Below are 57,671 nucleotides of genomic sequence, written 5' to 3'. Positions count from 1 at the left end.
CGCCACATGCCTCCGGCCAGCAGTGCGACGCACGCCCCGGCGACGAGCGACAGCGAAGTCGGCTCCGGCACCGCCGAGACGATTTCGACGTTCCAGTTGTCGATCGCCAGGTTCATCAAGCCATTAAAGGTGCCGGTGTCCCAAAGGTAACCGAACTGCATTGGCGCGCCGCTCGCCGAGAAATCGGCGCCGGGAAAATCGGTCGCCGCAAGCACGAAGTTCTCCGAGACCCACGTGAAATAGATGGCTTGGAGCGTGCTGCCGGCGGAATAGACATTACCGTTTTGCCACACGGCCGGGGCCAAGAGCGAGGTAACTTCTTGTTGACCGCGGCGCCAGTCGTAGGACCAGTTGATATGGTCGATGGCGCCCAGCAGGCTGGGGTCGTAAGCCGTCGCGTGAAACGTCGCCATCGTGTACGCGGGTTCGGTGCGTCCGTCTGCCACGCCGATGGTATGCAATCGCGACGGTGTGGGGTTGCCAGACACTCCATCCTGGCCATTGCTGCTACCGAAGTTGTCGCCTCCTTCGATCGTCAGCGTCCAATCGGAGTCGTTGAAGACCGAGTCGGCAATGATCAAATCGGCCCGGGCGCATCGGTGCAGGACGGCTGCTGCGATCAGTATCAGACAGACGAGCGATATGCCTCGGGCGATACTCCCGGGCAGGCGGATCGATTCGCAGTTCATTGGCGTACTCCTCTGGAGGAAGACGTAGGGTGAAGTCAGACATCGAAACAAGACTGTGCAAGCGACGAGCGCAGATCGCTGGTGGACTAAGGCGCAAGGCCTGGGTCGCGCAGCTCACGCGCCTCGGGCAGCTCGATCCGTACCGTTTCCAGTTCACTAACAACCGGTAGCCGTTGCCGGTTGCGATTGTGAAACACCACATGGTTCTCACCCGGCGACGAAATCGCCACCGCAGTGAGCACCGCTTCGGCACGGCCGTCGGTGGTGCGCACGCGGAACATCTGGCCTGCGTGCGAATCGACGATCTCGAAGTCGATCTCGTCGCCGACACGCAATTCAAAGGGCGCCGACTGGTAATTGGCCTGGCAATCGCCATGGCCCAGGATGGCAATGAAGTTCTTCCCCGGCCCGGACACGATGCCAAACTCCAAACCGCGGTGACAGTGTCCGTATTCTCCGGTGGGAACCGCATCGCTGCGCGTGACGACCGAGAGCACGTCCTTGGCGGTGCCCAACCGCCAGCGGCCGCTTATCCGTACGCCCCCGGCGTAGGGATCGAACTCTTCGCGCGTCACGAGGTAGCCGCGATCGCAAAGCATCGCACGCCCCTTCTCGACCGTGATGCGCGGCGCACCGGGAAGTCCGGCGGTGACGACCGACCAGCGATCGACGTCCAACGCATCATCCAGAAAATCGTCCTGAAAAACGGTCTTCCAATGGGGTATGGCGGCAGCGACGCCCGCGAGAAGTTCAGCCTGTCGCGGCTGAGGCACGAAGCGGAGCACTTCCCATTCCGCGTTCCTGCCCGCGCCGAGCCGCACCGCGCGGCTGGCTTTGACGCGTTGCTTCTGCGCAGCGCTGGATTGCAGCGGCGCCACTTCAACCTCGCCTTCGTAAACCTGGACGTCGGTCTGCCCTCCGTCGGCGACACGCACGCCAAATCGCGTACCGAGATCCACGGTCCGCGCCACGGCGCTGTCGATGGTAAAACCAATCGCCGCCCGAGGTACCGCCAGATTGACCTCACCCCGGTTGACGATCATTCGATCGGCGGCGGCGATTTCGACTTCCGCCGGCCCCTCGATGAGCGCCAGCGATCCGCCGCGAAACAACAAGATCAACCGTCCACCGGCAACCAACAGCCGACCCAAACCCAACTTTCGATAAGCCGCCACGGGCCCTGGCTCGGCGACGAGCTGCGCGGTGCTCGCCGGCATCACTGTCGCCAGGGGTTCCTCTTCGGGTCTTGCGACAGATCGCGGGGCGGGCCGAACCACGACCTGCGGTGCGGACGGCTTCAGATCGGCAGAGCGCACGGCCCAGGAAAGGACGGCCAGGGCCACGAGCAACAGCCCACAGCTCAACATTGCGCCCCACTGCCCCCTTGGCGGCCAAACCGCGTCGGGCAATTGCAAGGGGAGCGGCTCGCGACGGTGAGCCGGTGGAGGGTCCTGACCCGGAGCCACTGCCGCGTGGGCGTCGCCTGCCGGCGCAGCGGCCAGGTAATGGCGCAGGCCGGCGTTGAGCTGTACGAACCGCACGTAATAGGTGCAGCACGCCGGCGAGTTGCAAACCAATTCCTCAAGCCGAGCCAGTTCGGGACGCGACAATTCGCGATCCGCCAGGGCTCCGACCAGTTCGGCACATTCACGCACCAGCGCGTCATCGGCGTTCATGGTGCGGTCTCCACGGCAACCCGCCGTTCGATGCATGTCAACAGCGACTGACGAATGCGCGTCAAGGCCTTGTAGATGGCGAAGACCGTTCGCTGTCGCTGCGCAGCCAAAGTCTGCACATCGACGTTTGCTTCGTATCGCGCCTGCAGCAGCCGGCGATCGGCGTCGGGCAGTTGCTGCAGACATTGGGCGAGGGCCTGCCGGCGAAGATCCCAATGCGGTGCCTGGCGCTGAACCTCGGCCTCGACGACCGACAAGAAGGAGTCGCCCACGAGCAGGGCCTCCCGGCCGCGGCGCTGGCGATGCTTCAACACCTTGAACCGCGCGACGGTGCTGGCCCAGCGAAAGAAGTCGGTCCCCGGCTCGAACTGCGCGAATTTCTGCCACAGCACCGTACAGGTCTCTTGGTACACATCGTCGGCCGCGGCAAAATCGGGCAACAGCGCCAGGATGTACCCGTAGATTCGGTGCTGGTTCTGCACGAGCAACCGCACGAAGTCGGTGCGTTCGTCCATCACGGTCACCGATTCCATGGCCAATCTCCGCTCAACCCCGGCGGCGGTTGACGATGCGGGAGAACTTCCGCGGCGCCGCTGCAGGTTAATCCCCGCGGCCGGGGAAAATTGGAACACGATTCTCGCGGAAAGGCATTGCTCGCTTACCCCCCCTCGTGGTTAAACTGTCGCACGACCTGTCTTGCCTTCGTCCGCCGGTCCCGGTTCGTTCCGTAGAAGTCCGCGCATGGCCACCGACCCAACTCCTGACGAGGCGCCACGGCTGGTTTCGCTCGATGCCTATCGCGGTTTCGTGATGCTGGCGATGGTTTCGGGCGGATTGGCGCTGACCGACGTCGCCGAGCAGTTTCCCGATAGCCCCGTCTGGAAAACCGTCGCCTATCAACTCGAGCACGTCGAGTGGACCGGCTGCGCGGCGTGGGACCTGATCCAGCCTTCGTTCATGTTCATCGTCGGCGTGGCCATGCCCTATTCGTTCGCGGCCCGCAAGGCGCGCGGCGACTCGACGAGCGCCATCGGCGGGCACGTCATCTGGCGGGCACTGCTGCTGACGTCGCTGGGCGTATTCCTCCGTTCGAACGGTCACGCGCAGACCAACTTCACCTACGAGGACGTCGCGTCGCAGATCGGCCTGGGATACGCGCTCGTCTATCTCACCCTGGGCCAGGGCTGGCGCGTGCAGTTGGCCGCCACGGCGGCAACGCTATTCGGCTATTGGGCGCTATTCGCGGCGTGGCCGGTGCCGCCGGCCGATTTCAACGCCGCGGCCGAGCACATCCCAGCCGATTGGCAACAACTGACCGGCTTTGCCGCGCATTGGAACAAGCACGTCAACCCGGCCGGCTATTTCGATCGCTGGTTTCTCAATCTATTTCCGCGACCCGAGAAGTTTTACGCCAACGGCGGCGGCTACCAGACGCTCAATTTCGTGCCCGCGATGGGCACGATGACGTTCGGCATCATGGCGGGCGAAATGCTCCGCGGACCGCGAACGCTGTTGAGCAAGGTGGGCATGTTGGTTGGCTGTGGGCTGCTGTGCCTGGCCGTGGGAATGGCGATCGACGGCTACATCTGGCCGCGCGTCGAATGGACCTGGTCCGTGGCACCGATCGTCAAACGGATCTGGACGCCGAGCTGGGCCGTATTCAGCACCGGCTGGACGCTGCTGACGTTGGCCGCGTTCGTGCTCGTGATCGATGTCTGGCGACTGCGGGCCTGGGCCTATCCGCTGATTGTCGTGGGCATGAACTCGCTCGCCATGTACGTGATGAGCTGGCTGTTCAAGCCCTGGGTCAAGAAGACCATGCACACGCACCTGGGCGATGAAATCTTCTCGGGCACTTATGGCCCGGTGGTCGAATCGGGCCTGGCACTGCTGGTGCTCTGGCTGGTGTGCTGGTGGATGTATCGCCGCAAGGTGTTTTTGCGGATCTGACGCCGCACCACGGCCATCGCTGCCCGGAATCAAGACGCTTCGTCGTCGTTGAGCGCTTCGCGGATGATCGAGTCGAGGTTGAAGCTGCCCTCGGCGATGGCGTCGAGCACCGAGTCGCGCACGATCCGGCGATCGTATTCGGCGACCTTCTCCATGATCTTGATGATCTGCGGTGCGGTGTATCCCTGCTCAGTCAGGTGGGCGACGATTTCGGCGTGATGCTTGGAGCTGGTCATGGTGCGGTAGATTCTCGCGGGGTGCGGGGAGCGCAAGGCGGCGCTTGGCTCTCCATTATCTCACCAATTCGAGCGTGCACCACAAGCTGGGGTCTTCCATGTAGGGCAGCGCGCCAGGGCAGCAAAACGTCTGCTCGCCCAGTTCGCTATCGCGCACGGCATAGGTGAACCCCAGCTTCGGATGCTCGGTCGCGTCGAATCCCGTCAACGCGGCGGCCGGCACGAACGCCTCGACGCTGTAGCCGTTCGCCTTGACCGACCCGCGCAGCTTCACCACGTCGTAGGCCAGCGGTTTGGGCAATTCGCGGGCTCGATTGATGGCCAGCAGCGCAGCCACCGGGTCCATCAACCGACCGCCGCCGCCTGCCGGCAACAGCGCCAGCCAATGGCAAAAACGCGTGGCGCGGTGGGTATTATGTGTATCGCGCGTGTCGATCCAGACATGCAGCCCGTCGCTGTCGGCCGGCTTCGATTCGCGGCACCAGGGTGTGCGCGTCTTGCCAGTGACGACGGCGCTGAACGCCAGGCCCGACTCGTTCCACGCCATGCGGACGTCAGCAAACTCGGAGCGCCCCTCGAGTTCGCCGAGATTCGGCAGCCGAAACTCGGGACCCAATTCGGCGCCCTTGGCCGACCAGAGCGTGGCTTTTCTCGAACACGGCAGCTCGAAGCGGAACAGGGCCCGCGCCGGAAGCAGCGCCTCACCTTCGCTCATCGCAACTTCTCCGTCTCGATTTCAGGTCGGCGGCCCTGCGCATCACGCGAGCGCCTTGCCGTTCTTCAAACTGGCCAGGTGTTCCTGGAGGAAGGCCCGCAGGTTTCCGCGCTGCAAGTCGTCCGGCTCGATCAGGCGCAGCTTGACCAGGTCCTTGCCGCTGCGGTCGGGCTGTACTTCGCGCTCGGCCCCGAGATCGGCGATCCGCCCCAAGGCCACGAGATTCCTCGGACCGCGGAGCTCGAGGTCGATGCCTGCCACGCGCTTGGTGTGGATCGTCGCCCAAGGGTCGGGCTGCTGCGGCACGAGCAAGTGCACGACCTGCTGCTGGTTCCAGAGGAATTGCCCCTGCGGCGCGACCTCGGCAAGCATTTCGCACAACTCTTCGAGCGTCTCGGTTTTCCAGCGCACCGTCTTGCCGGGCGGAAATCCGCGGCGGGCAAAGTGCCATTTTTGCCCCAGGACCTTCCAGGGCATGATGTCCTCGGGCCGTTGCGATTTGCGCTCGGTGAACTTCTCGAAGCCGGCGATCGCCGCCGCGAGAAATTCCCAGAAGGCCGGCTTGTCGATCTCTTCCCAGGAATGCACCTGGAGCTGGACTTCCTGCCAGGGGCCGCGCAACTGCTTGCACTTGACCCGCGGTTCGTTGCCGTAGATCGGCAGCTCGGGCAGTTCGTTGAGCGGCTTGAGATCGAGCGCCTCGACGAGCTTGTCGCGCTGAAACGTCCGCTTAGCGGTGCGGAACTTGAGCGTGAGCAGCCACTCGTGCCCCGTCGAGGCGTGGAAGAACCAGCCGTCGGCCTTGCGCTCGGCCGAGATCTCGACGATCGTCCGGTTGTCGTAGTTCGTCTCGCTGAAGGCGCCGGATTCTTGAATCTTGTCGATGATCGCGGCCAGGATCTTTCCGTCCCAACGGCAAGGCACGCCGTTGCGGCCCACGCGCTCTTGCGTGTGCCAGCGGCGGCCGTCGATCTGCCAGGGCATCTTCGCATCCTGGCCGACCTCGGCCAGCTCGAGGTCGTCGACGCGCGGCGATTGTTCCGCGTGCGGATCGTACTTGGGCCGCTCGGCGTGGGGCCCCGCCTCGAGCACCTCGGCGAGCATCTCGCCGGTATAGGAACGCTGCTGCGTCACCCCGGCCAACGACTTTTGCTTGGCACGCGACGGTTTGCCCGTCGCCCGGCCGGCGGCCGTCCCGGCGTGGTTGCGTGCCTGCGCGACGACGTCTTCGGGCGTCCCTTGGGCGACGATCCAGCCGCCTCCGTCGCCGGCCTCGGGCCCCAGGTCGATGAGCCAGTCGGCCGTCTTGATCACGTCGAGATTGTGCTCGATCACGACAACCGTGTTGCCCAGGTCGACCAGCCGGTTGAGCACGTCGAGCAGTTTGACCAGGTCGTCGAAGTGCAGGCCGGTCGTCGGCTCGTCGAGGACGTACAACGTCTGGCCCGTGTCGGGACGAGCCAATTCGGCGGCAAGCTTGACGCGCTGAGCCTCGCCGCCTGAAAGCGTGGGGGCCGGCTGACCGAGCGTCAGGTAATCGAGGCCCACGTCGCACAGCGTTTGCAGAATCCGGCGAATCGCCGGAATGTTGCCCAGCAAATCGAGCGCCTCGCGGCACGACATTTCCAAGACGTCGGCAATTGACTGGCCCTTGTAGCGCACGGCCAGCGTTTCGGGGTTGTACCGCTTGCCCCGGCAGGTGTCGCATTCGACCCACACGTCGGGCAGAAAGTGCATCTCGATGCGCTTCTGCCCGTTCCCCTCGCAGACCTCGCAGCGCCCGCCCGGCACGTTGAAACTGAACCGCCGCGGAGTGAAGCCGCGCAGCTTGGCCTCGGGCACCTGGGCAAACAACTGGCGAATCAAATCGAACGTGCCCGTGTAGGTGGCCGGGTTCGAGGTGGGCGTGTTACCCAGCGCCTGCTGATCGACGCGAATGACCTTGTTGATGCGCTCGACGCCGCGAATCGCGTCGTGCGCGCCCGGCGTGATACGGGCACGGTGCAGCACCTTGGCCAGGCTCGAATACATCACGTCGTCGACCAGCGAGCTCTTGCCCGAGCCGCTGACGCCGGTAATCGCCGTGAACGCGCCTAACGGGATGCGCAGGTCGGCGCCGCGCAGATTGTGATGCCGGGCACCAAGCACCTCGAGCCACCCGCTGCCGGGCGGCACGAACGGCGCTGGCCCGGCCGGCGATTTGCCCTTGGTCCTTTTCGCGGCCTGCTTGGCGCCGTTGGTTGGCGGCTCGGCCACGGTCTCGGCCAACGGCCGCATCCGACGATTGCTCGGCACGGCGATGGACTTCTTGCCCGAGAGATAGGGGCCCGTGACCGAGCTGCGGCTGCGCGAGACATCCTGCGGCGTGCCCGAGGCGACAATCTGGCCCCCCAGGCGGCCCGCTCCGGGGCCAAAATCGAGCAGACGGTCGGCCGTGGCGATCACCTCGCGGTCGTGCTCGACCAGGAGCAATGTATTTCCCAAATCGCGCAGCCGGGTGAGCGCGCGAATCAGGCGGCGGTTGTCGCGCGGGTGCAGGCCGATGGTCGGTTCGTCGAGCACGTAGAGCACGCCGGTCAGGCCGCTGCCCACCTGGCTGGCCAGTCGAATGCGCTGCGCCTCGCCACCGGAGAGCGTGGCCGCGGGGCGCGAGAGCGTCAGGTAATCGAGCCCCACGTCGACGAGGAATTCGAGGCGGCCGCGGATTTCGCGCAGCAACTCGCCGGCGACCTTTTGTTGGGAGCCGGACAGCCGCCAGGCCTCGATCTTCTTCGACAGCACATCGAGCGGCAGCCGGCACAAGCCGTCGAGCGTGTAATCCTGGAACCGCACCGCGGCGGCATCGTCGCGCAACCGGCTGCCCGCGCAGGTTGAGCACTCGACTTCGTCGACGAACTGATCGAGCCTACCGCGCAGCGAAGGCGACAACCGCGCGGCCTCGTCGAGCGCGGGATAGAGCCCCTTGTATTGAAAGCGAAACCAGGGGCGAGCCGCGTCGTCGGTCGCTTTGGTGCCTGGCCGGGTTATGGCAATCCAATCGTCTCCGCAGCCGTGCATCACGATCCGCCGTGAGCGGGCATCGAGCTGCTCGAACGGCACGTCGACCGGCAACCGCGCGTGGGTCGCCAAGGCATCGAGCATCGCGCGGAACATGGCGACTTCGACGTGCGGCCAAAGCGACACGGCACCCGCGGCCAGGGTCAGCTTCGGATCGCGCAGCAGCGCCGCGGGATTGGCCCCGGTCTGCGTGCCCAGGCCCTCGCAGGCCGGGCACCAGCCCAGCGCGCTATTGAACGAAAAATTGTGCGGGGCCAACGGCTCGAAGCTGCGTCCGCAGCGATCGCAGGCATAGTGCTGGCTGTGCACCTGCACGCGCCACCGCGGCTCGGGCACGCCCGTCTCGACGTGGGCCACGTGCAACACGCCTTGGCCCAACGACAGGGCCGACTCGATGCTGTCGGCCAGCCGCGAACGGGCCGAGCGGTTCAGCGCGATGCGATCAACCACCACGGCCACCTCGTGCTTGCGCCGACGATCGATCGTGGGCACCGCATCGAGTGAGTGCGTCTCGCCGTCGATGCGGACGCGCTGATAGCCGCGCTTGCGCAGATCGTCCCACAGCACCTCGTAACGCTCGCCAACCTCGATAAACAGCGGCGCCATGAGGTACAGCTTCGAGCCCTCAGGCTCGGCCAGCACTTTGTCGACGATCTCGTCGACGGTCTGGGTACCGATGGGGACATCGCAGGTGGGGCAATACAGCGTGCCCAACCGGGCGAACATGACCCGCAGGTAATCGTAGATTTCGGTCACGGTGCCGACGGTCGAGCGCGGCGTATGGCCCAGGTTCTTTTGCTCGATGGCAATCGCCGGCGAGAGCCCGCTGATGTGGTCCAACTGCGGCTTCTGCATCTGCCCCACGAACTGCCGGGCATAGGCGCTCAAGCTCTCGACGTAGCGCCGTTGCCCTTCGGCATAGATCGTGTCCATCGCCAGCGAGCTCTTGCCCGAACCCGACAAGCCGCAGCAGACGGTCATCGCGTCGCGCGGAATCTCGACGTCGACGCCCTTGAGATTGTGCTGCCGCGCACCTTGCACGACGATCGCCTTGGTCGGCTCGGGCGGGGGCGTCGCCTTCGCGCTCGCCTTGGGCGTGGCCGGCTTCGCCGCGCCGGCTGCCTTGCGCCCCAAGAGCGGCGCCAGGGCCCGGCCCGTGTGCGAGGCGGTGACTTCGCTGACCTGTTCGGGCGTGCCGGTGGCGATAATCTCGCCGCCGCCGGCGCCGCCCTCGGGCCCGAGGTCGATGACCCAGTCGGCCGTCTTGATCACGTCGAGGTTGTGCTCGACCACGAGCACGGTATTGCCCGCCTCGACGAAGTTGTGCAGCACCTTGAGCAGCAATTCGATGTCGGCAAAGTGCAGGCCCGTGGTCGGCTCGTCCAACAGGTACAACGTCTTGCCGGTACTCTTCTTCACCAGCTCGCGCGCGAGCTTGATGCGCTGCGCCTCGCCGCCGGAGAGCGTGGGCGAAGGCTGGCCGAGCTTGAGATAGTCGAGGCCCACGTCGTGCAGCGTCTGCAGCTTGTGCCGGACGGGGGTGATATTTTCGAAATGTGACAGCGCCTGCTGGATGTCCATTTCCAGCACGTCCGAGATCGACTTATCCTTGAAGCGAATCTGCAGCGTTTCGCGGTTGAAGCGATGGCCCTGGCACACGGGGCAGGTCACCCAGACGTCGGCCAGGAAGTCCATTTCCAGGCGATTCGAACCGTTGCCTTCGCAAGCCTCGCACCGCCCGCCTTCGACGTTGAAGCTGAACCGGCCGTCTTTGTAGCCCCGGGCCTTCGAGTCGGGCAGTTGCGTGTAGAGCTTGCGGATGTCGTCGAAGACCTTGATATACGTCGCCGGATTGCTGCGCGGCGTACGGCCGATCGGCGATTGGTCAATCGCGATCAGCTTGTCGAGATGCTCGAGGCCCAGCAGCTCGCGAAAGGCACCGGGCGTGCCCTCGCCACCGTTCAGGTCGCGCCGCAAGGCTTCGACCAGGATGTCGTTGACCAGCGAACTCTTGCCCGAGCCGCTCACGCCGGTCACACACACGAACGTGCCGAGCGGGATATCAGCGTCGACGTTCTTGAGGTTGTTGTGTTGTGCGCCGCGGATCACGAGCCGCTTGTCGCCTGCCGGGCGCCGCTTCCGCGGGACCTCGATCTTGCGCTGGCCCGAGAGGAACTGCCCGGTCAGGCTGCGCGGCTCGTGGGCTACGGCGGTCAACTTGCCCGTGGCGACGATTTCGCCGCCGCGCACGCCCGGGCCGGGGCCAAAGTCGACCAAGTGGTCGGCCGCGCGCATCGTGTCTTCGTCGTGCTCGACCACGATCACCGTGTTGCCCATGTCGCGCAGCCGCACCAGAGATGCCAGCAGCCGGTCGTTATCGCGCGGATGCAAACCGATCGACGGCTCGTCGAGGATGTACAACACCCCGACCAGTCCCGAGCCGATCTGCCCCGCCAGCCGAATCCGCTGCGATTCGCCACCCGACAGCGTCGGCGCCGTGCGGGCCAGGGTCAGGTATTCGAGCCCGACGTTGAGCAAAAACGTCAGCCGCGCGCGGATTTCCTTGAGCACTTCGGCGGCGATCTGGCCGCGGATGTCGTCCAGCTCCAGCGCGCTGAAGAACCGCACCGCGTCAGCCACGCTCAGCTCGCAAACCTCGGGCAGCGTGAGCGCCGGCTGCGCGGCGAAACCGGCCTCTCGGGTTGCGATGCGCACGCTCCGTGCCTGCGGATTGAGTCGCTGGCCGCGGCAACTGCTGCAACCCAGCACCTTCATGTACTTTTCGAGCTGGCGCCGCTGCATGGCGCTTTTGCTGTTGCGATATTTGCCCAGCAAATCGGGCAAGATGCCTTCCCAGCGGCCGCCGTACTTGTAGGCGCCGGAGCCGCCGCCCCAGGTATAGGTGATGTGCCGCTCGCCGGTGCCCCACAAGAGCTGCCGCTGGATCTCGGCCGGCACTTCTTCCCAGGCGGTTTCCAGCACCGTGCCGGGGTCGAGCTGATAGTCGCGTTCGAGCGCTTCGGCGATGCCGTTGTAGATGTGCTTGCGCCAGCGGCCCATTTCCTTCCACGGGCCGATCAGCTCGAAGCAGCCTTGCTTGAACGACCGGCCAGGATTGGGGACCAATAGTGCCGGGTCGAACGTGTACCGCTCGCCGAGACCGTCACAATCGGGGCACATGCCCTGCGGGCTGTTGAAGCTGAACAACTGCGGGCTGAGCGGCTCGAAACTCAGGCCACACGGCGTGCAGGCATAGTGAGCCGACAAGTGCACGTCGCCCGGGCGCTGACGCTGGCGTGCCCCGCGCCGCGGCGCGCTCGGCGACTCGTCGCCGCCGTCTTCGACCGGCGGCGCAGGCGCGCTGGCCTGCTCGGGCGCGACGATCAAGTTGCCCTCGCCCAGTCGCAGTGCCAGATCGACCGCTTCGGCCAACCGGGGGCGAATTTGCGGTCCCGTCACGAGCCGGTCGACGACGACCTCGATATCGTGACGCATCTGCCGGTCGAGCCGCTGTTCTTCGGACAGGCTGATCACCGTGCCATCGACGCGGGCCCGCACAAATCCTTGCTTGATCAGATCGTCGAACAAGTCGCGGAATTCGCCTTTTTGCTGGCGCACGATGGGCGCCAGGACGAGAAACCGCTGCTCGGACGGCCGGGCCAGGATTTGCTCGATGATCTGCTCGCGCGTCTGGGCGGTGATCGGCCGGGAGCAGCGCGGGCAATGCCCCTGGCCGCAACGCGCGTACAGCACGCGGAGAAAATCGTAGATCTCGGTGATCGTCCCGACGGTCGAGCGCGGATTCTGCCCGCTCGTCTTTTGCGAGATCGAGATCGAAGGGCTCAAGCCCTGGATCAGGTCGACGTCCGGCTTGGGCAACTGCCCCAGGAACTGCCGGGCAAAGGTCGACAGGCTCTCGACATAGCGGCGCTGCCCCTCGGCGTACAACGTGTCGAAGGCCAGCGAGCTCTTGCCCGAGCCGCTCACGCCGGTCAAGCAGATCAGCCGATTGCGCGGCAATGCCAGCGACACGTCGCGAAGATTATGTTCGCGCGCGCCCTTGATCACGATATCCGAAGCGGCCATGCGGCGGGTCCGTGGCGAGCGAGTGAACTCGAGATGTTCCGGTTGAGGCGAGCCCGGCATTTTATGGTTTTTCGCGACAAACCGACAACCCGCACCTGCGTCGGGACGTTCTGCAAGAAACGCCGCCGAGTGGGCGATATACTTCTAGCAGGCACCTTTCTTGCGCACCGCTTGCACCTGGCAACCGATGCAGAAATCCGGCAACGACGTTCGCGATTGGGCCGCGTGGCTCCGTCGCGCGCAGCAGGCGTTGACCGCGCTGGCCGAGCCGATCGGCGCCTTGGCCGTTCCCTCGCCAGCGGGGCACGAATGGCACGAGTTGCTCGTGCACAAGCTGCTGCCGCAGACGCGGGGCGAGCCGTGGCTGGTCGTGGCGGTGGTTGGCGGCACGAACATCGGCAAGTCGCTGTTGTTCAATCACCTGGCCGGCGAAACGGCCAGCGGCGTCAGCCCCCTGGCCGCAGGCACCAAACACCCGGTGTGCCTGGTGCCGCCTGACTTCCACTCCCGGGCCGAACTGGCCGAGTTGTTTCCCGGATTTGAACTGGCGCCGTGGCACTCGGCCGACGACGCCCTGGGAGCCGGCGAGACCGATCACCTGTTCTGGCGCGAAGGGGTGCGCGTACCGGCGCGGCTGCTGTTGCTCGATACGCCCGACATCGATTCCGATGCCCAGGTCAATTGGCGCCGGGCCGACTCCGTGCGGCAGGCGGCCGACGTCTTGATCGCCGTCTTGACCCAGCAGAAGTACAACGACGCCGCCGTCAAACAGTTCTTTCGCAAGGCGGCCGCCGCCGACAAGGCGGTGATCGTCGTTTTCAACCAGGTCGACGTGCAGGAAGACCGCGAGTACTGGCCGCTCTGGCTCGAGACGTTCACGGCCGAGACGGGCGTCGCGCCCGAATTGGTGTACGTCGTGCCGTACGATCGACGCGCGGCCAATTCGCTCGCGCTGTCGTTCTACGAAGTGGGTCCCACGGGCCGCAATGCGCCCGAGCAGAGTTCGTCGCTACGCGACGAACTGGCCGCGCTGAAATTCGACGCCATCAAGTTACGCACGTTGCGCGGCGCCCTGGCCACGGTCACTACTGGTCTACCGGCTTACCTGGCCCAGATCCGCGCGGCCGCGTCGGAATTCGGCGTGGCGCAGAACGTCCTGGCCTCGACCGACATGGCCCGCGTCGAATGGCCGACGTTGCCTTCCCGGCTGATGGTGGAGGAGATCCAAACCTGGTGGGACCAGCGTCGCGCCGCGTGGTCGCGCCGCGTGCATGGTGCCTATCGCCAGGCGTGGCAAGCGATCACCTGGCCGGTCACGGCCGGGTGGCGCGCACTCAACCCGGCGGGGCCCGATCCGCTCGCGCAATTTCATCAGGCCGAGCACGACGCCATCGTATGCGCGGTCGGAGATTTGCTGGGTCAACTCGAGCGGCTGGCCGAGGTAGGCAATGAGACGCTGCGGCCGCGGCTGCAGAAATTGCTGAGCGGAGACTCGCGCCGATCGCTGCTGGCCCGGATCGAGACGGCGCACGCGCAATTGCCGCCGGTGGCCGACGACTACCGTGCGCACCTGCACGAAGAGCTCGAACGCTGGGCGCTGGAGAACCCGCGACAAGTTGCCTGGCTGCGATCGTTCGATCACGCCGCCGCATTGGCCCGGCCGGCGATCACGGTGTCGCTGTTCTTTAGCGGCTTCTTCGTGCTCGACGGCATGGCCCATCAGGCCGCCGTACAAGCAGCGTCCCAGGCGGCCAGCCACTTGGCGACCGAGGCTGCTGTTGCCGGCGGCATGGCCGGCGGAGGGGATGCGGCCGTGCTGGCGGCAGGCCGTGGCCTGGCCCATACGGCGGCCCTCCTGTTTCGCCGGCTCCAGCAGCACTACGCCCAAAGCCGGGTCGAGTGGTTCTATGCGACGCTCGAACGCGAATTTCTCGGCGGACTGATCGGTGAGCTGGCTGTCGGCGCCGCCGTGCCCCAACGGCCCGAATTCCAGGAACTGCACGCGGCGGCCGACGCCTTGGCGGCCTTTGTCCGCTGACGGGCGCCTGGGCTTTGTCGCCCCGCGGGAAAGCGCGGCAAGCATTGCTAGGAATCGGCGAATAACCGGCATGCGCCGCCCCGGGACCGCCGGCCTGATCTTGCCTGCTACCGGCCCGCGCGGCTAGAGTCGCGACCGTACCCCCCCCGTCCGCCGCTCGCTCGATGCGAGGATCGACTCGCCATGCTGAAAACCTTGTCGGCGCTCAACAGCGCGCTGCGAACATTGCTCTCGCTGGTGATCGTGTTCCTGCTCTCGTTCGGCGGCTGGTACGGCTACAACCTGTTCCATGCCCGCGAACAGGCCGAACGCAAATTGTCGGAGCAGACTGCACGTGTCGCCGAGCTGACCGGCAAGCTCGAGGTATCGGAACAAAAGCGCGAACGAGCCGAGACAGCCCTGCGACTGTCCAAGGTCGATCATCGCGTGGCGCAGGTGGTCGTCATCGAGCAGCAGCAGCCCGAGGGAGACCAGCCGCTGAAGACGACGCTGCGCTTCGTCGAGGTCGACAACGAAGGCCGGCCCTTGGCCGAGCCCAAGCAAACCACGATCGACGGCGACGTGATCTACATCGACGCCTGGGTGATCAAGTTTCAGGACAACTTCGTCGAGACGGGCGATCCACTGCGCGCCACGAGCGTGTGTTTGTTCCGTCGCTTGTTCGGCGAACATCAAGAGCCCAACGAGGGGCTGCGGCTCGACCCGGTCGGATCGCGGCCCGCCGCTTACAGTCCCGGCACGCCGATCTCGGAATTCGAACAAGAGATTTGGGACAACTTCTGGGACTTTGCCAACGACCCGGCACGGGCCGCGGCGGCGGGGGTGCGCGTCGTGCAGGGCGAGGCGCCTTCGGTGCAACTGCGCAAAGGCAAGCTCTACAAGGTCCAGCTACGGGCCTCGGACGGCCTGTCGATCGTCACGGAAGATCTGCCCGCGGCGCTGGATCAGTTGCAATAGCGCCGGGGTCGTGGCCCGCGACGACGCCTTGGAGATAGACGTCGCCGTCGAGTGTGGCGATGCGGGCGTCGGCGAGCGAAAAGGCGTCGTTGATGGTCGCGCGTCCGGCACCAAGCACGGGAGACCGCGCCCCTTCACCACCGACGATGCGCGGCGCCGTGAAGACGTGGACCTCGTCGACCAGGTCGGCGTCGAACAGCGCGCCGAGCACTGTGCCGCCCCCCTCGACGAGGACGTTGGTCATCCGTCGCCGGCCCAGCTCGGCCAACAGCTCGCGCAACTGTTCGTGGTTCGTCGAGGCGGCCAGCGTCAGCACTTCACAACCCAGTTTACGCAGACGCTCGACATCCTTCGCAGCGGCCTCGGTGCCGGCGACGACGAGCACCGGCGCCGCCGTCCGGGTGCGCACCAACTGCGAATCGGATGCGAGCCGGGCACGGCGATCGAGCACGACCCGCGTGGCGGTGCGTGGCCCCGGCGGGCGGGCCGTCAGCAGCGGATCGTCGACGTCGGCGGTGCCTCGCCCGACGACGATCGCGTCGACCCGTCCGCGAATCTCGTGCACCACGGCCCGGCTGCGTTCGTTGCTGATCCAGCGGCTGTCGCCGCTCGCTGTCGCGATCCGCCCGTCGAGCGTCATGGCCCACTTGGCAATCACCCACGGACGGCCCTGGCCCAGCAGCGTGAGATAGGGCGCATTCAGCCGCCGCACCTCGGCCTCGCAAACGGGCACCACAACCTCGACGCCTGCCGCAGCGAGCTTCGCCAGGCCACCGCCATCGACCGCCGGGAACGGATCGCGATGACCGACGATCACGCGACGAATCCCGGCAGCCAGAATGGCGTCGGTGCAGGGCGGGGTCTTGCCGTGATGGCAACACGGCTCGAGCGTCACGTAGAGCGTGGCTCCGGCGGCCCTCGAACCGGCCACACGCAGCGCCTCGACTTCGGCATGCGGCCCGCCGAAACGCCGATGCCACCCTTCGCCAATCGTTTCGGCGCCGTGGACAATCAGGCAACCCACCAGCGGATTCGGCTCGACCGCGCCGCGCCCGCGCTCGGCCAAGGCCAGCGCTCGACGCATGTGCCAGGCATCGAGGTCGGCTTGTTGCATCGGTGTCTTCGCTGCGTCAGTCCGAATCGGGCGTCCAGAGGGCCGGTTTGCCGCTGGCCGCGCGCTCGCTGTCCGGAGTCCAGATCTCGCCGCTCGCGGCGGGCGACTCGGGCAGCACCAGCCCCGAGGCGGTCTCGGGCGATGGTGCGACTTGCGGACCGCGCACCCGGCCGTCGGGCGTCATCACGCCGATCTGCATCAGAAACGACATCACGGCTTCGCGCACGCCCGGCTCGCGGAAATGTTCGCGGGCCAGATGATCGAGCACGCGTTGGAACTCCTCGGGCTGGCCCATCACGATCCGCAGCCGCAGCTCGCGCAGATCCCAAGGTGCCGACGACTTGCCTCGCGCCTCGTCCAGCTCGCGGCCGCGATCGATCCACTGCAGCGCCTCTTGCGGCTGTCGGGCCAGGCCCGACAGCACCAGGCAAGCGCGGGGGCCGGCCTCGGCGGTGCGCAGCGACTCGCGGGCAAGAATCTCGTCGGCCGCCTTACGCAGCGCCCGGTCGGCGCGAAACCGGGCAGCGGTGGAGAACAGGTGCTCGAGCTGATGGTCGGTTAGCTGTTGCACGTCGACCCGATGCAGCCGCGCGAGCGGCAGTCGATCGACGTCGACGCTGGCCGCTTCGATCGATGGCGCGACGGGCAGCCCGAGCTGCGAACGCAGCCGATCAAAGTCGAACGGCTCGCCGTCGGCTTCGGTCATGAGATCGTGCAACAGGATCTGCGCCGCGACGGCCCGTTTCCAGCGCGGGTCGGACACCGCCTGGGCCGGCGTCTTGCCGCCGAGCACTTGGGCCGGCGTCTTCGGCCAGGTTTGCAGGTAGGCCTGTTCGCGATGGGCGGCCGACAATTGGGCGACTTTTTCCGGTGGTGTATCGTCGGGCAAACGCCACTGGACGGCCTGCGAACCCTTGTGCGTGTACGCGGGATTCAACACGCGCGGCTCGCTGGCCGGACCCAGCAGCCCAAAGCCGTGCTCGCCCAGGATGTCCCGGGCCTGGTCGAGACGTTCGTCCTGGGCAGCCAGCAGGATGATCCGGGCATCGCGGTCGGTTTCCTTACCGTACAGCTCCAACTGTCCGATGATCTGCGGGATATCGCCCAGTTCGAGCGTCGCGCCTTCGGCCGGCAGTGCGCGATCGAGAATCTGGAACGCGGCCTGCGGCGGGGGCTGGTCGCCGGCGCGCCGCTCGACGGTGATCGCGTTGAACCGTGCGTCGGCGGACAGGTTCTGCAACAACTGGTCGAGATCGTGGACCGTTTGTTCGATCGCCACGAGGGCAATCATGTCGCCCTCGGGTAGCCGGTCGAGCAGTTGCGCCAGGGCCTCGGCCTCGACGGCATCGTCGCCGGGCAGATCGAGCGCGGCGAGTTGACGCCAGGCCTCGGCCGCCGCGTCGTTGTCGCGCAGCCACGAACGCAACGTCGCCAGGTTGCGCCACAGGCCGGGATGCTCTTTGTGCTTCTTGGTCAGCGAGGCCAGCTTGTCCGCGGCCTGAGCCCAGGCCCCGCGATGCGCCAGCTCGAGCGCCTCGGCGGCCGCGGGACTCTTCAAATCGTCGAGCGGCTCGAGCGAGCGCTGTTCTTTGAGGAGCAATGGGGCCGGCGCCGCTTCGAGCCGCGCCAGGGCCATTTGCATCTCTTGCTCGTCCGGCAGCATTGCCAGGTACAGCTCGGTGTGCGCGATGGCCGCAATCAGGTCGCCCCGCTGCGCCAGAACCGTCGTGATGACTTCCAGCGCGTCGGGAACCGCGCGCGGAATCTGGTTCTCGCCGCGCACCAGCGCCTGTTGCACCAGCTCGATTGCTTCACGCAGCTCGCCTCGCGCGGCGAGCCCTTCCGCACGCTTGGCCAGCGCCACGGGGTTATCGGGCTGCGCGACTGCTAGCTCCTCGTAGGCGTGTTCGGACTCTTCGTGACGGCCGAGCACTTCGAGCAATTCGCCTTGCATGTTCAACAGGCAGGCGCGGCCCGGATGTTTCGCCAGCAGGCGTTCGACCTCGGAGAGACAGGCCTGGAATTGCTGAGCTTCGGTCAGGCGTTCGAGCTTTTGCAGCTCGTGCACCAGGTCGGGGCAGCAGAATTTGAGTTTTTTGCCGGTTCCGCCCGGACAAGCCGAGTAGGGATCCAAGGCCATGATTGTGCGTCCCTTGTTGGCGTCTGCGCGGCGCGCGGCCGCCAGCACTCTGCTCCGTGAGCCCCCGCCCGCCCCAGCGCGGGCAAGTCGAAACCAAAATGGTATCAGATCGAGCCGGGCGGAACGAGCACGCCACCCGATTCCCCGGGGCACGGCTCAGGCGTCTTCGTCCGGCTCATCGGGCAGATTTTCCCACGATGCCCGCCAGACCAAGCGCCCCAGCAGCCGCGCGACGATAAACCATGCGGCCGCAGCGACGGGCGCACCCAAGAGCCCGGCCAGTTGCAACCCAACCACCCCCATCAAGCCCCCATAGACCGCAACTGCAAGTGCGACTACGACACCGGACAATAGGTAGTAGAGCAACCAGGCCCACCATCGTCGTAGCAGGCTGGCCCACACCGGCAGCGAAACCGGGTTGAGCGGGCTGCCCGTCTCGAGTGTGCTCACCAAGACCAGCGGTCCCAACAACGCGATGCCGGCGGCGACGGCCACTTCGATGTAGCCGCCGATCAGCCGTCCGGCGCCGTAGCCCAACGCAGCGCCACACAGGCCTGCGAACGCTACATAAACGAGCGGCAAGACCCAGAGCCGCCAGTCGAGATCGGCCCAACTTTCGACGTCGTCCGCGCCGGCCGCCGTCTCTTGCACAATCGACAAGAAGCAACTGGCGCCGAAGGAGAACGTGAGCAGCGAAACCCACAACAGCGCAATCGCGGGAAAGGCCATCGCCACGCCGCCGATCGAGTTGCCCTCGGCGGCCTTGAGCCAGAGACCTGCAATCAGGCCAACAAGCTGGCCGACGACGAGTAATCCCGCGCTCAGGTAAAACCAGCGGAGCGCCGCCGCACCGCGGAAGGGAAACGTGAACACGCCGCTGAAGAATGTCCACCGCGGCTCCGACGCCTCGTCGACCGCAGCCGCCGGGCGGTGCTCGCGCAGAATCGGTTGAGTCGCAGGCGCGCGGCTGGGCGCCTCGCCCACGCCGTATTCGCCCGCCACTAGGTCGGGCTGTGCGCGACGCTGCAACACGCGCGGCTGGGGGACCGTAAAACTGCGCCCGCAGTCGGGACACGTCGCCGTGCTCCCCGCGGCCGACACGGGAAAGTGCAGGCGCGTGTGGCACAGCGGGCAAGGCATGGCCAGAAGCTGTTCGGGTGGCCGCGGTCCGTCTCCGGCCAACGTATAGGCATCGACCGGCGCGCGCTCGACGCGCCGCCGCTCCTTCGGGCGTTCGACCAGCGTCTCGGTGTAACAGTCGGGACAGCGCAACCGCTGGCCTACCTGCGCAGGCTGCGCGTACATGCGCGTCTTGCAGAGCCGGCAGACGACCGGGATCAGCTCGGACCGAGGCTCGGGCGCCGGTGCGGCCGTGGCCGGCGTGGCAGCCGCTTGCTGCGCGCGGGCTGCGGCCAAGGCGCCCAGCGACGGGATTTCGACGGCGCCTTTGCAACGCGGGCAGCCGACGTGCCTGGGCGTTGCCTCGGCAACACCGAACAGCTTGGACCCGCAGTGCGGGCAGGCCAGCCGCACCTGCACGGGAAGCATCGTCGAGTCGGCCGCAGGCGAAGCCCGGCCGGATGCCGCGGACGGTTTCTGCCCAGATGGTTCCGTCGGCATGAGCACCGCCTGTGCCGGCGATTGCCTTATTCGATGACCGGGCTCCGCAGTGCGCCGGCGAGTTCGCCGGGCGCACCCAGGGCCACGTGAGGCACGGCCAAGGGCTCGTAGTCTTCGGCCGCCGCGGGGCGCTCGGGTCCGATCCACCGTACTCTAAATTCGTAAGCCAGGCAAAACAGCACCGGCACGAGGAAGAAGGTGAACAGCGTCGAAACCGACAGTCCACCCAGCACGATGCAGCCCAGCCCGCGATACAACTCGCTGCCGGCGCCCGGCGAGACGACCAACGGTACCAGGCCCAAGACGGTCGTTCCCGCGGTCAGGAAGATCGGCCGGATGCGCGAGCGCACGCCCTCGAGGGCCGCTTCGCGATAGTCCCAATTCTCGTAACGAATCAATTGCAGCGCACGTTCGACGAGTAGGATCGCATTGTTGACCACGGTCCCGGTCAGGATCACGAAGCCGAGCATAGTAATCACGTCGAGTTTGACCACGACGAACTGGTTCAATAGCCACAGCGAGACCACGCCGCCGACGGCCGCCAGCGGCACGCTGACCATGATCACCCAGGGATACAGGAACGACTCGTACAGCGCCGCGATCAGCAAGAAGGTGATGAATACGGCCAGGCCGATGCGCCACCAAAGAATCCCGCGCACCTGGCGCAGATCGTCGGCCGTACCGGCCAGGCGGAAGCGGTACAAGCCACCCTGGGCCTCGGGCGAATCGACCAAGGGGTCGACCACCTCGGCTTGAATCCGTCGCATGGCGGTTTCGAGCGGAATGCTGCTGCCTGGCCGCACTTGAATCGTGATCGCCTTCTGGCGGTCAATCCGCAAGATCGACTCGGCGCCCGGCTGCAATCGGACGTCGGCCACGTCGCCGACACGAACCAACTGCCCGTTGGGTGCGGCCAACGGCAGCGCGGCGATGTCCTGCGTGCGGCGGCTGTACTCGGCATCGCCGTAGAGCACCAGGTCGATCTCCTTGCCGTTGTGCCAATAGGTGCCGGCAAATGCGCCGTCGTTCAGCGCGTCGATCGCGTAGCCCAACTCGGTCGTGCTGACGCCATACTGCGCGGCTTTTTCCGGGTGCCGGCGGATGTGCAACTCGCTCGTGCCCAGGTCAAGGCTAGGAATCGGCTGCACGCTCGTCTCGGTCGTCACCGGGTAGATCTCTTGCACGCCGAGCATCACCTTGCGTCCCAGGTCGACGAGCTGTTCGAGCTTCGGTCCGGTGATCTCGATGTCGATTGTGCGGCCCGTGGCCAGGTTGCGCTCGAACAAGCTGGCCTGGCTGACGAACGACATGACTCCCGGCAAGCCTTGCGTGGCGCGCTGCAGCAGCGGCACCAGGTCTTTGGCCTGCTCGGGAACCACGGCGCGGGCGCCCATGAAGATGCGTCCGCCGCGGGCCACGAGGAAGAAATTGTCAATCAACGGGCCATCGGTCAGCCGCGCGGCCTCGGGCGTGCCCGGCTTCGCTTCCCAGTAGGGCTCCAACCGCGACTCGACGGTCTGGCCCAAGGCCAAGAGCTGGTCGACGTTGTACCCCGGCGGCGGCGACAGGCTGGCAAACACGAGGTTCTTGTTCCCCTCGGGCAAGTACTCCGCGTCGGGCAAGAGCATCAGCGTGACACCGCCACACAACACGAACGTCGAGATCGCAATCGACAACCGCGGCCAGGCGCGCAGCATCGCCACAAAGATGCCCACGGCGACCACGGCCGCCGCGATCCAGGGCCAGGCCACGGGCGGAAACGGCGGCTCGGCCCCGGGCAGGGTTCGAGTCCGTGGCAAGCAGCCCCAGACACCGAGGCCGAACATGGCGGCGAACAACACCGAACCGAACCAGCCCAAGTGGCCGGTCGTCAATTGACTGGCGATCCGCAGAATGGCGGCATTGCCCGCACTGCCGCAGCGATCGATCAACCGGCCATACCAGGTGGCTTTCGACACTGCAGCAGGCCGCGCGGTAGGAACTCGCTTGTCCGCCAGCAACCAGCGCGTGGCGCTCGGCACGACGGTAAGCGACACGACCAGGCTCAGCGCGACGCCCGCGGCAATGGCGATCGAGATATCGCGGAACAACTGGCCGGCTTCCTCCTGGATGAAAATCACGGGCAGAAAGACGGCCACCGTCGTGGCGGTGCTGGCGAGCACGGCGCCCCAGACTTCGCTTGTTCCGCGGCTAGCGGCGACGCGCGGGCGTTCGCCGTTCTGGTAGCGCGAGAAAATGTTCTCGAGTACGACGATCGCGTTATCGACGACCATGCCGACGGCAAACGCCATCCCGGCCAGGCTGACGACGTTGATGGAGCGCCCCAGCATGCGGATCACCAGGAACGTCGCGATGGCGCAAATCGGAATCGCCAGCGAAATCACCAGCGTGGCCCGCCAATTGCGCAGCACCACGAGTAGGATCGAGACGGAAAGCAGCCCTCCCACCCAGAAATTGCCGGTCACCAGGCCGATGGCCGAGTTGATGTAGACCGTCTCGTCGTAGCTGAGCATCAGGTACAGCCCACGCGACGCGAGCAGCCCGGCGTTGAGCTCGTCGACCGCGGCGCGAACGCCTTCCATGACGCGAATCACGTTGGCGCCCTGCTGGCGCTTGACGGCCAGCGTGAGCATGTCGACGCCGCGTTGATGGCCCACGCCAAGCGTCTTCTTGGACGACAGCTCGACCCGGGCCAGGTCGCGCACATAGACCGGGGCGCCGTCGCGCTGCGCCACGATGACGCTGCCCACCTCGTCGCCCGAAGCGAATTGCCCCAGCGTGCGAATCACGTAACTGCGGCGCGATTCCCAGAGATCGCCCGCCGAGACATTGGTATTCTCCCTTGCCAGCGCCGCGCGCAGCTCGCCCAGCGTGATCCGATGGGCGGCCAGCTTCACGGGATTGAAAATCACGCGCAGCTCCTGCTCGCTGCCGCCGTACACTTCGCATTCGCCCACCCCTTCGACGCGCTCGACGCGCGCGGCCAGCTCATCCTCGGCAAACGTCCGTAGCGAGTTGACGCGGGGATCGTTCTTGAGCAACTCGCGCACGGCCGGGTAAGTGCGCGCCAGCCGGTAAACCGTCGGCACATCGACCACCTGTTGCGCCAGCAGCGGCGCGACGGGGTCGGCCAACTCGGGGTGTTCGCGCACCAGGGCCTGCAATTGAGCGTGCGAAGGCGGTGCCGGCACCAGATTGATGTAGGCAATCGAGCTGGAATTGGCGCTGACCGAACGAATGATCGGCTCGTCCGCATCCTCAGGCTTTTCACGCACCTGCGAGAGCTTGTTGTTCACCTTCAGCAGGGTCGCGTTCAAATCGGTGCCGACGGCGAATTCCATCTCGATTTCGCCGAAGCCGTAGCCCGACGTGCTGCGAAAATCGATCATCCCCTCGACGTCCTGCAGTTGCTCCTCCTGCTTGGCGATGATCTCGGTCTCGACTTCGCCGGGGCTCGAGCCGGGCCAGAACGTCATGACCGCCACGGTCGGTTTGACCACTTCGGGCGTGAGCTGCACGGGAATCTGCACGAACGCCAGCGCGCCGAACAAACCGACCAGCACCACGCCGACGGCGACCTTGACCGGATTATCGATCGAGTAGTCGGAAAGTAGCATTGGTGGTCGCCCGCGGTTGCAGGGCGGCGTGGTCTTCTCACGCGCGGCGCCGCACGCAGGTAGGTAGTAGCAGTGATGTGAACGACTAAACGACTAGCTGCCGGCCGCTTCTGGCGCGCGCGGCGCGTTGGCCGGCTCCTTGGCCACCCGCGGGCTGTCGGCCGCGGGCGCCTGTTGGACGACGACTTTTTCGAACGGCCGCACGCGTTCGGCCCCCTCGGTCACGACGACGTCGCCCTCGTGCACGTCGCCGGTGATTTCGATGAATTCGCCTTCACTCAATCCCTCGACCACCTCGACGCCGCGAACTTCTTCCCCTTTGACGACGAACACGATCGGCTTGCCGCTGGCGCGGACGATCGAGTCCTTGTGCGCCAGGATCGCGGCGTGCGACGGCCCCTGAAATTCGACCCGCGCGACCATGCCTTCCTTGAGCCGCGGCTGGCCGTCGGCCAGTTCGTTCTTGACCCGTACGATGACGGGGAAGCTGCGGCTGCCTTGTTCCCAGTTCGACCGCGGCACGATCGTGCGCACCTTGCCGGCGAACGTCGCTCCAGGCAGGGCATCGAGCAAGACGGCCACTTCGCCGCCAACTTGCACCAGGTTGATCCACCGCTCGTCGACGTTAATCTCGACCTCGACCTCGTCCAGATTCACGAGCGTCGCCACGGTGCCACCTTCGGTGACCCATTCGCCGACGTCGACGAGCTTCTCGACCAGGTAGCCCGACCACGGCGCGCGGATCGTCCGCTTGCGGATTTCTTCCTCGATTTCGAGCACCTTTTGCTGCTCGGCATCGCTCGCCGCGCGGGCCGCCTCGATCTCCTCGGGACGATAGCCGTTGCGTTTCATCTCGAAATCGGCACGCAGCTCGGCCAAGGTTTGCGCGGCGCGGCTTTCTTCGAACGTGGCGTCGTCGAGTTCTTGCTGCGAGATGGTGTGCTGGCCGAAGAGCTGCTTTTTCCGTTCCAGATCGCTCGTGCTACGCGACGCCACGGCTTGGGCCGCCTTCATGCGGGCCTCGGCCGCCGCGATCTCCTCGGGCCGGTAGCCTGCCTGGAGCCGCGTGTATTCCTGCTCGGCCTGCCGGGCCAGGGCCCGCGCGGCCCCCAATTGGATCTCCATGGTTTCGGTGCGCAGCTTGGCCAGCATGTCGCCGGCCTGGATCGCGGCTCCCTCGCGCAGCGGGTACTCTTCGACCTGGCCGCCGGCCCTCGATGCGACGCGACTGCGCTCGACGGCGACGATCGTGCCCACCGTCGATACCCGCGCTGCCACGGGGCCGCGATGGAGCGGTGCAACCTTGACGTGGGGTAGGGGCTTAGACGGCTTCTCCGCCTGTTGGCGCGCGCAACCCCCGGCGCAGGGCCCAACGGCCAACAGCAAGACCAACAGACGAGTGCGGAGCGCAGGCTGGACGATCATCGAACCTATTGTAGTCCAGGGCCGCAGCGACTGGACCCTTTCCCCCCGGGCAATTTGGCACCACGCCCGAACCTGCAGGTGCCAAAGGCGTCGTCCCAGCAACACGCCTTCACTGCGGAAAACCAGCGCTCACCGCAGGGTTATTGACCACCCGCCTCGGCAACGGGTTCAACCGGGCTGGATGTTTCGCGGTTCTTGGTCTTGCGCGAGATGGGCCCGATCGAGAGGTTGTCGCGAATCGTGTTGAGGATCTCGCGCAGTGAGTCGAGCTGTGACTCGCTGAGCCCGGCAGTCGCCTTGTTGCGCACTTCCAGGCCGCATTGAATCATCTGGGCCCAGGCCGGTTCAACCTTGTCGGTGGTGTGGATGATCTTCTTGCGGCGGTCGGTCTCGCTGGGCACGCGTTGAATCCAGCCGTCGCGTTCCATGCGATCGAGCACGCCGACGAGCGTCGGCGATTCGATGCCCATGCGCTCGGCCAGCTCGGTTTGCGACAAGCCCTGCTCGAACGACAACCAGGCCAGTACCTCCCATTGCCGGTAGGTAATGCCCATCGACTGGAGCTTTTCGTTCATGGCGCATGCCAGTTCATGCGCGGTGGCAAAAATCCAGTAACCTACACTGCGTTCAAAGTCGTATTGCAGCATTCGCGCTCCCGCTGGGCCGTAGGACCCGGTGCCTCTCATCGATCCAGTCCGCGCCGGGCGCCTCGCGCACCAGCCACGGCGAAGGTTGTCTGTTCCGCAGACCCCTAAGATTCTACTTGCCTGGCACAAAGCCAACAACTTTGCTGTCAAGCATTTGCGACGGGGATTGCCGGCCGCTAGATTGCGGCGGAGTGCCTTCCCCGCGGCACGTCCCAAGCGCTCCCCCCACGAGGGAATTCCACGCATGTCTCGCTTCGTTCGGAGAATCGCAACGCAGATCGGTTTGATCGCTGCGGTGCTTGTCCTTGTCGAAGGGTCCGCCAGCATGGCAGCCGAAAATCCGCCCACCTACCGCCAAGACATCGAGTTTCTCCGCCAGTTCACCACCGTCGAGGAACTGACCGAAGGCGAACAGGCACGCGTGGCCGTCTGCCCGGAATACCAGGGTCGCGTGATGACGAGCACTGTCGGGGGGCTCGATGGCCCAAGCCTGGGCTGGGTGAACCGCGAATTCATCCAGACGTACATCGCCGGCAGTAAGAAGAGCGACACGACGTTTAACAACTTCGGCGGCGAAGATCGCTTCTGGCTGTCGCCCGAGGCGGGGCCCTTTTCCCTGTACTTTCAGCCCGGCAAACCGCAGATCCTGTCCCAGTGGCAGACGCCGCCGGGCTTGAACGAAGGAGCGTTCGACCTGAGCCGTGAAAAGTCGGCGCCCTTTCTGCGGCTGACCCGCGCGCTGCAGTTGCGCAACTATTTCAACACGCCGCTGGCCTTCAAGGTGGTGCGCACCGTGCGCATGTTGTCGGTGCCACAATGCTCGGCCCTGTGCGGGCCGCAGCTCGGCGAGTTGCTCGTCCAGCCCGGCGTGCGTTACGTCGGCTTTGAAACCGACAACACCGTCACCAACGCTGGCAAGGATCTGCACGAGGCCACGGGGCTGGTATCGATCTGGTGCCTGGGGCAGTTCCGGCCGGGGCCCCATACTTGGGTCATCGTGCCCTATCGCGAGGCCCCGCTGCCGCACGAGCCGATCGTGACTTCGAGCTACTTCTTCAACCCGCCGGCCGATCGCCTGAAAATCCTCGACGGCGTGGTGCTGTTCAAGGCCGACGCCCAATTCCGTTCGAAGATCGGCATCAGCCAGGCCCGGGCGCTGCCGTGGATCGCGTCGCTCGATCTCGACGCTCAGGTGCTGACGCTGGTGATCTTTTCGGTGCCGGCCGACCCGACGAAGCACGCGTACATCAACAATCTCTGGAACCTGCCGCAAGTCAACCCGTACACCGGTGACGTCGTCAACAGCTACAACGACGGGCCCACCGAGCCGGGGGCCGAGTCGCTGGGCGGCTTCTACGAGTTGGAGACGTTGTCGCCGACCCGGGCCTTGAAGCAGGGCGAGTCGCTGGGGCACGTCCATCGCACGATCCACGTGCAAGCGGAGCCCGCCCTGCTCGATCGGATTCTCGCGGCGCTGCCCCATGGCCCGGACCCCGAGGCGGTGCATCGGGCCATCGGTAAGTAAGTGTGGCGTCCTAACTCCTGCGGAGACGGCGGCCGATGATCGAGCGGATCCTCGAACCCGAGGTCATGGACACCGAGGAGGATGCCCGCGAATACGCCGAAATGGACCACGACGAACCGAACCGGTGGTTCGTCGAGGGACTGCTCGCCTCCGGCCCGATCGAGAGTGACGTGCTCGATCTGGGCACGGGGCCTGCGCAACTGGCCGTCCTCGTGGCCCAAGCGCTGCCCGCCGTGCACCTCTGGGGCCTCGACATGTCGGCCGAGATGCTCGACTTGGGCCAGGCCAACGTGGTACTGGCCGATCTCGTCGATCGGGTGCATTTGTGGATCGCCGACGCCAAGGCATTGCCCTACGCCGACGGCCGGTTCCGCACGGTCATTTCCAACAGTCTGATCCACCATATTCCCGATCCGATCGCCGTGCTGCGCGAAGCGTGGCGCGTAACCGCGCCCGGCGGGCGCGTGTTCATTCGCGACCTGATGCGGCCCGGCGACGAAACGGCGCTGCGGCAGCTCGTGGTCGCGCATGCGGGCACGTGCACGCCGCGCCAGCAGCAGCTGTTCGAAGAATCGTTGCACGCCGCACTGACGCTCGACGAAATCCGCGCACTCGTCGCACAGGTTGGCGCCCGGCCCGAGACGGTGGCGGCGACGAGCGACCGCCACTGGACCTGGGTGGCCGTCAAGCCATGAGCGCACCGCAGGCGAGCGAGACGATCGAAACGGGCCAGACGCTCGAAGAACTGGCCGAGGCGCGGGAATACGGCCGCATCCAATTGGCCTGCGAGCTGGCCGACAAGGCGCTCGACGTCGGCTACCTGGCCGTGGCGGCCTTTGGCTTCGGTGCGCCGCTCGACGCCTGGCTGATTGCGCGGACCGACTCACTCGTACTGCGATTCATGGCGATGTTCGGCGCGATCGTGCTGGGCCATTTTGCCGTGTCGCTGCCGCTGTCGTTCTACAGCGGGCTGGTCGTCGAACGACGGTTCGGTCTCAGCCAGCAATCGACCCTGCGCTGGTGGCAGCAATATGCCAAGCGCGTGACGCTGACGCTGGTCTTCGGCCTGTTGATGTTCGCGGGGCTTTACGCGATCGTCTCGATCGCCGGCGCCATGTGGTGGCTCGTCGCGGCGGCGGTGTTCTTCGCCGTCAGCGTGCTTCTGGGACAGTTGGTGCCCGTGCTGATCCTGCCGCTGTTCTATACGATCGAACGCCTCGAAGGCGGCGAGCTGGTCGAACGTTTCGGTCGCCTGGCACAAGGGACAGGCTTGTCGATCGAAGGGGTCTATCGGATGGCGATGAGCAAAGACACCGTCAAGGCCAACGCCATGCTCGCCGGGCTGGGCCAGACGCGGCGCGTGATCCTGGGCGACACGCTGCTCGATGGTTTCGCGCCCGAGGAGATCGACGTCATCCTGGCGCACGAAATTGGCCACCATGTCCATCGCCACATCCCTAAGCTGATCGCTTTCGGCGCGGGAGCCAGTTGCCTGGGCTTGTGGCTTTGCGATCGGGGGCTCGCGGCGTGGCTGGGCGGCACCGAGTTTTATCGTACGGGCCTGCCGATCGCGGCTCTGCCCCTGGTGATGTTCTTGATGACGCTGTTCTCGCTGGTGCTCGAGCCGGTGCAGAACGTGCTCAGCCGCCGGTTCGAGCGGCAATGCGATACATATGCCCTGGTGCGCACGCGCGATCGCGCAGCCTACCGCGCGGCGTTTCACAAGTTGGCGCGGCTCAACAAGGACGATCCCGACCCGCACCCGGTCGAGGTGTTCCTGTTTCACAGCCACCCGCCGATCGGCGAACGAATTGCCCTGGCCGACCACGTGACGGTTTGAACCCACAGGCAGCGCGGCCTTGGCCGGCCACGGGCAGCTACGGCGCCGTCTTCTCGAGCCACCAGATGTTGCGGAATTGCACGGGGCACATGTGAAACTGCAATTGCAGCGGTCCCGGCTCGGGCGATTCCTTCTGACCTAACCCGCTTTCGTGCGGCAACTCGACGCCGTCCTGCACGACGACGCCGTTGTGGCGGACGGTGATCCGCGCGTTGGCCGTCTTTTGGCCGGCGACGTCGAACCGCGGTCCTGTGAAATCGATATCGAACGTCTGCCAGGTGAGCGGCGGCAAACACATGTTCACCTTCGGGGCGCTGAATCCGTAGAGGCCCCCGCATTCGTTGTCGAGGCCCAGCAGGCCAAAGCTGTCGAGTACCTGGACCTCGTACCGGGCCTGCAAATACACGCCGCTGTTGCCGCGGTCCTGACCGCGCGACTGGGGCATAAACGGCGTGCGAAATTCGATGTGCAGCGTACCGTCGCCCATCAACGGGCGCGTGACGCTACCGGCGGGCATCGTCTGATTGGGCAGCATGCGTCCCGACTTGAACTGGGCGGCGTCGGTACCGTTAAACAGGACGAGCGCCCCCGCCGGTGGCGCCTGGCCGAGCGTTGGGCTTTGGCGCTCGACGCGCGACAAGGTGCCCAGCGAATTCAGACCGCTCTCGAACCATTCCAGTCGGCCATCACAGATCTTGAACGTGGCCGCCTGGTTGACGAAGGTCGTGGTGCCGTCGACCGTCTCGCCGTGGGCACCGAAATACGCGGGCAATTCGGCGCCTGCGCCCGGCAGACCACCGTTGAACACCCGGGCATCGAATTTCGCACCGCCGAGTGCAACGACTTGCACGCCCAGCTTGCGGCCGTCGTCGAGCTGGCCGGCGTATTCGCCTTGCACGGCAAAGTCGGGCCCGGCCTGCGCCGGGTCGGTGATCGGCCGCACGCGCTCGGCCGCCACAGCGACAGGCGCGACGCTCAAGATGCAACAGATCGCAATGCCGCGCGTCATGACAGGCCCTGGCTCCGGTTCGAATGGCGACCAAAGAAAAGACCTGTTGCCGGCGCCGCCCGGCGCCGGCAACAGGTCACCGATGCATTCAGTCGCTCGAGCGACTACTTCTTTTCGACGATCCAGATGTTGCGGTACACGACCGGGTTGCCGTGGTCCTGCAACTGGATCTGCCCGGCCGCGGCGCTTTCGGGCTGGCCGCCGGGGGTTTCCTTCTGCAGCTCGTAGTTCTCGTAGATGATCACGCCGTTGTGGCGGCAGGTGATTGTCGCGTTGGCGGTCTTCTTGTCGCCGTCAAATTTGGCGGCGGTGAAGTCGATGTCGTACGTCTGCCAGGTGAGCGGCGGGTAGCACATGTTCTCGCGCGGATCTTTGAGCGAGTAGATGCCACCGCACTCGTTGTTCAACCCTTCCAGGCCGAACGAATCGAGGACTTGCACTTCGTAACGATCCTGCACGTAGACGCCGCTGTTGCCGCGGGCCTGGCCGCGGGCCGAGGGCATGTACGGCGTGCGGAATTCGACGTGCAGCGTGAAGTCCTGAAACTTCTGCTTGCTCTTGCAGCCGCCGCTGAGCAGGCCGTCCGCCACCTTGCCGCCTTCCCAGGCGTCGGCATTCTTGCCGTCGAACAACACGATCGCGCCTTCGGGCGGGGCCATGCCGAGCGTTTCGCTCTTGCGTTCGACCTTCTTCAGCTTGCCGATCTCGGCGCCGTCGGGACCGGCGACGATGACTTCGCCGTCCTTGAGCGTGGCGCTGCCTTCGTTGGCCATGAACTTGACCTCGCCGTCGGCCAGCTCGCCGTCGACCTCGATCCGCGTGAAGCCGTCCCAGCCCGCGCCGGGCAGGCCGCCCACGTAGCCCACGCCATGAAACTTGTTGTCGCCCAGGGAAATCACATGCATGCCGAAGCTCTGCGTGTTTCCGTCGCCGATGTCGAAGGCGCCTTCGTATTCGCCTTGCATCTGATAGTCGGGCCCGGCCTTCGAGACGTCGGTGATCGTTTCAGGCTTGTCGCCTTCTTCGGCGCCGGCCCAGTTGCCCACGCCCACGATCAGCACCAACGCCAGCGCCAACCCGGCGTTCGCTTGTCGCCACATACTCGTACTCTCCACTGAAACTTGGGGATCATGCGCAAAGTTGCGCGGGGAATTTACACGCTCCACAGCGGCGCACATTGTGGAACGCGGCGGGCGCCCGTGCAAGTTACCGCCCAGCGCAAAACGGCGCTTGAAGCTAGCAAAGCCCAAGGCCGAAGCCCCCGGCCGCCCGGGCGGTTTTCGGCCTTGTTTGAGCGGCGCGTTAGGCCAGAATGCCCGAGATCACGTTCCCCTTGACCAGCTCGCGGGGCTGGTTCAGGTGGTTGTAGACCACCGTGTCCGGCACGATGCCGACGCTGTGATAGATCGTGGCCAGCAGGTCGCAGGGGTGGACCGGCGATTCGACCGGGGCCGAGCCGGTCGCGTCCGACTTGCCATACACCAAACCCCGGCGCACGCCCGCCCCGGCCACCACGGCCGTGTAGCAATAGGGCCAGTGGTCGCGGCCGTCGTCGGTGTTGTTGTTGCCCGAGGTGCTGACGCCGCGCTTCGGGCTGCGACCGAATTCGCCCACCGCCACGACCAGCGTCTCGTCCAACAGGCCGCGCTGGTCGAGATCGGCGATCAGGCCGGCCAGGCCCGCGTCGAGCATCGGGGCGCACTGCGTTTTCATGCGTTGCGAGAGCCCGGTGTGGACGTCGAACGAGTGGTTGTCGCTGTTGGCGATCTTCGGCCAGTTGACTTCGACGAACCGCGTGCCGGCCTCGACCAGGCGCCGCGCCAGCAGCAAGCTCTGCCCGAACGTGTTGCGGCCATAGCTTTCGCGCGTTTCGTTCGATTCCTTGGTCAGATCGAAAGCCTCGCGGGCACGGCCCGAGATGATCAGCCCCAAGGCCTGATCGTAGTACGCGTCGACGTCGTATTTCTTCACGGCCTTTTCGACGGCCGGCATGCCGTCGTTGATCAGGTCGCGCAGCCGCGCACGGCGTTCGAGCCGGGCGGAGCTGACCTCGGGCCGCAACTGCAGGTCGTCGACCCGCACGCGGTCCATCTTGTTCATGTCCATGTCGTCGCCGGGCGGGTAGAGATAGTAAGGGTCGTACGCCCGACCCAGGAACCCGGCGGTGCCTGCCTTGCCGACGACGTTGCTCTCTTGCAACGGCCGCGGCAGCATGACAAACGGCAGCATCGGCTCCGCCGGCGGCTTGAGCCGGATGATGTTCGAGCCGACGTTCGGGAAATCCTTCGGGCTCGGCGGTTCCAACTGGCCCGACGGGCTGACCTTGTCGGCCGTGTAGCCGGTGAGCATCTGGTAGATGGCGGCCGTGTGGTTGAACAGACCGATGGGCGTATAGCTCATCGAACGGATCATCGTCGCGCGATCGACGACCTCGGCCAGCCGCGGCATCAGCTCGGTGACTTCCAGCCCCGGCACCTTCGTGGCGATCGGCGCGAACATGCTCTTGACGTTGTCGGGCACGTTCGGCTTCGGGTCCCACAGATCCAAATGGCTCGGTCCACCTTGCAGGTAGACGAGGATCACGCTCTTGGCCTTGTTCCAACCGGGACCGCCGGTCTGCTGACCGCCTTCGCTGGCGCGGGCCGTGGCCTGCAGGCGCAAGACATTGGCCAGGCTGATGCCCATCGTGCCCAGCCCGCCGATCCGCAGCAGTTCGCGCCGCGTGATGCCGTCGCAGGTGTCCTTCGTCGTGCGGCCGGGAATGACAAGCATGGTTGCGCTCCGCAACAGGTGGGCAGGGGGCCAGGCGAGGGCAGGGCGCCGCATAGCGCCAAACCTCGGCAGTATAAAGGGTTCTTTCTCGGCCCGTCAAATTTTGTCGGTCTTGTTTGGCACTTAACGCCAGGATGGGAAAGCCCGGCGGAATTTTCTTGATTCTCCCTCCCTTCATCGCTTAACTTTCGCGCCATGCGGGGTGGGTCCCGTCGTCTGGCTCGGGCAACCGGGCGCAACCGTGCGGACAGTTTGCTGTCGTCGTGTTGCGCTGATTTTTCGGTTGACCTGACCACGTGACTCACTTGAGGAGATCGGCCATGGCCCATCGCCTTGCGCCCCGCGTCCGAGCTATCGGGACCCACCACATCGATCGGCCCTCCGTCCGCAGCGGGCTTACTCACGCCTCCGGGGCAGGCAACCGGCGCGGCCGGGTGCGTCTGTCGACGCTGGCGCTGCTGATTTTCGCCGTCGCTGGGGCATTCCTGGGCGGCTATTGGCTGGCCGGCGGGGAGATGCCGCTGGACAAATCGCACGAGGCCGTGGCCTGGTTTCGGATCGAGCCGTCACCGCCCGGCGCGGCGACGGACCCGTCCATGGACCCGGCCGAGTTCCAGATCTACTGCCGTTCGCAGGCGAGCTTGATCCGCACGCCGCTGGTGCTGGCAGCAGCGCTGCGCAACGCCGAGGTGGCCAGGCTGCCAGCGATCGCGGCACAAAAGGACAAGGTTGCCTTTCTGCAAGAGCAGCTCTCGGTCACGTTTCCCGACGACGGGATGTTGATGCGCATCGCGATGCGCGGCGGCGACCCCCAGCAGCTCGAAGCGATCGTCGGTGCGGTCTGCGTGGCCTATCAAAAGGAAGTGATCAGCCAGGAACGGCTGGTCAAGGGCACGCTGCTGACCAAGTTGAACGACGTCCTGCGGAAGAACCTCGAAGAGATCACGGCGATGCGGGACAAGATCGAAAGGTTGGCCGCGGCGACCGGTTCCGGTTCGAGCGAGGCGGCGCGGCGCAAGCTCGCAGCCCTCGATCGCGACCTGTTGGCGGCCCACGAGGAGCTCATCGTCGCTCAACGGCACGTCAACGACCTGGAGCTGCAGATCGGGCGATCGCAATCAAAACTGGACACGGCGAATTCGAAAGAGCCTTCCATCGACGACCAGAAGATAACCGCGTGGTTACGCGACAATCCCGACTATGCGTTACTCGAAAAAGAGCTCACCGACCTGACCGTGCAGCTCGACGGTCGCGAATCGTCCAGCCGAGTCGACTCCATCGCAGCGAAGCGCGTCATCGAGACGCATCGGGCGCGGATCAAACAACTAAAAGACGAAAAGCAGCAATTGCGCGCTGTTGCACGAGCCGAGTTGGTCGCTCTGGAAAAGCAGGCGTTGGTTACCGAGGCGCAGAACGAGCTGGATAACTACAGCGTCGAGCTGCGACTGCGCCAAGACGCTCTCAGGCGCGGCCACGAGCGGCTGGCCGCGATGCAGGAGCAGGTCGCCCAGCTGACGAAGAATTCCGGAGCGTTGTTGGCAAAGCAAACCGAGCTGCACCAGCTTGAAGAAACATACGCCAGGCTTGCGGCGCAGGTGGGCTCGCTCCAGGTCGAACTCGATGCCCCCGATCGCGTGCGATTGCTCAGTCCGGCCCGGGCGCGCGACCGCGGGCTGTGGGAACGTCTGACTCGCCGCTAGGAAACGGGCAGGGGGCACGGCGAGCGCCCGACGCTGCGAGGCCCCCGGCGAGTCGTTTCCACCCCCCAACCGGCTCGCCGGGGGTCCAGACAGGCTTCAGACACACGGCACCTCGCAGTGCCATCCGGTCAACTCCTCGAGGGCGGCAAATCATGTCGACAACTCACACGGTGCTGCGCTGGTCGAGCTGGTTACTGTTGGCCGTAGCCATCTTCGTGAGCGGCATGGTCGCCGCCGGCGCGAAGTTTCACTATGGCCCTCCCTACAAGGCTGAAAGCTGGCTGCGTGCAGAGCTGACGCCGCCGGCTGTCCTGTTTCTCGAGCGCGTCCCCGTCGACGAATTCCAACGGTTCAAACATTCACAAACCGTGATGGTCACAAACCCCTTCGTGCTCAACGTTGCCCTGAGGGATCCGAGGCTGGGCCAGTTGCCGCTGCTGAAAGCGCAGAAAGACCAGGTCCAGTTTCTCCGTGCGCACATCAAGGCCGAGTTCCCCGGCGACGGTCAATTGATGCGTGTCACGATGGCCGGTGACGACCCGACGGCGATCCGGACGATCGTCGATGGTGTCGTCCGGGCGTATCTCAAAGAGGTTGTCGGCCAGGAACGGCTCGTCAAGGACATGAAGTACACGAAGCTCGAAGATGTCTTGCAGAAGAATCGCTCGGAAATCGCCTCGCTACGAAAAAAGCTGGACACGGTCGGTCCAGATACGACTCATGGCCAGCAACTAGAAGACGAATTGAGGACCTTGGAGGAGGTAACCGACAAGGTCGCCGCCGAAGTCGCACAATTGAAGATCGAACTCGCCGCGCCGGATCGCGTGCTCCTGCTCGACCCGGCAACGGTCATGCATGTACCTTTGCTGCGCCGCGCTGGCGAACTGATCGCAGGCGAATGGCAGGATTGACGTGCCTGCGGCCCCCGGTCGCGGAGCCGAGCCTGGCCGCCGCCTAAAATTCCGGCGGCAGGGCCGTGGCCTGGCTGAGGTTTTCGCCGAGCGTCAACAGCCAGCGCTCGTCGTCCGACTTGACGACGATATCCTGCGACAGCACCTCGGCGATGCGGCCGCGGAACTGGCCGACCTCGAACTCGTCGCCTTCGTGCAGCTTGAGCACTTCGCCCGTGGTGCGCAAGGTGAGCCAGGCCTCGGGCGCGCCATTGACGTCGAGAATGGCCGTCAAAAAGGCATAGTCGGCCGCGTCGAACGAGCTGGCGCCGCCCTCGCCGAACAGGTTGCGCCGCAGGATGGGCTCGTAGTCGTCCATCGTCGTACCGACCAGACGGTTCGACGGCTTGCGGTTGAGCTGCTCCTTGCGGCTGCCGCCCGGCAGCACCAGCGCCTCGATCGCCAGCGACAACTCCAGGTCGTTCGAATGCGAGATGGGCATGATGCCCAGCCGTTGGATCTGGTGCAAGTGATCGGCGCTGTAAAAGGCGTGCAAGAACCGCGTGAGCTGCTCGAGCGTGCCTTGCGCGCGAACGGTAAACGGAATCTTGGCATAGGTGCCCGGCTTGTTGACGATCTCGCCCGAGTCGACGTTGGGCCGTCCAAAGCCCGCGTTCTCGACCAGCTCCAAGAGCCAGTTCTGATACGCCGATCGGGCTCGGGCCGTATCGGTCGGCAGCGACTGTTCTTCCCAGGCCTGCAAGCGCCGGTTGGCCGCTTTGGCGCGATCGATCAACCGCGTTTTTTTGGCGATGTCGTTTTCGAGCTTGGCGATCTTGTCGCGGCGCTGGTCGAGCGGCTGCTGGAGCACGGTGTCGAAGACCGACGGGCCGACGGCCACCAGGAGCGTCACCCCGACGAGCCCCGCCAGGATTTTTTCGCGCTTTTGCATGGTTCAGGGCTCCTCGCGTCGGGCGGTGGTCACCTCGGCCGCCGGCGGCGCAGTGGCCGGGCGAGCGGCGGCGAGAAATTCGTCGCGATCGCGCCGCGCGACCGACAACGACGATTCGAACTGCCAGGTGTAGGCCTTGTCCTGCACGCTCTCTTGCACGCGCTTGCTGCGAACCTCGTGGAACTCGTCGCGGAGGCTGGTCTCCATCCGCTCGATGATCTGCGGATGCCGCACCAGGCCCTCGATGTCCATCGTGCCGCCGCCGGCCGGGGCCCGGCTCATCGTCAGCCGCAGCATGACCGCGTCGCGGGCCTTGGGAAAGCGGTTCGACAAATCGTTGAGTTCGTCGAGCCAGGTGACGTCGCCGGCGGTCCAGGCCTCGATCGCGGCGACGGTGGCCTCGACCTCGGCGGCCCGTTTGACGGCCTTATCGAGTTCTTTCGACTGCTTCGCTGCCATGGCGATCTGGTCGTTGAGTTCGTCGAACCGGCTCCAAATGTTCACGCCCACGAACAGCGCCGCAAAGCCGACCAAGGCGCCCACGAGCGCCACTCGGCGCCGGCGGCTGGGAGGCTTGGGGGCGCGGCGCGGGTGCAGGAAGTCGATGCCTGCGCTCGTGCGTTCGGCGGCGTCGAAGACCGTGCCGACCAATGCCGCGTAGGGGCCGCGCCGCTCGTCCCTATCAGCAAACGCATGCGACTCGAGCTCGCATTCGTCGAACGGATCGCAGCATTCGACCGGCTGTTCGAGATTGTCGCGGAGCCGGTCGATCAGGTCTTGTTGCTCGGCCGTATCGCCGAACACGTAGACCGCGTCGACGGTCTGCGCCGCGCCCTGATTGGCCACGGCCAGGATCGTGCGGCGAATCTCGGCCAAGAGCGGCACGGGGTCGTCGTCTTCGGCCGGCAACCGCAGGCACCGCGACACGACCACGCGGCCGTTCTGGATCACCGTCATGTCGGCTTCGTCGCACAACACGTCGACCAGCAGGCAAACCTTGTCGGTGCCCAGCCCGCGGCGCAGGAACAACGAGGCTGCCGCAAACGGACGCAGCAACAATCGATCGGGCACCAAACCCGCCGGGTTCCAGACGAGCTGCGCCGCTTGCTGGCTTTCGGCCGAAAAGGCCGTCGCCAGGACCGCGCGCGGTTCGCTCGGATCTGTGGACAGCGGATAGAAGTCGACCCGCGCCGAATCCGACGCCGCCGACAACTCGCGCACGGCCTGCAGCCGCACCAGATCGGGCAGTTCGGCATCGCTGGCCGGCGGCAGGGTCAGTTGCCGCAAGTCGACCTGCGCGCGGCTCACCGCCACCAGCGCCCTGCGGCGCAGGCTGCGCGGTACGCGCCGCTCGTCGAGCGCCTCGGCCAGGCGCTGGCCCAATTCAGGGTGCGGCCCGCGCACGCCCGCCTCGGGCGCGTCGGTCGTAACCGAGCCGCAGGCCTCGATCTGCACCCGCCCGCCGGATGCTTGAGCGACGAGAAACCGCGCTTGACGCGATTCCCATTCAACGGCCAGATAACGCGGCATGGCTCCGGTCCTCCTCGCCGCGAATCACCGCGGCTTCGTACGCCTGTCCGAGGCGTTGAAAATCTTGCCAGCTCACCACCCGGGCCGGCGTTTGCGTCGCGTCGAGCACGACCTCGGCCCGCAGGGTCAGCGGCACTTCATCAAAAAAGGCGATGAGCTGGGTGCGAAACACCGCCCCGGCCCCCGTTACATAGTCGTTCAACTTGCGGAACTTGTCGAATGGCACGATGCCTTCGGTGACCAGCCAGGCCGCCGTCTGCCGGGCCCGATCACCGCGTTGGCCCGAGGTTTGGCCTTCGCGCTTCGCGATCAGGGCGTCGGCCTCCGTGGCTTCCAGCCCCGGCACGCCGAGCAGCACTTCGCGCGAGGCGCGATTCACGTTTACGCGGCCCACGCGGGGCGCGGCCGCGAGCATGACAGCGTCGAGCCAATCCGGCAGCCAGCCTCGCAAGGCGTCGGTCGCCGTGCCCAGGGGGCTGTCGACGAGCACGCCGTTCGCTTCGCCAGGCTTCTGGACGACAACCTTGGCACCGGCCAGGTCGAAGATCGAACTGAAGTTGAACCGTGCCGGCTGCGACAGGTCGACCTGCGAGATCTGGCCCGGCTTCGGCGAACTCGTGGCGGGGCCGTACTGGCGATAGAGGACCGCGAAATCCGCGATCGCCTGGTTGAACCGCTTGGCGAGCGCCTCGTGCAACTGCTTGAGATCGCCGTTGAGCTGGATGCGGGGATTCCCCTGACCGTCTGTCATTGCCTCGGCGCTATGCAGCGTGATCCACGTAGACCAGCCGCGCGGAGCGGTGCCCGCTTCGCTTGTCGTCGCGCGATCGCCGGCTGTCGGCTCGGCAACGGTCAATTCCGCCTCGTCCAGGACGCCATTGCGATTGGCATCGCGGCCGAACAACGACTCGGGCGTCACGTCGCGCACCAACAACAACTCGGCGAGCGTGTCGAGGGGACCGTTGCGCGGGCCGTAGCCGGGCTCGAGCCCTGAGTAATAGTCGACCTCCGCGCCTTGTTCCCGTGGATTGCTGTCGGCGTCGCACCAGTCGAGCAGCGCGTCGGCGGCCGCGGTCGTCATGCCCGGCAGGTTCATGAGCGCCTTGCGTCCCGCGCCGGCTTGTGCGTGGTCCCATTCGACCAGCGCGGCGAGATTCAGCTTGGCCGACTCGTCCGCCATGCCATAGCGCGGCGCGGCGGTCGATTCGGTCGCGCTGGCGCTCGACGACGGATCGGGCGGCGCGAGCACGGTGAACCTCCCGGTGAGGCCCGTACGCTCGTCGCGGAAGACTTCGACCGCACGCAGCCGTGCGGGGTTGTCTTCGAGACCGCCGAATTGCTCCAGCTCTTCCGGGCGCAGCGCCACGAGCGATTGCAGGTAAGTCGCTCCCGAGGCCAGCAATTGCCGGGCCTGCAGCTCGTGCCCTACGCTGCGCGTGGCCTTGACTTCGGTAACCATCAGGTCGGTAAAAGAAAAGCCGGCCAGGCTCAACATCGCCACCACGACCAAGACCAGCACGAGCACCAGCCCGCGCGGGCCTGGTGGGCCCAATCGCATGCGGCGGGAGAGGTTCATGGCATGCCTCCCGCGTTCGTCGGCGCGGCCGCTGAGGGCGAGGACGTTGCCGTGCCCGATGCGGACGACGACTGCGCCGGCCGCGCCGCGGCGAGCGTCACATTCATGCGATACACGGCGAACTGCCGCGGCTGGAGCGATTCGGTAAACAAGGATTCGCGCCGCGAGTCGGGAAGGTCGTCGGTCGAATCCGGCGCGGCGCCGGCGGTCGCCGCAACGGACGACGCTTTTGCCGGGGGCGGTTCGAGCGCGATCGCCACCGCAACCAGGCTAGGCAATCCGCCCTCGGCGACGCTGTCCCATTGATCGTGCCAACTGGCGCCGTCGAAATAGCGGAATTCGAGCTGCCGCACTTCGGGTGCGAGCAAAACCTCGGGCGACGGCCCCTCGGTTTCCTCGGACTGCCGCACCGGCAGCGACGGCGGCAAATCGTTCGAGGCGGCCGCGGTCTGAGCGCCGCCACGGCGACCTTGGGCAGCCAGTTGATCGCGATAGGTCGCACTCAGTTCGCGGCGCACCAGGCCCAAGTCGTCCGCGCTCGGCTCGCCGCCGCTCGTCGCGCGGCCGGTGGCCATCTGTTCGTCGCGCACATAGTAAGTGACGATCTGCGGCGAGACGCGCGTGTCGGCCGATTCAACTTCGCACTGCAGCCACCGCGCAGTCCCGCGTAGCCGCGCGGGACCCGACGGCGCGGCTGAGGAAGACGACGACGCAGGACTCGCCGTCGCCAAGGGCGCGATCGTGCCGCGCAGATCGCTGGCGATCCGATGGAACAGGGCCCGAGCCAACTGCGCTTCTTCCACCTCGCGGTGCCCGCCTTGGAACATCCGCACATGGACGCGCATGGCGGTCCACAACCCGGCCAACACCACAGTCGACAAGACCATGGCCAGCAGCAACTCGATCAGTGTGAAGGCGCGCGGTCGGTTCATTGCGTGCCTCCAGCAGGCGCCACCGACGAACCACTGGACGAGCCGTTCGGCGTCGAACCCGATCGCGAAGCAGGCTCGGGTAGCCAGCGTACGAGTGCAAAGCGGACGGGCCGCCGTTCCTTGGGCAGGTCTTGCGCCACCGAGATGCGCACCGAGACAATGCCCGGCTGTTCGAGCGGTTCGCGGCGCACCGAATACAACCAGCCCTGCTGCTCCGGAATCGGTTGCTCTTCGACCGTCTCGGGCAGCGTGCCCGAGGCGGCGATTTCGGCCATGAGGCTCTCGCACAGCAACTCGGCCCGGGTCAGCGCCGCCGCTTGCGCCGCGTTGCGGCGACCGAGGCTGGCCAATTCGCCCAGCACGGCGATCGACCCGAGCAGAATGGTCATCGCCAGCATCATCTCCAACAGCGAGAAGCCGCCGCGCGCGGTACGGGTCATGGCTCCACCTCGTCGCGTTCGAGCGGTCCCACGGTCGCCACGGCGGTCAAACCGCGCAGTTGCACCGTGATGGCGAAGCGCCGCTCGTTGTTCAGGCGGATGGTCGCGTCGCTGCACGAGCCGTCGGGATGAAACACGATCTGCTCCGCTTCGAGAGACCGTTCGGCTCCGGCCGACTCGCCTTCCGAGGCCTCACCGGTCGTTCCATCGGTCCAGGCTGCCGGCGACGTGCCCGCAGCGGATTCTCGGCCGTACGATTGGGCCAGGTCTCGTGCGGCGAAATGAACTCCCTCGGGCAGCTCCAACTCGACCAGGGTGCTGGCCGGCGTCGCCGCTTCGTCGCGTTGCCCGCGCTCGGGTGCGTCGTCGTATTGCAAGGCCGTTTCCTCGCCCGTCGCAAACGCCGCGGCGGCGCCGACGCCGTCGTGCGGTGCAATCGCATAGCGCTGCCCGCCGGGGGCGAAACACACCACGTGATCGCGCCCCGCGTTGAGTGCGGCGAGCCGTGCTCGGGCGAGGTTGTTGCGCAACTGCGCCGCGGCGTCGCGCAGGCGGCTGTTGGCAATGGGTCCGCGCAGCGCCGGCCAGCTCACGGCCGCCAAAACGACCAGGAGCCCCAGCACCAGCAGCATTTCCATCAGCGTGAAGCCGCGCTTGGCGGACCTCGCGCCGTGGCCCAACGACGCCGTCATGCGGATCGAGCCTCAGGTGGCCTCGGTCGTTTCGCCCTCGACGTCGGCGGGCCAGTTGCCGATGTCGTCGTCCGAGCCGTCTTCGCCGTCGGGACCGAGCGACCAGATGTCCGGGAAATCGTTTTTGTTCTTCTCAGCCGGATAGCGGTACTGGTAGTCGTGTCCCCACGGATCCTTGGGAATACCGCCGTCGATGTAGGGCCCGTCCCATTTGTCCTTGTTCTCGAGGTCGGCCGGCGCCTCGGCGATGGCCAACAGGCCCTGCTCGGTCGTGGGATAGGCGTTCATGTTCTGGAAGTACATCTCCAACGGCGTCTTGAACAAGCCGATCTGGCTCTTGGCGGCGTTGATGTTGGCCTTGGCCTGCGTGTTCATGAACCGCGGGGCGACGAGGCCCAGCAGGATCACCAGGATGGCCATCACCAAGAGTAGCTCCATCAGCGTGAAGCCGGCCCGTCGCCGGCGATGGCGAATCGCGTTGTACATGACAGTCACCTTTCTCAAAAAAACGTGAAACTCAACCGAGTGCCCGCCGCGCGACACCCCGCGCCGCGGCACGCTTGACTTCCGACCTCAACCCATCGTCGTGCTCATCTGGAACACGGGCAGCAACAAAGCCACCACGACACACAAGATGATCACGGCCATGATCAACAACATCGCCGGCTCGATCAGCCGCACCATCAGGTCGAGCTGGCGCTCGGTGCGGCGGTCGATCCCGTCGGCGATGTCGACCAGCACCTTTTCCAAGTTGTTCGATTCCTCGGCCACGCTGATCATTTCCACCACAGCCCGGGGAAACAGCCCGCCCTCGGCCAGCGGCGTCGACAGGCGCTCGCCGGCCGTGATGCTGTCGCCGGCGCGGCGGATCTTTTCGGACAGCACCTTGTTGCCGGTCGAATCGCTGCTGATCTCCAGGGCCCGCAGAATCGACACGCCATTGCGCAGCAAGGTGCCGAGCACCCGGCAAAACCGCGACACGGCCAGGTTGACGTAAATCGCGCCCACCAAGGGCACCTTCAGCCGGAGCTGATCGAAGCGTGTGCGCCCCTCGGGCGTGGCGACGTAGCGCCGCAGTCCGTAGATCGCCCCGGCCAAGACCGCGACGATGATCAGCCCGTAGTGGCCAAGCGTGTCGCTCAGCCACAGCAGGGCGATGGTCAGACCGGGCAGCTCGCCCTGTTCTTTCAGCCGGGCAAACAACTCGGCGAACTTGGGCACGAAAAACACGATCAACACCGTGACGGCCGCCGTGCCGGCGATGGCCAGCAACATGGGATACGTCGCCGCACCGATCACCCGGCCCTTGAGGTCTTCCTGGTGTTCGATGAACTGCGCGGTCCGCTGGAGCACGTCTTCGAGAAAACCGCCTTCGCTGCCGGCGCGCACCATGCTCACCACCAGCTCGTTGAACACGTCGGGATGGCGGGCAAAGGCGTCGTCGAGCGTCGAGCCCTCGGCGACGCGATCGCGAATGTCCGACAACACCTCGCCGAGCGTCGGGTGCGACGATTGCTTGGCCAGCACCTCGAGCGAGCGCAGCAGCGGCACCCCGCTCGTCAGCAGGTCGGCCAGTTGCGCCAGCGTGGTGGCCAGCAGTTGGGGCTTCACCGCCTTGCGACCGCGCCACGATTGCGAGGCTGGCTGCTCGCGGGTGATCTGTAGCGGAAACAGCTCGCGCTCGCCCAATAGCGCCAGGGCCTCGCGCTCGGTGCTGGCGGCAATCGTGCCGTTGACCTGCTCGCCGGAGACGCGTCGGGCTGTGTAGGCAAAATCGGGCATAAACCAAATCCGGTCGGCCGGCGCTAGTCGGCCTTCGTGACGCGCATGACTTCGTCGATCGACGTCCGGCCCGCGAACACCAGTCGCCAGCCGTCTTGCCGCAGCGAGCGCATGCCGCCGCGCACGGCGGCCGCCTTGACCACGTGCGAGGCCGTGCGCTCGTTGGCCAGATGGCGAATCTCGTCGTTGGCCACCAGCAGCTCGAACAAGCCCACCCGGCCCCGGTAGCCCGACCCACGGCAGCTCTTGCAGCCGCCGGGCGCGTAGATCGTCTGTTTGCCGTCGCGCACCTGCGCGAGCGGAAAGTCGTTCGGCACCTCGTCGGCCTCGGGCACGAACGGCCGCTTGCAGTCGGCACACAGCGTCCGCACCAGGCGTTGGGCCATCACGCCTTCGACCGTACTGGAAACCAGGAACGGCTCGACGCCCATATCGCACAACCGCATGTACGCGCCGGCAGCGTCGTTGGTGTGCAGCGTGCTGAACACGAGATGTCCCGTCAGCGAGGCCTGCACCGCGTTCTCGGCCGTTTCCAGGTCGCGAATTTCGCCGACCAGCACCACGTCCGGATCGTGACGCAGAATTCCGCGCAGCGACGCCGCAAAGGTCAGCCCGATCTTGGCCTGCACCTGGATCTGGTTGATGCCTTCGAGCTGGTACTCGACCGGGTCCTCGGTCGTGATGATCTTCGTCGCGTCGTCGCGAATCTCGGCTAGCGCGCTGTAGAGCGTCGTCGTTTTGCCCGAGCCCGTCGGCCCGGTGACCAGCAGGATGCCGTGCGGCAGTTGAATGAGCTGATGGAACTGGCGATAGATGTCCTCGGGCAGGCCCACGCCCGCCAGGTTGAAATTCATCTTGTCCTTGTCCAGGACGCGCATCACGATCCCTTCGCCGTGGATCATCGGGATGATCGACACCCGGATGTCGACCTCGCGGCCGGAGACCTTGAGCTTGATGCGGCCGTCCTGCGGCAGACGCTTTTCGGCGATGTTCAGCTTCGCCATGATCTTCAAGCGGCTGACGATGGCCGCCTGGAAGTGATTGATCTCGGGCGGCGCCGGTTGGGTTTGGAGAATGCCGTCGATCCGGTAGCGGATCTTCAGCCCCTTGGCTTGGGCCTCGATGTGGATGTCGCTGGCCCGGGCCTCGATCGCCTCGACCAGGATTTCGTTGACCAGCCGAACGACCGACGCCTCTTGGGCAGCTTCGGCCTGCTCCGAGCCGTCGATATCGAGCTCTTCGAGCAGCTCGACCGCCTCTTCCTGGCGCTTGGCCAGCAGGCCCTCGATCGTCTCCGAAGCGACGCCCAGATGGGTCTTGATCAGCTTGGCGATCTCGGCGCTGGCGGCCAGCACCGGTTCGACCGTGGTACCCGTGGCGGCGCTTACTTCGTCGAGGGCATAGAGCTCGAAGGGGTCGCTCGTGGCGACGACCAGCGTGCCGCTGCGCCGCCGCAATGGCAGCACCCCGTGCCGGTAAATGATCCGGACCGGAAAGTCTTCCAGGACTGCCGGGTCGAACTCATAGTTCGCCAGGTCGACGTATTCCAGGCCCAATGCTTCGCCCAGCGCGCCGAGGGCCTCTTCCTCGCTGATCATGCCCTTCTGAATGGCCAGGCGGTCGATGCGCTCGCCGTCGCTGGCCGAGTCGCGCAGCACGTCGAGCTGCTCGTCGTCCAGCAAGCCGTGGTCGCGCAGGATTTGACCGGCTTCCATCGTCGAAAATCCGCTTCAGGAGGTAGGTTCGGCGAGCGCGGGCTCGGCAGGGTGGACAGCGAAGGTGCGATTCGCCCCGGTGGGTGGTCGCTTGCGCCGGACCCGTCATACGGCCGAACTACCGGGTAGGGGCAGCTCGCCGCCGCGGGCACGAAATCTTTGCTGTGTGAAGGCAGGCTGGTAGTGGCCAAGGCGGGATTCGCGGCAGCCCTCCCCAGGGCAGGGACCACGAACGAACGCATTTTATTTGACGCGCAAGCATCTGCCCATGCCAGAGTGCACGCCGGAAAACTTGCCCACCATCTGGGAAACTGATCTGACCGATTTCGAGAGACCAACTGAGCACACAAACTCAATGACAAACAGGGTTTATGCACTGAACGGAAGCCCTGGGGCTTCCGTTTCTCCTAGCGCGCAAAGCAATAATTTGGCGGCTGAGGATGTCTCGCAGCCGTTCGCTCGGCCGGCATACAATGTTGCGAGACCGGAGCCGTGGCGGTTGCCGGGCAATCAATCCAGAAGTGTTTATGAGTTCATCCATCGAAGCCAACTCGACCGTGAAGAGCCGTCGGAAGTGGCTCCAGCTTGCGCCGAATCGCCGCATGTTGTTGTTGGCTGTCGTGGCGGCGCTGTTGGGCGCGGTGGCATATTTTGGACCCGCCGAGCCGACGACTCCGCCGCTGAGCAAGCCTCGCGTGGCCCGTCCCCGCAAGACCAAGCCAGCGGCAGCCGAGCCCTCGCCGCAAGTCGCGTCGCTCGGTACGGCGCCAAGCGCCGAGGCGTCGGCGCCTGCACAGGGGCAAGCTGCGCAAGCTTTGCCGGCGATCGAGACGCAGGTGCTCTCGCCGGCGCCTGACCCGCCCGCCCCCGCGGCAGCGCCCGTGCGCCGGTTGCCTTCTTCGTATGCCACGACCGGGCCGGCAAAGCCCGGCACGCTGCAATCGCCGATGGAGGCCTTGCGCGAGGGCGAGGAACCGCAGGCCCCGGTGCCGACAAACATCTCGTCCAAGATCCGCCGCTATGCGGAAGTGGTCGTGTCGCAGTACGACGTCGACAACGACGGCCGGCTGAGCCCGACCGAATATGCCGCCATGCCGGGCGAGCCGGCGATGGCCGACCTGAACGCCGACGGTATTCTCGAGGCCCATGAGATCGCGGCCCGGGTCGCCGTCTACAGTCGCCGGCGGCTGATCCGCCTGATGCCGGTGCCCGTCGAGCCGACCCAGCCCACGGAACCCGGCGCCGCGCCGGTCGCCACGGCAGCGCCCAGCGGCGACCCGTCGGCGGCCGAACTCGAACTGGCCCGCCGCGCCCGGCAGTTCTATGTGCCCGAGCGCAATCTGCCCACCGGCCTGCCCGATTGGTTCCTGGCCAGCGACACGAACGGCGACGCGCAGATTTCGATGGCCGAATTCTCGGCCCGCTGGTCGGGCACCGAGCTGCACCGCTTCGAGCAGTACGACACCGATCGCGACGGCCTGATCACCGCCGCCGAGGGCCGCGCCATCAACACCGCGGCCCCTTCCACACCCTCGGCAACCGACGCGGCGGCCTTGCGGTAGGGCGTGACTGCAATTCTCGACGCAGCCCCCGTCCAGGTATAGCCGCGACCGGCCACCGCCGGTGGCTACTCAGCCAGATCGCCCGCTTCGACTGCACACATTCAATTCACGTGCAACGCGGGATGATACGCCATGGCGTTTTGCCCCGAGGGATGCCACGCGATTGCTCAATTGTCGACGCCGCTTGTACGTGCGAAAGGCCGTACCATGCGGTTAGAAGTGCGGAACTGTCCGTCGAGCTTGTCCTCACCTGCGATCACGACATCGCCTCGCCATCGCTGCACGAAGAACAACTGCCTGCGACGATCTTCGATGGACTCTCACTCCAAGGGCTCAATCGGATCGGCTGTGATGCTTGTCGAAGCTCTTTTCGGGGGGCAAACTTGTCCTGAACTCTGCTGATCGACTCCGCCAGGGATGGGGCGGTATTCGACGAGCGCACCACGTTCCCGAGCGACTTCGAACCACACGAACGTGGAGTGGTCTTTTGAGAAGCGGACGACTGAACTCCCAAATTGCCGCGCGCCCAAGGCCCTTAGAAAGTCGCGGCCGGCTGCTCAAGCCGGAAGAATTCGAGCGGGACAGACAGGGCTGATGCCATGGCTACGCGAATGGAAGTCAGCTATGGATCGCCCTTGCGTAACACTTTTACCTTCTGCCTGGCGATGCCCGATGGCGAGGTCAAGTTTCGAGGCGTCTTTCAACTAACATGCAGTCGTTGGTCCAAGCTGAAGTACACGTGGCATGATGGACGACAATTCGCTCTTCACATGCCAAACAGGATTCCAACGTCGCTTGAGAGATCAAGCAATGTCCCATGCCGGTTGATTACGCTGGGAGACACTTCGGTCTGTGAAGGTCGCCTGACAGGCTCGGTCCTGGCCTGTTGCCTGAACTTGCATGACATCGAATGGCGTGTCGGCGAGATGACGATCTTGAATTATCCTGGTTGTCGTGGCGGGCGGCTGAAAACCGCGGATGGCAGGACACTGGCCGTGTTTCGGCGCGGCCAAATCGGAACGATCCTGGTCAGTGACGCAGTAAGTGCCGACATGCTGCCACTCGTGGCCGGGATGATCGTCGCAAACCTGTATGCCGAATAGCGTCACGCCATCTGTCAGGCCATTCGGACTGAGCTCGACCGCGCGCGGCATCAGGTGCGGAATCGCAACGGGCGCGGCCAGGGGCGACTGCGGACTTCGCGTACCAATTGGCCAAAACTCCCGGCGGATTGGTGCTCGTCCTTTGGCGGAGCACACGCGACCGCTGGTTTCCAAGCGACTTGAATCCCAGCCGGTAAGAACGGCGCAGCGTTGCGAACACTGACCGCCGCTCTAGTTACCCGAGCTCTGTCGGCTGCGCCCGCGGCCGCGGTTGCGGTCGCGGAGGATGTCTTCGAGCACCTTTTGCACGGCGATGCCCTTGGCGCTCTTGAGCTGCACGACCTTGATCGTGCGATCCGATTGGAGCGCCGCCGTGTCGAGCTGCTTGACCAGCGCCTCGACCTCGCGGAACAGGCTTTCCGGGGCCAGGACCACCAGCGAATTGGTCGTCGGATCGACGCTCAACGTCATGTCGGGCAGGGCCGTGTCGACGGCCATCCGATACTGGACATATTCGGCCAACTCGCCGCGACCACCGCGCGGACCGCCGCCGCCACCGCCGCCGCGTTGCGCAGGCTGGGGCCGGGGCGTGAGTTGCGTCTTGTAGACATCGCGCAGCACGGCCTCGACGTCTTCGGCGTCGGCGTCGTGCACTTTGAGCACTCGCGGACGTTGCGCCTGGGCCGAGGCGGGCACCTCGTCGGTGTCGAGTACCTTGAGCAGTTCTTCAATCGTCGCCAGCTCAGTGGCCGAAGCCTGCACGATGATCGCGTTGAGCCGCTGGTCGGGCACCACGGTCACGCCGCTGGCGCGAAAGCCGAAAAAGCCCGAGGCAAACAGCCGGTCGATGCTGTCGGCCACGCTGTTGGCGCTGGCATTTTTGAGCGTGAACACGGTGAACTCGCGGCCGGTCGACGGGGCCCGCGCGGCCAGCGAACGCAGCACGGTCTCGAGCTGATCGAGCGCCGCCTCGTCGTCCGAAGCGATCGTGATACTGTCCGGCCCGACGGTGATCACCACCGGCGGCGGCGCGTCGGCTGGCGACGCGCCGGTTTCCGTGGGCTCATCGGAACTGGGCTCGGCGGACTCCGCCGGATTCGTGTCGGAGGGAGCCGCTTCGGTCGGCGTCGCTTCGGCGGGTGCTGGCTCCGCGGTGTCGTCCGCAACGGGCGGCGGCTCATCGCCGGGGAAGGCGCAGGCGAGGGCATTTTCAAGCGGGTCGGCCGTGCGCAGCCGGCGCGGCTGCCAGGCGCCGTGCTTGTTCGCGGGGTCTGGGTCGCTCGCCGGCGGTTGCTGGTCGGCCTCGCGCTCTTTGCGCAGCGATTCGACGGTGGGGGCCACGGCCGACGGCGTGACCACGCGAATCGGGTTGCGCGAAATCTGCGGCCAGAGTTGTTGCAGCTGTTCGAGGGTGGACTTACCCGCCCCCTTGGGGATGGCGATGACGCGTAGTTTGCGCCCGTTCGACGTGCTGTCAGCCAACAGCGGTTCGCCCATCTTCGCCAGCAGCTTGCGGATCTCGGCCACTTGCTCGGGGGTACCGCGGACCATCAACTGCTGCGAATCGTAATCGGCCTCGACCTTGGGCGCGCGGCCCTTGCCGGCCGATCCGCGCGATTCGAACAGCTCCTCGATGGCGAATTCGGCCGTATACGGATCGATCACGCGCAGCGGCAACACGTCGACAACCGGCGTGACGGTGCTCATTTGTGCGAGCGTGGCGCGGATCGTGGCGTGTTCGCTGGGCCGCGCAAAGACGATCAACTGGTTGTTGGTCTCGTCGGGCACGATTCGCGCGTCGGTGGCGGTGCCCAAGAGGTTGGTCACGACCTTGAGCAGCGCGGCCGCGTCGGCTTCGCCGGTTTGGTAGACCTCGACCTGACGGGCCTGGGCCAGGTCGGCGGGCGTTTCGAGTTGATCAAGCGTCCGCCGGATCTCCTCGTGCTGGCCGGGAAACGCCCAGGCGATGATCTTGTGCGACTTGCCGTCGAGCGAGAGCCGTACCTCGGGCGCCGTGGCGAACATCTGTTGCAACACGGTCAGCAGGCTGGCCGGATCGCCCTCGTGCAGTTCGTACACGCGCACCGTACGTTCTTCGCGCACGGCCCCTTCGCGGTCGAGCTCGGAAATCGCGGTGGCAATTTCCTCGTGCTCCTCGGAAGTGGCCGACACGGCCAGTTGCCGGTTGCGCAAATCGACCGCCATCCGGGCCAATGGCACCAACGGCTGAATCACCTGCAAAGCGACCGCCGGGTCGCCGTGCGCGAGCGGATAAACGCGCGACGTGCGACGCTTGTTGGGCGGGACATCGCGGGCCAGTTGTTTCACCAGTTCGGTGATCCGCGGATGCTGTTCGGCGCGGGCCCAGGCCAAGATCGTCTCGGTCTTCGTGTCGGCCACGAACCGCGCGTCGGCCATCGCACCTTGCAGCAGCGTCACGGCCGAAGTCGGGTCGGCGCCGTCGAGCGGATACACGGCCAGCGTTTGTTGATTGTCGGCGGTTTGATCGATTTGCTCGATCGCGGCGGCGATGTTGGCCTGCTCGGCAGCGCCAGCCCAGGCGACAATCTTTTGCGACTTCGTATCGAGCGACAGCCGCACGTCGGCGCGCGAGGCATACATCTGCTGCAGCGCGGCCAGCAAAGTCGACGGATCGGTGGCGCGCACCGGATAGACCCGGACCTCGGGCTTGCCGCCACCGGCGCTTTGCTGTTCGATCGCCGCCACGGCCTCGGCAATCTGGACATGCTCCTGGCCCGTCGCCGTGACCATCAAGCTGCCGGACCGTGGATCGACGGCCATGGGCGTGTACGGCTGCAAGCCGCGCAGCACGGTCATCGCCGTGGCCGGATCGGCCGACTCGAAGCGATAGGCGCGGGTCGACTTGCGAAACTGTTCCGGCAGGTCGGTGGCCAGCCGGGTCATCATTTCGCCGATGCGCGTGTGCACGTCGTCGGCCGCCCACACGACCACGGCGTTCGACTTCGTGTCGGCCGCAAACCGGGCATCGACGAACGCCTGCTGCAACAGGGTCATCGTGGCCGACAGATCGGCCGTACCTACCGGATAGGAAACAAGCTTCGGCTGGTCCGCCCCGCGCAACGGTTGCTGCAATTGTTCGATCGTCGGCCGCAACGTCGCCTGCTCGTCAGGCGTGGCATAGACAATCAAGCGTTTGCCGACCGTGTCGGCCGTAATGCGGGCCTTGGGAAACGCGCCCGTCAAGGCCGAGGCGAGCGAACTCGGGTCGCTGTTGCGGACGTTATAGACTTCGATCCGCGGCCGGTTCGGATCGTCGAGCGCCGGCTGCAGGCCCTCGATGGTTTCTTTGACGCGGAGCTGATCGTCGGCGCGGGCGAGGATGATGATCGTGCCGGCGGTCGTGTTGCTGATCAGCTTGGCCTCAGGCGCGACGACGGCCAACACCTGGGTCACGGTCGAGAGCTCGGCCTGACCCAGCGGATGCACCTGCAATTGCAGCCGCCGCGTCGGGGGCAAGTCGACATCGAGTTGATCGACCGTCGAGCGCACCTTTTCCTGATCCGCGGCCGCGGCCCAGATCAGCAACTGGTTGGTCTTCGCCTCGACGACCACCTTGGCCGAGGGCACCAGCGCCGCCAGCGCCGTGACAACCGGCGCGGCGTCGATGTACTGCAGACGGTAGACGACGAGTTGCGGACGCAAGGCCTCGGGCACCTCTTGGGCCAATTGCTCGACCACCGCGGCGATCAGCTCGTGCTGTTTCGCGCGGGCCCGAACGCGCAGCTCACCCGGCGTCGCGGTGCCCAGCACCTGAATACCCGGCAGTTCGGCGGCCATGTCCGCCAGAGCCTTGGTGACGCGTTCGCGCTGCTCGGGCGTAACGGCATACGTCTCGAACCGCGGCACGTCGCCTGCGGCCGGCGGAACTTCGATCTGGGAAATCGTCGCGCGGATTGTTTCGTGCTCGTCCGGCAAGGCCAGGGCCACGATGGCACCGGCCTTGCGATCGAGCGCGAGCTTGGCCTTGGGCATTAACGTCTGCAGCGTCGCCAGGATCGTCGCGAGGTCGGCCTCTTCGACGCGGTAGACCTCGACGCGACGGGTTTGTCCCTCGGGCCCGCCGGCCTCGATGCCGGCCAGCGTCTCGCGGATCGTCGCCTGCTGCGGCGCCGTGGCCCAAACGGCCAGGTGTTCGGCGCTGGGGTCGAGCGCAACCTTCGAGTCGGGCACGAGCGCCTTGAACATCTCGAGCAACTGCTGCGGCGACCCGCTCGAGGCGATCGAATAGACCTCGAGCCGGTATTGCTTTTCGACCGGCTCGTCGGCCTGCATCTGGGCCAGCGTTTCCTTGATGCCGACCTGCAGCGACGGCGTGGCGAAGGCCATGATCTGCTCGGTTTTGGGGTCGTGCACGAAGCGGCCCGCGGCAAACAGAGCTTCGAGCGTCTTGACGGCCGCCGCGCCGTCGGCGCCGGCGAGCGGATAGACGACCAGCGTCGGCTTCTCCTCTTGCTTGGGCTGCTCAGGCGGGTTCGGGGCGGCCGGCGGCGGAATCGATTCGATCACCGCCGAGATCGCCAACATCTTGCCCGCCGTCTCGGTCACGACGAGTTGCTTGGTCTGCGGCAGCGTCACGCACTTACCGTGCGGGCCCAACAGCGGCGTGATCTCGCCCGACACGGCCGCCGGATCGCGACCCTGGAGCGGAAACCGCACGGTCACCAGTTCGAACTTGCCGCGCTGGTCGAGATCGTCCAGCTTCACCTCGGGAATCAGGTCGGCCGGGATCTCCTCGTCGAGCTTTAACAACATGAGCATGCGTTCGCGGCGAATGAGCGTATACCCCTTCGTCAGGAGCACGCCGTTGAGCAGGTCGATCGCCTCGGCGGGACTGTAGAGGCGGCTGTCGGTGTAATTGAACGTGCCCGGCGGCGGCGCATCGAGCACCAGCGATAAGTCCGACTGCTCGGCAAACCAACTCAGCACTTCGGACCACGGCTGGTAACGAAAACTGAATCGCAGCTTGCGCTCGCCGGGGGGACCGGTTTGCTCGGGCGAGGGCGCCGGCTCGGTCATGGCCACCCAGCGGGCCAATTGCTGGTCGGTAAGGATCTCGGCGAGCTGCGCCTCGATCGATCGCTCGATTTCAAGATGGCTTTCCGGCGAGGCCTCTTCGAGCGCGCGGGCTCGGGCCTCGAGAATCTCGGAAACGCGGCGGCGCTGCTCCGGCGTGAGATCAAGATGGTCGGCCACGGCGCGCTGGCCCAATTCGACCAGGCTGCGCACCAGGCGCTGCGGCAGGGGCACCGCCGGCGGGGCAGGGGCCTCCGTGACCGGAGGCGGCGCAGGTGCCGGCTCGGCCGGCGGGCTCGCCGGTGGAGCGGCCGCCTGTTGACCGGCGACCTGTTCGGTCGTTGCGCCAACCGTGAACGCCAATCCAACAACCAACCATGCGCAACGCGATGCAGTACCAGACATAACCAGGTCTCTCGAGCACGGTGAGCGGCCGCGCCGCGGTGAATACAACAGGCAGGCATTGCCGTAGGGTGGGAGCCCCAGGCAACTTGCGGCAAGGCGGGGGACCGATCGCGGTCTCTGCAGCCTGGCCCCCCGAGGGTCGCGCCGCGAAAGACCGAAACGTCGCTATTCATAATAGTCACGCGTGCCGGACCGAAGCTACCGGGAACAGATTCGAATCGGCGGTGCGTCGATTGTCGCAAGTCGATGCAGAAACTCAGATTGCGACGCCGGACCGAATTTCGACAATGCACGCTGGACAAGGAAGTTCGCCGGCCCGTGGAACGCGCGGCCGGTTTCAAGCGTCTCTATTTGCATCCGCATCTCGGGGTCGCTGCGCGCCCCCATTCAAGCAATGGACGCGCTGCCGGGCGTGCGGCCGAGCTTTTCTTGTCCAATCAGGACAATCTGCAAGGATCAAGTCAGATGAACGGGCGACGTCTCGCGCTGGCGGCGTGTGTAGGTTCGGTCTTATGCCTGGTGACGGGTGCGGCCGTGTTGTTTTCGGCCCCGCCGGGCGGGAACGAGGCTCGCAACGCTGCCCGGAAGCAATTCGACGCCGGCAATTTCCAGGATGCGTTGAGCTTCTACGAACCCTTGGCGACCGACCCCCAATCCGACCCGGTCCAGGTGCCTGACGACTTGCGGATGGCCGTGCAGTCGCTGCGCAATCTCGGCCGCGTCGATGAATGCGACGCGCTGATCGAGAAGAGCCTGGCGGCGCAGCCCAAGAACTGGCGCCTGCTCGCGGCGGCCGCCGAGCTGTACGCGCAGTTGGACCACTTTGGGCAGGTCATTGCCAACGAGTTTACTCGCGGCAATCAGCGCGGCCGCGGCGAGTTCGTCGGTTGCTTCGAGCGCGATCGCGTGCGCTCGTTGCAGTTGGCCGTTAAGGCGCTGGAATTGGCCGCTGACGATCCGGCACGCACGGAGATCGCAACGCTGTATAAGCAGGTTGCCGACGTGCTAATGTCGAATCGTTACGGCGCCGCATGGAAGCTACAAACACTGACCGATCTGACCGTGCTGCCCGACTACGAAGCTGCAGGCGGCTGGGGCCGCGGCTGGAGCGGCGGCAGCCAAGGTGCCCCGGTCGATGCCGAAGACAACCCGGTCGTCTACCGCGTGCCGGCCACTTGGGAGGCTGCGGCCAACGACGGCGAGCGCTGGCGCTGGGCCCTGGCCCAGGCCGTCGCGATCGATCCGCAGCGCGCCGACGAGGTGACCTACACCTTGGCCATGTTCTGGCATGGCCAGTTCGGCGTGCAAACGCTGGCCGACTATGGCTACTGGTTCGGCCGCGACCAGGCAGAACGCGCCGCGGGCGGCAAAGACGGTAAGGCTGACGATGCCGCGGAAGAACACGACGAGAGCGGCACCTACGCCCTGCACACGTTGGCCGACGAGGAAACGATCTGCCGGCTGGCGATCGGCGTGCGGCGCATCAAGCTGGACGACGAATTCAACGCCATCAAACTGCTCGCACAACTGGCCGACAAACGCGAAAGCGGCTACGCCGAAACGGCCCTCACGCAGTTGGCCGACATCTTCACCAACCGCCGGCAATACGATCGGGCCGCCGAGTACCTCCGCCGCAACATCGCCGAGCACGGCAAGAGCGAAGCTAAGCAGCAGGCGCTCGCACAGATCGTCGACAATTGGGGGCGCTTCGAAGGTCAACTGGCCCAAGCGGCCGGGCGTGGCGCGACGATCGACTATCGCTTTCGCAACGGACGCCAGGTGCACTTCACGGCCCGCGAGATCAAGCTCGAGGCGCTGCTGGCCGCGGTCAAGCAGTATCTGAAGTCGAACCCCGAACAGCTCGACTGGCAGCAGCTTGATATCACGCAGCTCGGTCACCGGCTCGTGATCGAGAACCAGGCGCAGTTCCTCGGTCGCGAGGTAGCCAACTGGACCGTCGATCTCGAGCCTCGGCCCAACCACTTCGATGCCCGCACGAGCGTCGCGACGCCGCTGCAAAAGGCCGGCGCCTATCTGCTCACGGCCGACATGCAGGAGGGCAATCGTTCGCACGTGATCGTCTGGCTGCACGACACGGCCTTGGTGCAAAAACCGCTGTCGAACCAGCATTGCTACTTCGTGGCCGACGCCACGAGCGGTGCGCCGGTGCCCAAGGCGAACGTCGAGTTTTTCGGTTACCGCCAGGAGCACCGCGGCGGCCGGCGGTTCACCGTGTTGACGAGCAACTTTGCCGAGTTCTCGGACGCCGACGGCCTGGTCCGCCCCAGCTCGAAGCGTCTCGATCCGCAATACAACTGGCTGGTGATTGCCCGCACGAATCAAGGCCGGCTGGCCTACCTCGGGTTTCAGAATGTGTGGTACGCGACGCGGTCTGAGGCGCGCTACGACTCGGTCAAGACGCTGTTGATCACCGACCGGCCCATCTACCGGCCCGACCAGAAGGTGCAATACAAGCTGTGGGTCCGTCACCCCCGTTATGACGAGCCGGCCGAGAGCGAATTCGCCGGCCGAAGCTTCCAATTGGTGCTGACCGATCCACAAGGCGAAAAGGTCCTCACGCAAGAGGTCAAGGCCGACGCCTATGGCGGGATCGCCGGTGAATATGCGCTGCCGCGCGATGCCAAGCTGGGCGTCTGGCAGATCTACCTCGAAAACGTCGGCGGCGGTTCGTTCCGCGTCGAGGAATACAAGAAGCCCGAGTACGAAGTCACCGTCGACGCGCCGGCCGAGCCGATCCGCCTGGGCGACAAGTTCACCGCGACGATCACGGCCCGCTATTACTTCGGCTCGCCCGTCACCGAGGCCCGGGTGAAATACAAGGTGCTGCGCACGCCGAACGCCGATCGCTGGTTCCCCTCTGGCCCCTGGGACTGGCTCTACGGCAGCGGCTACATCTGGTTGGGCAGCGACTACGACTGGTACCCCGGGTTCACGCGGTGGGGGTGCATCCGGCCGATTCCGCCGTGGTGGGGCTTCCGCCCGCAGCAGCCGCCGGAGGTCGTCGTCGAACAAGAGGTGCCGATCGGTCCGGATGGCACGGTGCAGGTCGAAATCGACTCGGCGTTGGCCCGAGCGATCCACGGCGACCAGGACCATCGCTATGAAATCACGGCCGAAGTGGTCGACCAATCGCGTCGCACCGTAGTCGGAACCGGCAGCGTGCTCGCGGCGCGCCGGCCGTTCGAGGTCACCGTCTGGGTCGATCGCGGCTTCTCCCGCACCGGCGAAACGTTGCGTGCCCAGTTCGCGGCGCGGACCCTCACCGGCCAACCCGTCCGCGGCACGGCGGTGCTCGAGCTGCTGAGGATCACCTACAACGACCAGCAGGAACCCGTCGAAACCAAGGTCGAAGACTGGGAACTGACCAGCGACGAAGGGGGCCAAGGCCAGCAGCAGCTCGTCGCTGCCGCGCCGGGGCAATATCGCTTGTCGTGCCGCGTGACCGACGCGGCCGGGCATACGATCGAAGGCGGCTACGTGTTCGTCGTCCGAGGCGAGGCGTTCGACGGCCGCGACTTCCGCTTCAACGAACTGGAGCTGATTCCCAGCAAGCGCGAGTATGCTCCCGGTGAAACACTCGAGTTGATGATCAACACGAATCGGGCGGACAGCACGGTGCTGTTGTTCGTGCGACCGCAAGACGGGGTTTATCCGGCGCCGCAGGTCGTGCGTCTGCACGGCAAAAGCACGACGGTGAGCATTCCGATCGCCGTCGGCGACATGCCGAACTTCTTCGTCGAGGCGGTCACCGTCTCGGGCGGCAAGTTGCACAGCGAGGTGCGCGAAATCTTCGTGCCGCCCGCTGCGCGCGTGGCCCAGATCGAGGTTCTCCCTTCGGCCCAAGAGTATCTGCCCGGCCAGGAAGCCAAGGTACAGCTCAAGCTGACCGATCTGGCCGGCCAGCCGTTCGTCGGTTCGACCGTGCTCGCGATTTACGACAAAGCGGTCGACGCAGTTGCCGGGGGGTCGAACGTGCCCGAGATCAAGCAATTCTTCTGGCAGTGGCGCCGGAGTCATTCGCCCACGAACGTGACCAACCTGGGCATGATGTACGGCAACCTGGTGCCCAAGGACGCGGTGCCGATGCAAAACCTGGGCATGTTCGGCGAAACGGTCGTCGATGAGCTCATGGTGCGGCGCGTGGGCCGCGGTGCCGGGGCGATGGACGCCGCCGTGCCGATGGCGGCGCCAGCGCCCGAGGCC

36 protein-coding genes (1 of these 36 running past the window's edge) are annotated in these 57,671 nt (G+C 65.8%); 11 read left to right on the top strand and 25 right to left on the bottom strand.

What is annotated here, in order from left to right:
• From K1X74_02380 to K1X74_02370, 3 genes are all read right to left on the bottom strand, one after another.
• Positions 1 to 689 carry the 5' portion of a hypothetical protein gene (locus K1X74_02380; GenBank protein MBX7165174.1) on the bottom strand. It extends 22 nt beyond the left edge of the window, so the window shows 689 of its 711 coding nt (coding positions 1-689); the start codon lies at positions 687 to 689; the stop codon falls past the left edge of the window.
• An 86-nt stretch (positions 690 to 775) separates the two neighbouring features.
• On the bottom strand, positions 776 to 2,365 hold the full coding sequence (locus K1X74_02375) for a FecR family protein (GenBank protein MBX7165173.1): 1,590 nt from the start codon (positions 2,363 to 2,365) through the stop codon (positions 776 to 778).
• Entirely contained in the window at positions 2,362 to 2,898 is a 537-nt protein-coding gene (locus tag K1X74_02370) for a sigma-70 family RNA polymerase sigma factor (GenBank protein MBX7165172.1), read from the bottom strand. The genes K1X74_02375 and K1X74_02370 overlap by 4 nt, the downstream gene beginning before the upstream one ends.
• Positions 2,899 to 3,106: 208 nt before the next feature.
• Here K1X74_02370 and K1X74_02365 point away from each other — a divergent pair, with 208 nt between their 5' ends.
• Positions 3,107 to 4,315: a DUF5009 domain-containing protein gene (locus K1X74_02365; protein MBX7165171.1), complete on the top strand. Its 1,209-nt coding sequence runs from the start codon at positions 3,107 to 3,109 to the stop codon at positions 4,313 to 4,315.
• A 29-nt stretch (positions 4,316 to 4,344) separates the two neighbouring features.
• Here K1X74_02365 and K1X74_02360 read toward each other — a convergent pair whose 3' ends face one another.
• The 3 genes from K1X74_02360 to uvrA are packed head-to-tail and all read right to left on the bottom strand — an operon-like array spanning position 4,345 to position 12,409.
• Complete coding sequence (locus tag K1X74_02360) at positions 4,345 to 4,551, bottom strand: hypothetical protein (GenBank protein MBX7165170.1); 207 nt, start codon at positions 4,549 to 4,551, stop codon at positions 4,345 to 4,347.
• Positions 4,552 to 4,606: 55 nt separating this feature from the next.
• Entirely contained in the window at positions 4,607 to 5,266 is a 660-nt protein-coding gene (locus K1X74_02355; GenBank protein MBX7165169.1) for a hypothetical protein, read from the bottom strand.
• Positions 5,267 to 5,308: 42 nt separating this feature from the next.
• Positions 5,309 to 12,409 carry an excinuclease ABC subunit UvrA gene (uvrA, locus tag K1X74_02350; protein MBX7165168.1) on the bottom strand — a complete coding sequence of 2,367 codons (7,101 nt, stop codon included), beginning with the start codon at positions 12,407 to 12,409 and terminating at the stop codon, positions 5,309 to 5,311.
• A gap of 160 nt (positions 12,410 to 12,569) precedes the next feature.
• Here uvrA and K1X74_02345 point away from each other — a divergent pair, with 160 nt between their 5' ends.
• Both K1X74_02345 and K1X74_02340 read left to right on the top strand, forming a co-directional pair.
• Positions 12,570 to 14,447, top strand: coding sequence for a 50S ribosome-binding GTPase (locus tag K1X74_02345; protein ID MBX7165167.1), 1,878 nt, complete (start codon positions 12,570 to 12,572; stop codon positions 14,445 to 14,447).
• A gap of 183 nt (positions 14,448 to 14,630) precedes the next feature.
• Positions 14,631 to 15,404 carry a hypothetical protein gene (locus K1X74_02340; GenBank protein MBX7165166.1) on the top strand — a complete coding sequence of 258 codons (774 nt, stop codon included), beginning with the start codon at positions 14,631 to 14,633 and terminating at the stop codon, positions 15,402 to 15,404.
• Here the strand turns inward: K1X74_02340 and ribD are convergent.
• The 6 genes from ribD to K1X74_02310 all read right to left on the bottom strand — a co-directional run bounded on the left by ribD (position 15,364) and on the right by K1X74_02310 (position 25,967).
• Complete coding sequence (gene ribD / locus K1X74_02335; GenBank protein ID MBX7165165.1) at positions 15,364 to 16,518, bottom strand: bifunctional diaminohydroxyphosphoribosylaminopyrimidine deaminase/5-amino-6-(5-phosphoribosylamino)uracil reductase RibD; 1,155 nt, start codon at positions 16,516 to 16,518, stop codon at positions 15,364 to 15,366. The two genes, K1X74_02340 and ribD, sit on opposite strands and share 41 nt — an antisense overlap.
• A gap of 16 nt (positions 16,519 to 16,534) precedes the next feature.
• The gene (locus K1X74_02330) at positions 16,535 to 18,658 is read right to left on the bottom strand and encodes a hypothetical protein (protein MBX7165164.1); all 2,124 of its coding nucleotides are present in this window, start codon (positions 18,656 to 18,658) and stop codon (positions 16,535 to 16,537) included.
• A 156-nt stretch (positions 18,659 to 18,814) separates the two neighbouring features.
• On the bottom strand, positions 18,815 to 20,206 hold the full coding sequence (locus K1X74_02325) for a hypothetical protein (GenBank protein ID MBX7165163.1): 1,392 nt from the start codon (positions 20,204 to 20,206) through the stop codon (positions 18,815 to 18,817).
• 98 nt (positions 20,207 to 20,304) lie between these two features.
• Positions 20,305 to 23,895, bottom strand: coding sequence for an efflux RND transporter permease subunit (locus tag K1X74_02320; GenBank protein MBX7165162.1), 3,591 nt, complete (start codon positions 23,893 to 23,895; stop codon positions 20,305 to 20,307).
• 93 nt (positions 23,896 to 23,988) lie between these two features.
• Complete coding sequence (locus K1X74_02315) at positions 23,989 to 25,152, bottom strand: efflux RND transporter periplasmic adaptor subunit (protein ID MBX7165161.1); 1,164 nt, start codon at positions 25,150 to 25,152, stop codon at positions 23,989 to 23,991.
• A 308-nt stretch (positions 25,153 to 25,460) separates the two neighbouring features.
• Positions 25,461 to 25,967, bottom strand: coding sequence for a MarR family transcriptional regulator (locus tag K1X74_02310; protein ID MBX7165160.1), 507 nt, complete (start codon positions 25,965 to 25,967; stop codon positions 25,461 to 25,463).
• 325 nt (positions 25,968 to 26,292) lie between these two features.
• Between K1X74_02310 and K1X74_02305 the strand changes: the two genes are divergently transcribed.
• From K1X74_02305 to K1X74_02295, 3 genes are read left to right on the top strand one after another with little or no spacing between them, the layout of a single operon-like run.
• Positions 26,293 to 27,492, top strand: coding sequence for a hypothetical protein (locus tag K1X74_02305; GenBank protein ID MBX7165159.1), 1,200 nt, complete (start codon positions 26,293 to 26,295; stop codon positions 27,490 to 27,492).
• A 35-nt stretch (positions 27,493 to 27,527) separates the two neighbouring features.
• The gene (locus K1X74_02300; protein MBX7165158.1) at positions 27,528 to 28,187 is read left to right on the top strand and encodes a class I SAM-dependent methyltransferase; all 660 of its coding nucleotides are present in this window, start codon (positions 27,528 to 27,530) and stop codon (positions 28,185 to 28,187) included.
• Positions 28,184 to 29,332 carry a M48 family metallopeptidase gene (locus K1X74_02295; GenBank protein MBX7165157.1) on the top strand — a complete coding sequence of 383 codons (1,149 nt, stop codon included), beginning with the start codon at positions 28,184 to 28,186 and terminating at the stop codon, positions 29,330 to 29,332. The genes K1X74_02300 and K1X74_02295 overlap by 4 nt, the downstream gene beginning before the upstream one ends.
• 37 nt (positions 29,333 to 29,369) lie before the next feature.
• Here K1X74_02295 and K1X74_02290 read toward each other — a convergent pair whose 3' ends face one another.
• The 3 genes from K1X74_02290 to K1X74_02280 all read right to left on the bottom strand — a co-directional run bounded on the left by K1X74_02290 (position 29,370) and on the right by K1X74_02280 (position 33,113).
• Positions 29,370 to 30,341: a DUF1080 domain-containing protein gene (locus K1X74_02290; protein ID MBX7165156.1), complete on the bottom strand. Its 972-nt coding sequence runs from the start codon at positions 30,339 to 30,341 to the stop codon at positions 29,370 to 29,372.
• A 104-nt stretch (positions 30,342 to 30,445) separates the two neighbouring features.
• The gene (locus K1X74_02285) at positions 30,446 to 31,441 is read right to left on the bottom strand and encodes a DUF1080 domain-containing protein (GenBank protein ID MBX7165155.1); all 996 of its coding nucleotides are present in this window, start codon (positions 31,439 to 31,441) and stop codon (positions 30,446 to 30,448) included.
• Positions 31,442 to 31,643: 202 nt separating this feature from the next.
• Positions 31,644 to 33,113, bottom strand: coding sequence for a DUF1501 domain-containing protein (locus K1X74_02280; protein MBX7165154.1), 1,470 nt, complete (start codon positions 33,111 to 33,113; stop codon positions 31,644 to 31,646).
• 434 nt (positions 33,114 to 33,547) lie between these two features.
• Here K1X74_02280 and K1X74_02275 point away from each other — a divergent pair, with 434 nt between their 5' ends.
• Positions 33,548 to 34,813, top strand: coding sequence for a hypothetical protein (locus tag K1X74_02275; GenBank protein MBX7165153.1), 1,266 nt, complete (start codon positions 33,548 to 33,550; stop codon positions 34,811 to 34,813).
• Between the two features lie 152 nt (positions 34,814 to 34,965).
• On the top strand, positions 34,966 to 35,724 hold the full coding sequence (locus tag K1X74_02270; protein MBX7165152.1) for a hypothetical protein: 759 nt from the start codon (positions 34,966 to 34,968) through the stop codon (positions 35,722 to 35,724).
• Positions 35,725 to 35,767: 43 nt separating this feature from the next.
• On the opposite strand, the gene K1X74_02265 is transcribed toward K1X74_02270, so the two are convergent.
• The 9 genes from K1X74_02265 to tadA form a co-directional block, all read right to left on the bottom strand.
• Positions 35,768 to 36,655 (bottom strand): hypothetical protein, encoded by an 888-nt coding sequence (locus K1X74_02265; GenBank protein MBX7165151.1) that lies wholly within the window; start codon positions 36,653 to 36,655, stop codon positions 35,768 to 35,770.
• Positions 36,656 to 36,658: 3 nt separating this feature from the next.
• A complete protein-coding gene (locus tag K1X74_02260) occupies positions 36,659 to 38,185 on the bottom strand; it encodes a pilus assembly protein PilM (GenBank protein ID MBX7165150.1) in 1,527 nt (508 codons plus the stop codon).
• Positions 38,163 to 39,761 carry a general secretion pathway protein GspK gene (locus tag K1X74_02255; GenBank protein MBX7165149.1) on the bottom strand — a complete coding sequence of 533 codons (1,599 nt, stop codon included), beginning with the start codon at positions 39,759 to 39,761 and terminating at the stop codon, positions 38,163 to 38,165. The genes K1X74_02260 and K1X74_02255 overlap by 23 nt, the downstream gene beginning before the upstream one ends.
• The gene (locus tag K1X74_02250; GenBank protein ID MBX7165148.1) at positions 39,758 to 40,693 is read right to left on the bottom strand and encodes a prepilin-type N-terminal cleavage/methylation domain-containing protein; all 936 of its coding nucleotides are present in this window, start codon (positions 40,691 to 40,693) and stop codon (positions 39,758 to 39,760) included. Before K1X74_02250 ends, K1X74_02255 begins: the two co-directional genes overlap by 4 nt.
• A complete protein-coding gene (locus tag K1X74_02245; protein ID MBX7165147.1) occupies positions 40,690 to 41,133 on the bottom strand; it encodes a prepilin-type N-terminal cleavage/methylation domain-containing protein in 444 nt (147 codons plus the stop codon). The genes K1X74_02250 and K1X74_02245 overlap by 4 nt, the downstream gene beginning before the upstream one ends.
• Positions 41,130 to 41,825 (bottom strand): prepilin-type N-terminal cleavage/methylation domain-containing protein, encoded by a 696-nt coding sequence (locus K1X74_02240; protein ID MBX7165146.1) that lies wholly within the window; start codon positions 41,823 to 41,825, stop codon positions 41,130 to 41,132. Before K1X74_02240 ends, K1X74_02245 begins: the two co-directional genes overlap by 4 nt.
• 12 nt (positions 41,826 to 41,837) lie before the next feature.
• Complete coding sequence (gspG, locus tag K1X74_02235; GenBank protein ID MBX7165145.1) at positions 41,838 to 42,311, bottom strand: type II secretion system major pseudopilin GspG; 474 nt, start codon at positions 42,309 to 42,311, stop codon at positions 41,838 to 41,840.
• 87 nt (positions 42,312 to 42,398) lie between these two features.
• A complete protein-coding gene (locus K1X74_02230) occupies positions 42,399 to 43,607 on the bottom strand; it encodes a type II secretion system F family protein (protein MBX7165144.1) in 1,209 nt (402 codons plus the stop codon).
• Positions 43,608 to 43,630: 23 nt separating this feature from the next.
• A complete protein-coding gene (tadA, locus tag K1X74_02225; protein ID MBX7165143.1) occupies positions 43,631 to 45,322 on the bottom strand; it encodes a Flp pilus assembly complex ATPase component TadA in 1,692 nt (563 codons plus the stop codon).
• A gap of 527 nt (positions 45,323 to 45,849) precedes the next feature.
• Here tadA and K1X74_02220 point away from each other — a divergent pair.
• Entirely contained in the window at positions 45,850 to 46,884 is a 1,035-nt protein-coding gene (locus K1X74_02220) for a hypothetical protein (GenBank protein ID MBX7165142.1), read from the top strand.
• Positions 46,885 to 47,495: 611 nt separating this feature from the next.
• On the top strand, positions 47,496 to 47,987 hold the full coding sequence (locus K1X74_02215) for a hypothetical protein (GenBank protein ID MBX7165141.1): 492 nt from the start codon (positions 47,496 to 47,498) through the stop codon (positions 47,985 to 47,987).
• Positions 47,988 to 48,218: 231 nt separating this feature from the next.
• Here the strand turns inward: K1X74_02215 and K1X74_02210 are convergent, their stop codons facing one another.
• Positions 48,219 to 53,405 carry a hypothetical protein gene (locus K1X74_02210; GenBank protein ID MBX7165140.1) on the bottom strand — a complete coding sequence of 1,729 codons (5,187 nt, stop codon included), beginning with the start codon at positions 53,403 to 53,405 and terminating at the stop codon, positions 48,219 to 48,221.
• A 507-nt stretch (positions 53,406 to 53,912) separates the two neighbouring features.
• Here K1X74_02210 and K1X74_02205 point away from each other — a divergent pair.
• Positions 53,913 to 57,671 (top strand): alpha-2-macroglobulin (locus tag K1X74_02205; GenBank protein ID MBX7165139.1); only part of this gene is annotated, 3,759 nt, incomplete at its 3' end.

The sequence above is a fragment of the Pirellulales bacterium genome, from assembly GCA_019694435.1.
Classification (GTDB): Bacteria; Planctomycetota; Planctomycetia; order Pirellulales; family JAEUIK01; genus JAIBBZ01.
The sequence above is the reverse complement of the archived record's forward strand: the minus strand, read 5'-3'. Positions and strand labels throughout refer to the sequence as shown.

Coding starts and splice junctions, on each gene's coding strand:
- K1X74_02375 (MBX7165173.1), bottom strand. CDS start 2,365: ATGAACGCCGATGACGCGCTGGTGCGTGAATGTGCCGAACTGGTCGGA.
- K1X74_02370 (MBX7165172.1), bottom strand. CDS start 2,898: ATGGAATCGGTGACCGTGATGGACGAACGCACCGACTTCGTGCGGTTG.
- K1X74_02365 (MBX7165171.1), top strand. CDS start 3,107: ATGGCCACCGACCCAACTCCTGACGAGGCGCCACGGCTGGTTTCGCTC.
- K1X74_02360 (MBX7165170.1), bottom strand. CDS start 4,551: ATGACCAGCTCCAAGCATCACGCCGAAATCGTCGCCCACCTGACTGAG.
- K1X74_02355 (MBX7165169.1), bottom strand. CDS start 5,266: ATGAGCGAAGGTGAGGCGCTGCTTCCGGCGCGGGCCCTGTTCCGCTTC.
- uvrA (MBX7165168.1), bottom strand. CDS start 12,409: ATGGCCGCTTCGGATATCGTGATCAAGGGCGCGCGCGAACATAATCTT.
- K1X74_02340 (MBX7165166.1), top strand. CDS start 14,631: ATGCTGAAAACCTTGTCGGCGCTCAACAGCGCGCTGCGAACATTGCTC.
- ribD (MBX7165165.1), bottom strand. CDS start 16,518: ATGCAACAAGCCGACCTCGATGCCTGGCACATGCGTCGAGCGCTGGCC.
- K1X74_02330 (MBX7165164.1), bottom strand. CDS start 18,658: ATGGCCTTGGATCCCTACTCGGCTTGTCCGGGCGGAACCGGCAAAAAA.
- K1X74_02325 (MBX7165163.1), bottom strand. CDS start 20,206: ATGCTTCCCGTGCAGGTGCGGCTGGCCTGCCCGCACTGCGGGTCCAAG.
- K1X74_02320 (MBX7165162.1), bottom strand. CDS start 23,895: ATGCTACTTTCCGACTACTCGATCGATAATCCGGTCAAGGTCGCCGTC.
- K1X74_02310 (MBX7165160.1), bottom strand. CDS start 25,967: ATGCTGCAATACGACTTTGAACGCAGTGTAGGTTACTGGATTTTTGCC.
- K1X74_02305 (MBX7165159.1), top strand. CDS start 26,293: ATGGCAGCCGAAAATCCGCCCACCTACCGCCAAGACATCGAGTTTCTC.
- K1X74_02300 (MBX7165158.1), top strand. CDS start 27,528: ATGATCGAGCGGATCCTCGAACCCGAGGTCATGGACACCGAGGAGGAT.
- K1X74_02295 (MBX7165157.1), top strand. CDS start 28,184: ATGAGCGCACCGCAGGCGAGCGAGACGATCGAAACGGGCCAGACGCTC.
- K1X74_02290 (MBX7165156.1), bottom strand. CDS start 30,341: ATGACGCGCGGCATTGCGATCTGTTGCATCTTGAGCGTCGCGCCTGTC.
- K1X74_02285 (MBX7165155.1), bottom strand. CDS start 31,441: ATGTGGCGACAAGCGAACGCCGGGTTGGCGCTGGCGTTGGTGCTGATC.
- K1X74_02280 (MBX7165154.1), bottom strand. CDS start 33,113: ATGCTTGTCATTCCCGGCCGCACGACGAAGGACACCTGCGACGGCATC.
- K1X74_02270 (MBX7165152.1), top strand. CDS start 34,966: ATGTCGACAACTCACACGGTGCTGCGCTGGTCGAGCTGGTTACTGTTG.
- K1X74_02265 (MBX7165151.1), bottom strand. CDS start 36,655: ATGCAAAAGCGCGAAAAAATCCTGGCGGGGCTCGTCGGGGTGACGCTC.
- K1X74_02260 (MBX7165150.1), bottom strand. CDS start 38,185: ATGCCGCGTTATCTGGCCGTTGAATGGGAATCGCGTCAAGCGCGGTTT.
- K1X74_02255 (MBX7165149.1), bottom strand. CDS start 39,761: ATGAACCTCTCCCGCCGCATGCGATTGGGCCCACCAGGCCCGCGCGGG.
- K1X74_02250 (MBX7165148.1), bottom strand. CDS start 40,693: ATGAACCGACCGCGCGCCTTCACACTGATCGAGTTGCTGCTGGCCATG.
- K1X74_02245 (MBX7165147.1), bottom strand. CDS start 41,133: ATGACCCGTACCGCGCGCGGCGGCTTCTCGCTGTTGGAGATGATGCTG.
- K1X74_02240 (MBX7165146.1), bottom strand. CDS start 41,825: ATGACGGCGTCGTTGGGCCACGGCGCGAGGTCCGCCAAGCGCGGCTTC.
- gspG (MBX7165145.1), bottom strand. CDS start 42,311: ATGTACAACGCGATTCGCCATCGCCGGCGACGGGCCGGCTTCACGCTG.
- K1X74_02230 (MBX7165144.1), bottom strand. CDS start 43,607: ATGCCCGATTTTGCCTACACAGCCCGACGCGTCTCCGGCGAGCAGGTC.
- tadA (MBX7165143.1), bottom strand. CDS start 45,322: ATGGAAGCCGGTCAAATCCTGCGCGACCACGGCTTGCTGGACGACGAG.
- K1X74_02220 (MBX7165142.1), top strand. CDS start 45,850: ATGAGTTCATCCATCGAAGCCAACTCGACCGTGAAGAGCCGTCGGAAG.
- K1X74_02215 (MBX7165141.1), top strand. CDS start 47,496: ATGGAAGTCAGCTATGGATCGCCCTTGCGTAACACTTTTACCTTCTGC.